At 69.9% G+C, this 56,415-nt stretch carries 52 protein-coding genes, 2 tRNA genes and 6 pseudogenes (1 of these 60 only partly in view); 31 read left to right on the top strand and 29 right to left on the bottom strand.

Annotated features, from left to right (window positions below):
- The 3 genes in view from GEV07_08175 to secD are tightly spaced (at most 57 nt apart) and all read left to right on the top strand, a layout consistent with a single transcriptional unit that may run on beyond the window.
- Nucleotides 1-1,498: the 3' portion of a PucR family transcriptional regulator gene (locus tag GEV07_08175; protein ID MQA02680.1), read on the top strand. 5 nt of this gene lie to the left of the window's left edge; the window shows 1,498 of its 1,503 coding nt (coding positions 6-1,503); its start codon lies beyond the left edge, outside the window; its stop codon occupies nucleotides 1,496-1,498.
- A gap of 21 nt (nucleotides 1,499-1,519) precedes the next feature.
- Entirely contained in the window at nucleotides 1,520-1,957 is a 438-nt protein-coding gene (locus GEV07_08170) for a hypothetical protein (GenBank protein ID MQA02679.1), read from the top strand.
- A gap of 57 nt (nucleotides 1,958-2,014) precedes the next feature.
- Nucleotides 2,015-4,336, top strand: coding sequence for a protein translocase subunit SecD (gene secD, locus GEV07_08165; GenBank protein MQA02678.1), 2,322 nt, complete (start codon nucleotides 2,015-2,017; stop codon nucleotides 4,334-4,336).
- Here secD and GEV07_08160 read toward each other — a convergent pair.
- Genes GEV07_08160 through GEV07_08150 form a run of 3 tightly spaced genes read right to left on the bottom strand, consistent with a single transcriptional unit; the run spans nucleotide 4,333 to nucleotide 6,925 of the window.
- Nucleotides 4,333-5,247, bottom strand: a complete 915-nt coding sequence (locus GEV07_08160; protein ID MQA02677.1) for a zinc-binding dehydrogenase — start codon at nucleotides 5,245-5,247, stop codon at nucleotides 4,333-4,335. The two genes, secD and GEV07_08160, sit on opposite strands and share 4 nt — an antisense overlap.
- On the bottom strand, nucleotides 5,244-6,251 hold the full coding sequence (locus GEV07_08155) for a helix-turn-helix domain-containing protein (protein MQA02676.1): 1,008 nt from the start codon (nucleotides 6,249-6,251) through the stop codon (nucleotides 5,244-5,246). Before GEV07_08155 ends, GEV07_08160 begins: the two co-directional genes overlap by 4 nt.
- Before the next feature lie 38 nt (nucleotides 6,252-6,289).
- Nucleotides 6,290-6,925 (bottom strand): VOC family protein, encoded by a 636-nt coding sequence (locus GEV07_08150; GenBank protein ID MQA02675.1) that lies wholly within the window; start codon nucleotides 6,923-6,925, stop codon nucleotides 6,290-6,292.
- Nucleotides 6,926-6,993: 68 nt separating this feature from the next.
- On the opposite strand from GEV07_08150, the gene GEV07_08145 reads away from it, so the two are divergent.
- Genes GEV07_08145 through GEV07_08135 form a run of 3 tightly spaced genes read left to right on the top strand, consistent with a single transcriptional unit; the run spans nucleotide 6,994 to nucleotide 9,955 of the window.
- Nucleotides 6,994-7,971 carry a zinc-binding dehydrogenase gene (locus tag GEV07_08145; GenBank protein MQA02674.1) on the top strand — a complete coding sequence of 326 codons (978 nt, stop codon included), beginning with the start codon at nucleotides 6,994-6,996 and terminating at the stop codon, nucleotides 7,969-7,971.
- Nucleotides 7,968-9,527: an AMP-binding protein gene (locus tag GEV07_08140; GenBank protein MQA02673.1), complete on the top strand. Its 1,560-nt coding sequence runs from the start codon at nucleotides 7,968-7,970 to the stop codon at nucleotides 9,525-9,527. The genes GEV07_08145 and GEV07_08140 overlap by 4 nt, the downstream gene beginning before the upstream one ends.
- Nucleotides 9,137-9,955: a hotdog fold thioesterase gene (locus GEV07_08135; protein ID MQA02672.1), complete on the top strand. Its 819-nt coding sequence runs from the start codon at nucleotides 9,137-9,139 to the stop codon at nucleotides 9,953-9,955. Before GEV07_08140 ends, GEV07_08135 begins: the two co-directional genes overlap by 391 nt.
- Here the strand turns inward: GEV07_08135 and GEV07_08130 are convergent.
- The 3 genes from GEV07_08130 to GEV07_08120 form a co-directional block, all read right to left on the bottom strand.
- On the bottom strand, nucleotides 9,952-11,457 hold the full coding sequence (locus tag GEV07_08130; GenBank protein MQA02671.1) for a hypothetical protein: 1,506 nt from the start codon (nucleotides 11,455-11,457) through the stop codon (nucleotides 9,952-9,954). The genes GEV07_08135 and GEV07_08130 overlap by 4 nt on opposite strands.
- 11 nt (nucleotides 11,458-11,468) lie before the next feature.
- Nucleotides 11,469-11,750 carry a hypothetical protein gene (locus GEV07_08125; protein ID MQA02670.1) on the bottom strand — a complete coding sequence of 94 codons (282 nt, stop codon included), beginning with the start codon at nucleotides 11,748-11,750 and terminating at the stop codon, nucleotides 11,469-11,471.
- Nucleotides 11,751-11,879: 129 nt separating this feature from the next.
- A complete protein-coding gene (locus tag GEV07_08120; GenBank protein MQA02669.1) occupies nucleotides 11,880-12,575 on the bottom strand; it encodes a TetR family transcriptional regulator in 696 nt (231 codons plus the stop codon).
- A 9-nt stretch (nucleotides 12,576-12,584) separates the two neighbouring features.
- Between GEV07_08120 and GEV07_08115 the strand changes: the two are divergent.
- A pseudogene (locus tag GEV07_08115) lies at nucleotides 12,585-13,265 on the top strand (MFS transporter).
- A 62-nt stretch (nucleotides 13,266-13,327) separates the two neighbouring features.
- Entirely contained in the window at nucleotides 13,328-14,425 is a 1,098-nt protein-coding gene (locus tag GEV07_08110; GenBank protein MQA02668.1) for a tyrosine-type recombinase/integrase, read from the top strand.
- A gap of 67 nt (nucleotides 14,426-14,492) precedes the next feature.
- Here the strand turns inward: GEV07_08110 and GEV07_08105 are convergent.
- From GEV07_08105 to GEV07_08090, 4 genes and pseudogenes are all read right to left on the bottom strand, one after another.
- Nucleotides 14,493-14,565 (bottom strand) — tRNA-Lys (locus GEV07_08105).
- 63 nt (nucleotides 14,566-14,628) lie between these two features.
- Nucleotides 14,629-15,041 (bottom strand): annotated as a pseudogene (locus tag GEV07_08100) (hypothetical protein).
- Nucleotides 15,042-15,205: 164 nt separating this feature from the next.
- Nucleotides 15,206-16,345, bottom strand: a complete 1,140-nt coding sequence (locus GEV07_08095) for a mandelate racemase/muconate lactonizing enzyme family protein (GenBank protein ID MQA02667.1) — start codon at nucleotides 16,343-16,345, stop codon at nucleotides 15,206-15,208.
- Nucleotides 16,346-16,375: 30 nt separating this feature from the next.
- Complete coding sequence (locus GEV07_08090; protein ID MQA02666.1) at nucleotides 16,376-17,713, bottom strand: hypothetical protein; 1,338 nt, start codon at nucleotides 17,711-17,713, stop codon at nucleotides 16,376-16,378.
- Here GEV07_08090 and GEV07_08085 point away from each other — a divergent pair.
- Entirely contained in the window at nucleotides 17,712-18,551 is an 840-nt protein-coding gene (locus tag GEV07_08085; protein MQA02665.1) for an FCD domain-containing protein, read from the top strand. The genes GEV07_08090 and GEV07_08085 overlap by 2 nt on opposite strands.
- A 19-nt stretch (nucleotides 18,552-18,570) precedes the next feature.
- Here the strand turns inward: GEV07_08085 and GEV07_08080 are convergent, their stop codons facing one another.
- The 3 genes from GEV07_08080 to GEV07_08070 are packed head-to-tail and all read right to left on the bottom strand — an operon-like array spanning nucleotide 18,571 to nucleotide 20,347.
- Nucleotides 18,571-19,233, bottom strand: coding sequence for a response regulator (locus GEV07_08080; protein ID MQA02664.1), 663 nt, complete (start codon nucleotides 19,231-19,233; stop codon nucleotides 18,571-18,573).
- The gene (locus GEV07_08075) at nucleotides 19,230-19,523 is read right to left on the bottom strand and encodes a hypothetical protein (GenBank protein ID MQA02663.1); all 294 of its coding nucleotides are present in this window, start codon (nucleotides 19,521-19,523) and stop codon (nucleotides 19,230-19,232) included. Before GEV07_08075 ends, GEV07_08080 begins: the two co-directional genes overlap by 4 nt.
- A complete protein-coding gene (locus GEV07_08070; protein ID MQA02662.1) occupies nucleotides 19,472-20,347 on the bottom strand; it encodes a hypothetical protein in 876 nt (291 codons plus the stop codon). The genes GEV07_08075 and GEV07_08070 overlap by 52 nt, the downstream gene beginning before the upstream one ends.
- A gap of 237 nt (nucleotides 20,348-20,584) precedes the next feature.
- Between GEV07_08070 and GEV07_08065 the strand changes: the two genes are divergently transcribed.
- Entirely contained in the window at nucleotides 20,585-21,397 is an 813-nt protein-coding gene (locus GEV07_08065; GenBank protein MQA02661.1) for an alpha/beta fold hydrolase, read from the top strand.
- Nucleotides 21,398-21,576: 179 nt separating this feature from the next.
- Here the strand turns inward: GEV07_08065 and GEV07_08060 are convergent.
- The 5 genes from GEV07_08060 to GEV07_08040 form a co-directional block, all read right to left on the bottom strand.
- Nucleotides 21,577-21,649, bottom strand: a tRNA-His gene (locus GEV07_08060).
- A 43-nt stretch (nucleotides 21,650-21,692) separates the two neighbouring features.
- Entirely contained in the window at nucleotides 21,693-22,352 is a 660-nt protein-coding gene (locus GEV07_08055) for an oligoribonuclease (protein ID MQA02660.1), read from the bottom strand.
- Nucleotides 22,353-22,383: 31 nt separating this feature from the next.
- Nucleotides 22,384-24,987 (bottom strand): hypothetical protein, encoded by a 2,604-nt coding sequence (locus GEV07_08050; GenBank protein ID MQA02659.1) that lies wholly within the window; start codon nucleotides 24,985-24,987, stop codon nucleotides 22,384-22,386.
- Between the two features lie 60 nt (nucleotides 24,988-25,047).
- On the bottom strand, nucleotides 25,048-26,769 hold the full coding sequence (sppA, locus tag GEV07_08045; protein MQA02658.1) for a signal peptide peptidase SppA: 1,722 nt from the start codon (nucleotides 26,767-26,769) through the stop codon (nucleotides 25,048-25,050).
- 93 nt (nucleotides 26,770-26,862) lie between these two features.
- On the bottom strand, nucleotides 26,863-27,252 hold the full coding sequence (locus tag GEV07_08040; protein MQA02657.1) for a VOC family protein: 390 nt from the start codon (nucleotides 27,250-27,252) through the stop codon (nucleotides 26,863-26,865).
- 248 nt (nucleotides 27,253-27,500) lie between these two features.
- Between GEV07_08040 and GEV07_08035 the strand changes: the two genes are divergently transcribed.
- From GEV07_08035 to GEV07_08025, 3 genes are all read left to right on the top strand, one after another.
- Nucleotides 27,501-28,460: a sigma-70 family RNA polymerase sigma factor gene (locus tag GEV07_08035; protein ID MQA02656.1), complete on the top strand. Its 960-nt coding sequence runs from the start codon at nucleotides 27,501-27,503 to the stop codon at nucleotides 28,458-28,460.
- A 185-nt stretch (nucleotides 28,461-28,645) separates the two neighbouring features.
- A complete protein-coding gene (locus GEV07_08030; GenBank protein MQA02655.1) occupies nucleotides 28,646-29,809 on the top strand; it encodes an acyltransferase family protein in 1,164 nt (387 codons plus the stop codon).
- A gap of 225 nt (nucleotides 29,810-30,034) precedes the next feature.
- Complete coding sequence (locus GEV07_08025; GenBank protein ID MQA02654.1) at nucleotides 30,035-31,114, top strand: acyltransferase family protein; 1,080 nt, start codon at nucleotides 30,035-30,037, stop codon at nucleotides 31,112-31,114.
- Between the two features lie 6 nt (nucleotides 31,115-31,120).
- Here the strand turns inward: GEV07_08025 and GEV07_08020 are convergent, their stop codons facing one another.
- Entirely contained in the window at nucleotides 31,121-31,576 is a 456-nt protein-coding gene (locus tag GEV07_08020; GenBank protein ID MQA02653.1) for a GNAT family N-acetyltransferase, read from the bottom strand.
- A gap of 320 nt (nucleotides 31,577-31,896) precedes the next feature.
- Here GEV07_08020 and GEV07_08015 point away from each other — a divergent pair, with 320 nt between their 5' ends.
- From GEV07_08015 to GEV07_07980, 8 genes are read left to right on the top strand one after another with little or no spacing between them, the layout of a single operon-like run.
- On the top strand, nucleotides 31,897-32,688 hold the full coding sequence (locus GEV07_08015) for an ATP-binding cassette domain-containing protein (protein MQA02652.1): 792 nt from the start codon (nucleotides 31,897-31,899) through the stop codon (nucleotides 32,686-32,688).
- Nucleotides 32,685-33,524 (top strand): ABC transporter permease subunit, encoded by an 840-nt coding sequence (locus GEV07_08010; protein ID MQA02651.1) that lies wholly within the window; start codon nucleotides 32,685-32,687, stop codon nucleotides 33,522-33,524. The genes GEV07_08015 and GEV07_08010 overlap by 4 nt, the downstream gene beginning before the upstream one ends.
- 13 nt (nucleotides 33,525-33,537) lie before the next feature.
- On the top strand, nucleotides 33,538-34,578 hold the full coding sequence (locus GEV07_08005; GenBank protein ID MQA02650.1) for a PhnD/SsuA/transferrin family substrate-binding protein: 1,041 nt from the start codon (nucleotides 33,538-33,540) through the stop codon (nucleotides 34,576-34,578).
- A gap of 38 nt (nucleotides 34,579-34,616) precedes the next feature.
- Nucleotides 34,617-35,774, top strand: coding sequence for a CoA transferase (locus tag GEV07_08000; protein ID MQA02649.1), 1,158 nt, complete (start codon nucleotides 34,617-34,619; stop codon nucleotides 35,772-35,774).
- 13 nt (nucleotides 35,775-35,787) lie between these two features.
- Nucleotides 35,788-36,585 (top strand): cyclase family protein, encoded by a 798-nt coding sequence (locus tag GEV07_07995; protein ID MQA02648.1) that lies wholly within the window; start codon nucleotides 35,788-35,790, stop codon nucleotides 36,583-36,585.
- Nucleotides 36,582-37,979, top strand: coding sequence for an MmgE/PrpD family protein (locus GEV07_07990; protein MQA02647.1), 1,398 nt, complete (start codon nucleotides 36,582-36,584; stop codon nucleotides 37,977-37,979). Before GEV07_07995 ends, GEV07_07990 begins: the two co-directional genes overlap by 4 nt.
- A gap of 14 nt (nucleotides 37,980-37,993) precedes the next feature.
- The gene (locus GEV07_07985) at nucleotides 37,994-38,698 is read left to right on the top strand and encodes a TetR family transcriptional regulator (GenBank protein ID MQA02646.1); all 705 of its coding nucleotides are present in this window, start codon (nucleotides 37,994-37,996) and stop codon (nucleotides 38,696-38,698) included.
- Between the two features lie 27 nt (nucleotides 38,699-38,725).
- Nucleotides 38,726-39,091: a VOC family protein gene (locus tag GEV07_07980; protein MQA02645.1), complete on the top strand. Its 366-nt coding sequence runs from the start codon at nucleotides 38,726-38,728 to the stop codon at nucleotides 39,089-39,091.
- 113 nt (nucleotides 39,092-39,204) lie between these two features.
- Here GEV07_07980 and GEV07_07975 read toward each other — a convergent pair whose 3' ends face one another.
- On the bottom strand, nucleotides 39,205-39,696 hold the full coding sequence (locus tag GEV07_07975) for a hypothetical protein (GenBank protein MQA02644.1): 492 nt from the start codon (nucleotides 39,694-39,696) through the stop codon (nucleotides 39,205-39,207).
- 78 nt (nucleotides 39,697-39,774) lie between these two features.
- On the opposite strand from GEV07_07975, the gene GEV07_07970 reads away from it, so the two are divergent.
- Nucleotides 39,775-40,089 carry a hypothetical protein gene (locus GEV07_07970; GenBank protein ID MQA02643.1) on the top strand — a complete coding sequence of 105 codons (315 nt, stop codon included), beginning with the start codon at nucleotides 39,775-39,777 and terminating at the stop codon, nucleotides 40,087-40,089.
- Nucleotides 40,090-40,818: 729 nt separating this feature from the next.
- Here the strand turns inward: GEV07_07970 and GEV07_07965 are convergent.
- A complete protein-coding gene (locus GEV07_07965; GenBank protein ID MQA02642.1) occupies nucleotides 40,819-41,046 on the bottom strand; it encodes a hypothetical protein in 228 nt (75 codons plus the stop codon).
- Nucleotides 41,047-41,103: 57 nt separating this feature from the next.
- Here GEV07_07965 and GEV07_07960 point away from each other — a divergent pair, with 57 nt between their 5' ends.
- Nucleotides 41,104-42,084 carry a hypothetical protein gene (locus GEV07_07960; protein ID MQA02641.1) on the top strand — a complete coding sequence of 327 codons (981 nt, stop codon included), beginning with the start codon at nucleotides 41,104-41,106 and terminating at the stop codon, nucleotides 42,082-42,084.
- 11 nt (nucleotides 42,085-42,095) lie between these two features.
- Here GEV07_07960 and GEV07_07955 read toward each other — a convergent pair whose 3' ends face one another.
- The 3 genes from GEV07_07955 to GEV07_07945 form a co-directional block, all read right to left on the bottom strand.
- Nucleotides 42,096-42,809 carry a hypothetical protein gene (locus GEV07_07955; protein MQA02640.1) on the bottom strand — a complete coding sequence of 238 codons (714 nt, stop codon included), beginning with the start codon at nucleotides 42,807-42,809 and terminating at the stop codon, nucleotides 42,096-42,098.
- Nucleotides 42,810-43,133: 324 nt separating this feature from the next.
- Nucleotides 43,134-43,655 carry an exonuclease SbcC gene (locus GEV07_07950; GenBank protein ID MQA02639.1) on the bottom strand — a complete coding sequence of 174 codons (522 nt, stop codon included), beginning with the start codon at nucleotides 43,653-43,655 and terminating at the stop codon, nucleotides 43,134-43,136.
- Nucleotides 43,652-44,272 carry a maleylpyruvate isomerase family mycothiol-dependent enzyme gene (locus GEV07_07945; protein ID MQA02638.1) on the bottom strand — a complete coding sequence of 207 codons (621 nt, stop codon included), beginning with the start codon at nucleotides 44,270-44,272 and terminating at the stop codon, nucleotides 43,652-43,654. The genes GEV07_07950 and GEV07_07945 overlap by 4 nt, the downstream gene beginning before the upstream one ends.
- Before the next feature lie 111 nt (nucleotides 44,273-44,383).
- Here GEV07_07945 and GEV07_07940 point away from each other — a divergent pair.
- A pseudogene (locus GEV07_07940) lies at nucleotides 44,384-45,674 on the top strand (AfsR/SARP family transcriptional regulator).
- Between the two features lie 723 nt (nucleotides 45,675-46,397).
- Nucleotides 46,398-47,160: pseudogene (locus GEV07_07935) on the top strand (alpha/beta fold hydrolase).
- A gap of 202 nt (nucleotides 47,161-47,362) precedes the next feature.
- Here the strand turns inward: GEV07_07935 and GEV07_07930 are convergent.
- Nucleotides 47,363-47,882 (bottom strand): annotated as a pseudogene (locus GEV07_07930) (sugar O-acetyltransferase).
- Nucleotides 47,883-47,982: 100 nt separating this feature from the next.
- Entirely contained in the window at nucleotides 47,983-48,567 is a 585-nt protein-coding gene (locus GEV07_07925; GenBank protein ID MQA02637.1) for a TIGR03086 family protein, read from the bottom strand.
- 529 nt (nucleotides 48,568-49,096) lie between these two features.
- Here GEV07_07925 and GEV07_07920 point away from each other — a divergent pair.
- From GEV07_07920 to GEV07_07900, 5 genes and pseudogenes are all read left to right on the top strand, one after another.
- Nucleotides 49,097-49,395 (top strand): annotated as a pseudogene (locus tag GEV07_07920) (carbonic anhydrase).
- A 749-nt stretch (nucleotides 49,396-50,144) separates the two neighbouring features.
- Nucleotides 50,145-50,360, top strand: a complete 216-nt coding sequence (locus GEV07_07915) for a hypothetical protein (protein MQA02636.1) — start codon at nucleotides 50,145-50,147, stop codon at nucleotides 50,358-50,360.
- A gap of 120 nt (nucleotides 50,361-50,480) precedes the next feature.
- Complete coding sequence (locus GEV07_07910; protein MQA02635.1) at nucleotides 50,481-51,551, top strand: alpha/beta fold hydrolase; 1,071 nt, start codon at nucleotides 50,481-50,483, stop codon at nucleotides 51,549-51,551.
- 188 nt (nucleotides 51,552-51,739) lie between these two features.
- On the top strand, nucleotides 51,740-52,006 hold the full coding sequence (locus GEV07_07905; GenBank protein MQA02634.1) for a hypothetical protein: 267 nt from the start codon (nucleotides 51,740-51,742) through the stop codon (nucleotides 52,004-52,006).
- 34 nt (nucleotides 52,007-52,040) lie between these two features.
- Nucleotides 52,041-52,247 carry a hypothetical protein gene (locus GEV07_07900; GenBank protein ID MQA02633.1) on the top strand — a complete coding sequence of 69 codons (207 nt, stop codon included), beginning with the start codon at nucleotides 52,041-52,043 and terminating at the stop codon, nucleotides 52,245-52,247.
- A 975-nt stretch (nucleotides 52,248-53,222) separates the two neighbouring features.
- Here GEV07_07900 and GEV07_07895 read toward each other — a convergent pair.
- Nucleotides 53,223-54,278: a DUF21 domain-containing protein gene (locus GEV07_07895; GenBank protein ID MQA02632.1), complete on the bottom strand. Its 1,056-nt coding sequence runs from the start codon at nucleotides 54,276-54,278 to the stop codon at nucleotides 53,223-53,225.
- Nucleotides 54,275-55,612, bottom strand: coding sequence for a DUF21 domain-containing protein (locus GEV07_07890; protein MQA02631.1), 1,338 nt, complete (start codon nucleotides 55,610-55,612; stop codon nucleotides 54,275-54,277). The genes GEV07_07895 and GEV07_07890 overlap by 4 nt, the downstream gene beginning before the upstream one ends.
- A gap of 179 nt (nucleotides 55,613-55,791) precedes the next feature.
- On the opposite strand from GEV07_07890, the gene GEV07_07885 reads away from it, so the two are divergent.
- Nucleotides 55,792-56,250, top strand: a complete 459-nt coding sequence (locus GEV07_07885) for a hypothetical protein (protein MQA02630.1) — start codon at nucleotides 55,792-55,794, stop codon at nucleotides 56,248-56,250.
- A gap of 35 nt (nucleotides 56,251-56,285) precedes the next feature.
- Here GEV07_07885 and GEV07_07880 read toward each other — a convergent pair.
- The coding region (locus GEV07_07880; GenBank protein ID MQA02629.1) for a transposase at nucleotides 56,286-56,415 on the bottom strand (130 nt) is incomplete at its 5' end.

Below are 56,415 nucleotides of genomic sequence, written 5' to 3'. Positions count from 1 at the left end.
GGTGGACCTCAGGTCGCTGCTCCAGACGCCGGAGCTGGGGCTGGAGCTGCTGTGCGGCGAGCGGCAGCTGGACCGCACGGTCAGCTGGGTGGTCACCACGGACCTGCCCGATCCCCGCCGGTATCTCACCGGCGGTGAGCTCGTCCTCACCGGCATGGTGTGGCGCCGCGACGCCGACGACGCCGAGCGGTTCGTCCGGCACCTGGTCGCCGCGGGCGCGGCCGCCCTCGGCGCCGGCGACCCGGACCGCGACGAGCTGCCCACCGACCTGGTGGCCGCCTGCCGGCACCACCGGCTGCCGCTGTTCCACGTGCGCGCCGAGGTCGCGTTCTCCACGATCACCGAGCACGTCGTACGCCAGGCGTCCGCCGTGCGTTCCGCCGACCTGGCCACCGTGCTCGGCCGGCACCGCTCGCTCATCGAGGCCGGCAGCGACCTCGCCGGCGTGCTCGACCTGGTCGCCGGCGAGCTGGACATGCGCTGCGGCGTGCTGTCGCCGACCGGGCGGCTGCTGCGCGGCAACTCCACCGTCGCGCAGCGGCAATGCGACACCATCCTCGGCGAGGTGGCGCGCGGCGCCCCGCTGCCGTTCCTGGTGGACGCCGGCGGCGGCGTGATGCACTCGGTGTTCGCGGTGCAGGCGCTGGCGCCGGTGCGCCGGCTGCTCGTCGTGGACGACGACCACACCCGCTGGCCACCGCAGCGGCGCTCGGTGGTGGACGAGCTTGCGGCCATGGTCGCGCTGGATGCCGACGGTCAGGTGCACGCCGCCAGGACCGACGACGACCTGCTCGCCCTGCTCGACGACGGCGCGGACACGGCGGCGGTCGCGGCGCGGCTGCGGCTCGCCGGCCTGGAGCCCGGTGAGCCGCTCAGCGTGCTCGTGCTGTCCGGCACCGTCGGCGCAGAACGGCTCGCCGCCCTGGCGCTCGAGGTCGTCGCGGGGCGTGCGGAGCCGTTCGTCTGGCTGCCGGACGGCGACGGCGTGCTCGCGGTCGCCTCGGTCGCGGGCACCGGCGACGACCTCACGGCGGCGGCCAGGGCGGTGGCGACCGCGGTCACGCCAGGCGAGCGGATGGCCGCCGGCATCAGCGAGCAGGTGCCGGGGGCCGACGGCCTGGTCGGCGCGGTCACCGAGGCGCGGCACGCACACCAGCTGGCGGTCGCGAAGGCGGAGCCGGTCGCCGTCGCCGGTCCGGACGAGCTGGACGGCCACGAGCTGCTGCTGGCGAGTGTGCCCGCGGACGTCCGCGCCACCTTCCGCGCCCGGGTGCTCGGGCCGCTGCTGGAGTACGACGCGCAGCACACGTCCGAGCTCGTGCACACGCTGGAGGTCTACCTGGCGTCTTCCGGCTCGTGGTCGAAGGCGGCCGAGCAGCTGCACGTCCACGTGAACACGCTGCGGTACCGGGTCGAGCGGATCGAGCAGCTCACCGGCAAGGACCTGCGGCGGCTGCCGGACCTGGTCGACCTGCACCTCGCGCTCCAGCTGCGCTGACCTGGTCCGTAAGGTGGCTACGTGCAGCACCGCGGATGGCGCAGGATGAAGCCGGTGGCGATCGCCGCCGTGCTCGCCGCGCTCGCTGTGCTGCTCGGCTCGTTCGGGTGGAGCTCCACCACCGCCCGCAGCAGCGGGTCGGGCGGCGCGACCGACGTACGCGGCAGCGCCGCGGGCGCGGTCACCGGGAGCAGCGCCGTACGGGCCACGGACCGTGCGGCGAACAGCGCCGTGCGGTGGTCCCGTGGCGCCGCCGCCGCGACGGTCGCCGTCGCGGTGCGTTCCGGTGCCGCGGCCAAGTCGGCGTCCGGCGACGCGCCGGCGCTGCCGGCCGCCGCTGCCTACCTGCTCGGTGCGCTGCTGCTGCTCGGGCTCGCACACACCGCTGCCCCGTGGGCGCGCGGCGTACGCGGCCGGGTGCCGCAGGGCCGCGCACCACCCGCGACCTCCGGATCCTGACGCTCTCGTCGTTCCCGTGCGCGCGTACGCGCCGCACGTCTCTTCCGGAGGTTCTCGTTGTCCCGTGCACCCGTCGTGCGCGCCGTACTCGCCCTGGCGATCATCGGCGCGTCGCTGTACTTCGCGCTCAGCTCACCGGCCCGCCTCGGTCTCGACCTGCGAGGCGGCACCCAGATCGTCCTCGAGGGTCAGGACACCGCAAGGGTGAAGGCCGACGCGGAGACGACCGACAGGACGGTGGAGGTGCTCCGTGGCCGGGTGGACGCGCTGGGCGTGTCCGAGCCCACGCTGACCAGGTCGGGGGAGAACCGCATCATCGTCGAGCTGCCCGGGGTGCAGGACCCGCGGGAGGCGGCGGAGGTCATCGGCCGCACCGCGCAGCTCTCGTTCCACCCGGTGAAGGGGATCGCGCCCGAGGGCCAGAAACCCGAGCTGGGCAAGGGTGAACGCGTACTGCCCGACGAGGCCGGCCAGCGGCTGTTGCTCGGTCCGAGCGCGCTGAGCGGTGACGAGGTCAAGGGCGCGGAGTCGGTGATCGACCAGCAGACCACCGCGCAGTGGGTGGTCAACGTCGACTTCGAGGGCGAAGGCGTACAGAAGTGGGAGGGCCTCACCGGCGACGCTGCGTGTCAGCAGCCCGGTGACCCGCGGCGGCGGGTGGCGATCGTGCTCGACGACAAGGTGATCTCCTCGCCGCAGGTGGCGCAGGACATCCAGTGCGACGTCGGGATGACCGGCGGCTCGACGCAGATCACCGGACAGTTCAAGGAAAAGGAGGCGAAGGATCTTGCCGTACTGATCGCGGGCGGCGCGCTGCCGATGCCGGTCGAGGTGATCGAGCAACGCACGGTCGGCCCGACACTCGGCGCCGACGCGATCGAGGCGTCGGCCAAGGCCGCGGTCATCGGCGTGGCGCTGACCGCGCTGTTCATCGTCGTCATCTACCGGCTCGTCGGCTTCCTGGCGACCGTCGCGCTGGCCTGCTACGCGCTGATCTCGTACGCCGTGCTCGTCGCGTTGAACGCCACCCTGACGCTGCCAGGCCTGGCCGGCTTCGTGCTCGCCATCGGGATGGCTGTGGACGCGAACGTGCTGGTGTTCGAGCGAGCGCGGGAGGAGTACCAGCTGCGCGAGAACCGCGGTGACGTCTCGCGGGCGTTGACCGGTGGCTTCGGCAAGGCGTTGAGCGCGATCGTCGACTCCAACGTCACCACGCTGCTCGCGGCGGGCCTGTTGTTCTTCCTGGCGTCCGGGCCGGTGCGCGGCTTCGGTGTCACGTTGTCCATCGGTGTGGTCGCGTCGATGGTGTCGGCGCTGTTGATCACCAGGTTCCTCGCCGGGCTCGCTGTGGACCGGAGGCTGCTGAAGAACCGTCCCGCCATCACCGGCCTCGCCAGCACCGGCCGGGTGCGTAACTGGCTGACCCGCAGGAACCCCGACCTGATGAGCAGACGCAAGCGCTGGCTCGGCGTCTCCGCGGTGGTCGTCGTCGTCGCACTGGCCGGCATCGGGTTCCGCGGCGTCGACTTCGGCGCCGAGTTCACCGGCGGCCGGGTGTTGGAGTACTCGGTGTCGGACGAGGTGAGCGTCGAACGGGCGCGGTCGGCCGTCGCCGACGCGGGCTTCCCCCGCGCGGTGGTGCAGACCTCGGGCGACAACATCTCCGTACGCACCGGGCAGCTCGACAACGACGAGGCGCACAGCATCGAGACCTCGCTGGAGCGGGTGGCCGGTGACGTGCAGAAGGAACGCGACGAGCTGATCGGCCCGAGCCTCGGCGACGAGCTGCGCAACAAGGCGTTGATCGCACTCGGCGTCGCGCTCGCCGCGCAGTTGCTCTACCTGGCCATCAGGTTCCGCTGGACCTTCGGTCTCGGCGCGGTGCTGGCCATGTTCCAGGACGTGCTGATCGTCATCGGCGCGTTCGCCTGGCTGGGCAAACCCGTCGACGGCGTGTTCCTTGCGGCGATGCTCACGGTGATCGGGTACTCGGTGAACGACTCTGTCGTGGTGTTCGACCGCATCCGCGAGCAGTGGGGGCTGTCGCACCGGCAGAAGGGCGCGTCGTTCGCCGGCGTCGCCAACACCGCCGTGCTCCAGACGGTGCCGCGCACGGTGAACACGGGGATGGGCGCGTTGTTCATCCTCGCGGCGCTCGCCGTGCTCGGCGGCGACTCGCTCACCGACTTCGCCGTCGCGCTGCTGGTCGGGATCGTGGCGGGTACGTTCTCCACGGTGTTCACCGCGACGCCGATCGTCGTCGGCCTGGCTTCCCGCACGCAGGCACCCGTGGCCGTACACCGCGGCGGGGCGAAGAAGAAGTCGGGTCGCCCGCGTACGCACAGCGGCGAACGCACCGACTCCGGTGCCGTCGTCTAGACGCGGAGCACGATCTTGCCGCGGACGTGGCCGGTCTCAAGCTCGCGGTGGGCCTTGGCGGCTTCCGCGAGGGTGAGGACGCGGTCGACCGTGACGCGCAGCGCGCCGTCCTGGTAGTGGCGCACGAGACGGGCGAGGCGCTCTGCGGACCGCCTGGTGCCGAGCTCCTGCAGGCCGAGCTCCTTGGCCTGCGCGCCCGCGGCGATGCTGCCGGCCCGGTTCTTGTCGGCGACCAGCGCCGCCGACACCCGCAGCGCCTCGTCGGTGCCCGCGGCGTCGAGTGCGGCGTCCACACCGTCGGGCGCCAGCTCGCGCACCCGCTCGGCGAGCCCGTCGCCGTAGCCGACCGGCAGTGCGCCGAGCGACCTCAGGTAGTCGTGGTTGCGCGGGCTGGCGGTGCCGATGACCGTCGCGCCTGCCGCCCGCGCGAGCTGCACGGCGAACGAACCGACGCCGCCGGCCGCCGCGTGTACGAGGAAGGTGTCGCCGGCCGTGACCGCCAGGTCCTCCAGCGCCGTCGCTGCAGTCTGCCCGGAGGCAGTGAGTACGCCTGCCACCTCGAACGGCATCTCCACCGGCTTCGCCACCAGCTGCTTCGCCTTGACGACCACCTGTTCGGCGTAACCACGGAACGAGACCCAGCCGAGCACCTCGCCGCCGGCGGCGAACGCGGTGACGTCCGCGCCCACCTCGCGTACGGTGCCTGCGACCTCGTTGCCCAGCTGCTGCGGGAAGGTGGCCGGCAGCCAGGACGCCGTACGGCCACTGCGGAAGTACGTGTCGAACGGCTGCACACCGGCCGCGGCGACGTCCACCAGGACCTGGTCGGGCGCCACCTCGGGCAGCTCGACGTCGGCCAGGTGCAGGACGTCGGGATCGCCGTACTCGTCGAAGACCACTGCGGTGCTCACGCCGGCTCCTCCTCGATCAGGTCGGTGTCCGGGCAGCGGAAGGTGCTGCGGTACGTGGTGGGCGAGACGCCGATCGCGGCCTGCAGGTGCTGGCGCAGCGAGGTCGCTGTGCCGAACCCCACGTCGGTGGCGATCCGGTCGACCGGCAGGTCGGTCTCCTCGAGCAGCTGGCGAGCGCGCTGGATGCGTTGCTGGGTCACCCACTGCAGCGGGGAGACGCCGACCTCGTCGCGGAACCTGCGGGTGAAGGTACGTACGCTCATCGACTCCTTGCCGGCGAGGTCGCGCAGCGTCAGCGGCTGGTCTAGATGCTCGAGCGCCCAGGCGCGCGCCGCGCCGGTGGACGAGACCCGCGGCGCCGGCACCGGCCGGCGGACGAACTGGGCCTGCCCGCCCTCGCGGTGCGGCGGTACGACGGTGCCCCTGGCCACGTCGTTGGCCACCGCGGAGCCGTGGTCGTTGCGGATCATGTGCAGACACAGGTCGATGCCCGCCGCGACGCCCGCCGAGGTGAGCACGTCGCCCTCGTCGGTGTAGAGCACGTCGGCGTCCAGGCGCACCTGGGGGAACGCCCGCCGGAACCCGCGTGCTGCCCGCCAGTGCGTGGTGGCCCGGCGGCCGTCGAGCAGTCCCGCGGCCGCGAGCACGAACGCGCCGGTGCAGATCGACGCGACCCGCGTGCCCGGCCGGATCAGTGCGAGCGCGGCGGCGAGCCCGCCGGGCAGGTACCCGCCGTCCGGCTCCCCGTCATGTGCGGCGGGCACGATCACGGTGTCCGCCTCGGCCAGCGCCTGCGGCCCGTGCTGCACCTGGACGGTGAAGTCGGCCTCCGTACGTACCGGGCCTGGTTCGAGCGCGCAGGTCAGCACCTCGTACAGCGGTTCGCCTGCCGCCGACCTGGCGTCGCCGAACAGCCGGTGCACGATGCCGAGCTCGATGGGCAGCAGGCCGTTCCTGACCAGCACCGCCACCCGGTGCCGCTTCGGGTGCGTGAACACAGCCATGACCCGATTCTTGCACGCGCAGCGATCTGGCCGCAGCGCTAGCGGAGCTCCACGACGCCGTTCGGGGTCGCCACCTGCGCGCGCAGGGCGGGCGCCTGGCCGGCCTCGACCGTGACGGCGTCGCGGTCGCGCAGCAGCAGCGCGTCGAGCCCGCGCTCGACCGCGGCCGGGTCCGGGTGGGTGAGCTGCAGCGCGAGCAGCTCCACCTCGACGGCCAGCTCGTCGGCGGGGTGTCCGCCGCCGCGCCAGTCGATGACGAACGGCAGCACGCCGGCCAGCCCGCCGGACGGCGGGGTCAGCTGCCAGCTCAGCCGCGAGCCGTCCGGCAGCTGCCGCGACATGTCCTCCACCGGGCCAGGGTCGTAGCCGCGCTCCCGGCTGGCCGTGAGCACGTCGCCCATGGTGCTGGTGCGTGCCGCCCACCCGGCGAGCTGGTGCCCGGCCAGCCGGTCGACCTGGAACGGCCGGGATGTCGCCGGCGCGGCCTGCTCCGGGTCCGGGCCGATCAGCTCGAGGTAGCGCCCGGCGCCGAGGGCGAGCAGGTGGTTGCGGGTGCCGCGGCCCTCGTGCTGCCCGCCGGCCTGCGGCTCTACGCCGGTCAGCGACGTGACGTGCGCGACGAGGCCGGCCAGGTCGTTGCTTGCCCACACCAGGTGGTCGATCTCGGTGAACACCTCGTCACCGTAGCCCTTGTATGTTGGACGCGTCGCAACACCGCGCCCAGTCTTGGAGGAGTGAACCGATGCGTGCTGCCCTGATCGTCGAGCGTGGCGGACCGGACGGACGCGTCATCGGTGACCACCCGGAGCCGGCGGTCGGCGACGACGACGTGCTCGTCCGGGTGCGCGCGTGCTCGCTCAACCACCTGGACATCTTCGTGCGCAAGGGCGTCGCGGGTAAGCACCTGCCGCTGCCGCACATCTCAGGGGGCGACATCTCCGGCGACGTCGAGCGGGTCGGCGCGAACGTCCAGGGCCGCACGGTCGGGCAGCGCGTGCTGATCGACCCGCTGGTGGACGGCAAGGCGCTCGGCGAGGACATGCAGGGCGGGCTCGCCGAGTACGCGGCTGTGCCCGTGGGCAACATCATCCCGCTGCCGGACGAGGTCTCGTACGAGCAGGCCGCCGCGTTGCCGATCGCGTACGGCACCGCGCGCCGGCAGCTGATCACCCGCGGAGGGCTGCAGGCGGGCGAGACGGTCGCGATCCTCGGCGCGTCCGGCGGGCTCGGCACCGGCGCTGTGCTCATCGCGAAGGCAGTCGGCGCGCGGGTCATCGCGCTCGCCAGCTCGGAGCAGAAGCTGCAGCGGCTCGGCGAGCTCGGCGCCGACGTGCTGATCGACTCCAGCAAGGACGACTGGGGCGCCCAGGTCTGGACGGCCACCGGCAAGCAGGGCGTCGACCTGATGGTGGACAACACCGGCGCGGACACCTGGCAGCACTCGATCCGGGCGACCAGGCCGGGCGGCCGCGTGGTGACCTGCGGCGCGACGAGCGGCTACGAGGTGACCCAGTTCCAGCCGTTCGTCTGGGTACGGGAGCTCGACATCAGGGGCAGCAACGGCTGGCGGCGTTCCGACCTGGAGGCACTGCTAGAGCTGGTGCGCGACGGCAAGCTGGAGCCGGTGATCGACCGGGTGCTGCCGCTGGACGAGATGCGCGAGGCGGAGCGCCTGCTCGAGGAGCGGGTGGTGTTCGGCAAGGTCGTCGTGCGGCCGTGAGCACGGCCGACAACCTGGCGGTCCGGCTGCTGCGGCACGCAGCGGACGGCCCCGACCGGGTCGCGATCCGGCAGGGCGACCTGGCCGTCAGCTACGCGGAGCTGGAGCGGCAGGTACGCCGCGCTGCGGCCGTGCTCGGCCGGCTGGACGTCGGGTACGGGCAGCGGGTGGCGCTGTTGTTCCCGAACGACCACAGCTTCGTCGAGGCGCTGCTCGCGGTGATCTACCGCGGAGCGATTGCGGTGCCGCTGAACACCAGGTCGGGCAGGTCCGGGCTGCAGTACGCGCTCGCCGACTCCGGCGCCGGCGTGCTGGTCGCGCACCACTCGCTGGCAGACCGCGCGGCCTCACTGGCCGGCGACGTCGGCGCGCGGGTGCTCCTCACCGACGGCGACGGTTGGCTGCTCGCCGGGGACGGCACGCACATCGACGCCGACCCGGCCGAGCAGGCGTACCCCGTGCGCGACGACGACGTCTGCCTGCAGCCGTACACCTCCGGCTCCACGGGTGCGCCGAAGGGCTGCCTGCTGACCCACGGCGGCCAGTACTGGAACGCGTCCGCCGTACGCGAGGGCTGGCAGCTCGACGGTTCCGACCGGGGGTTGGTGACCGCGCCGCTGTACCACAAGAACGCGATGATCTGCGTCGTCAAGCCGTTGCTGCTGTGCGGCGGCACGATCGTGGTGGGTGAGTCGCCCGAGCCGCGCAGTATCCCCGCAGAGGTGGAACGGCACGCGTGCACGTACACCACGGGCGTGCCCGCCACGTACGAGCTGCTGTTGGAGAGCGGCGAGCACGAGCGCAGGGACCTGTCGTCGTTGCGGTTCGTCATCTGCGGCTCTGCGCCCCTGTCCGAGGAGTTCGGCAGCCGGGCCGCGCGCAGCCTCGGCGTGCCGGTGATCGAGGCGTACGGGCTCACCGAGGGCGGCCCGCAGGTGCTGATGACGCCGCGCGACGCGAAGCCGCGCTACGGCAAGGCGGGCAAGGTGATGCCAGGCGGCGAGGTGCGGCTGCTCGACGTCGAGGACATGCCGGCGACCGCCGTGGCCGACGTCCCTGAGGTGCCGCTCGGCGAGGTCGGCGAGATGTGGGTGCGCAACCCCGGCGTCACCGTGGGGTACTTCGGCCTGCCCGAGGTGACCGCGAAGCGGATCAGCGTGGACGGGTGGCTGCGTACCGGCGACCTCGGCGCACGCGACGCCGACGGCTACTACCAGGTGCTCGGCCGCCGCGACGACATGATGAACGTCGGTGGCGAGAACGTCTACCCGACCGAGGTGGAGAAGCTGCTGCTCACCATGCCGCAGGTGCGCCAGGCGGTGGTGGTGGCCATGCCGCACCCGCGCAAGGGCGAGGTGCCGGCGGCGTTCGTCAAGGCAGACGGCGTCACCGAGGACGAGGTGAAGGCGCACTGCCTCGACCACGGTGCCGCGCACGCGCACCCGCGGCGGGTGTGGTTCGTCGACGAGTACCCGCTCGGCGGCACGGGCAAGATCGACCGGGCGGCGCTGACCGAGCGGGCCGCCGAGCTGGGACAGGAAGGGACGGCTACGTGAGCGCGACAGCGGACGAGGTGGACGTCGAGCTGGTGGAGCGGTTGCTCACCACACCCGCGTACCACAAGTGGCTCGGGCTCGAGCTGCTCGAGGCGACGTACGGCCGGGTCGTGGTCGGCATGCCGTACCGTGCCGAGTTCCTCGCCGACTCCGAAGGCTCGTACGTGCACGGCGGGTTGCTCGCGACGCTGGCGGACGTCGCCGGCGACTTCGCCCTCATCACCCGGATCGGCAGCGCCGTACCGACGGTCGACCTGCGCGTCGACTACCTGCGGCCGGCACTGCCTGGCCGGTACCTGCGCGGCGTCGGCACCATCGTGCGGTGCGGCCGACAGCTCGGCGTCACGGACATCACCGTGCTCGATGACCAGGACAAGGAGCTGGCCGTCGGCCGCGGGCTCTACGCCACCGGCGCGGCGTCCGCCTAGGCGTTCGTCGGCTGCGGCTCTGCCGGGTCGAACATCGCGAAGTGCCGGTCCAGGTGCTCCTGCGGCGGCGGTGCCGTGACCAGGCTGCCTACCACCAGCACGAGGACGCCGAGGATGCCCGCCGGGATCGCCGGGTGCCAGCCGGCCAGGTCGATCGGCAGCCAGCCGAGGTGCAGGCTGAGGAACAGCACCTCGGACACCACCATCGACGCGACCGCGGCGACCGCCGTCGCCCTTCGCCAGTACAGGCCGGCGAAGAGCGTAGGGAAGATCAGGAAGACCGCGGGCCAGGTGATGGCCACGATGATCTCGATGATGGTTGCCGGCCCGTAGAACGCCACCAGGAGCCCACCCGCGACGAGGATCGGCAGCATCACCCGGGTGACGGTGGTGACCAGCTTGTCGTGGCTGCGGTTGGTGTCGCGCTTCGCGACGAGCGGCCGGTAGTACTCGTTGGCCACGATCGAGCTCAGCGTGAGCACGATGGAGTTCGCCGTGCTCCCGGTCGCCGCGATGATCGCGAGGATGGCGATGACGAGCAGCCACTGCGGCATCACGTCCGCGATCAGCGTCGGGTAGATCGCCTCCGGCGTCTCCAGGTTCGGCCGCTGCACGACACCGACCATGGCGATGTAGAAGCCGCACATGTAGATGATGGCGGTGCCCACCGGCAGCGAGAGTGCGGTGAACTTCAGCGTCCTGTGGCTGCGTGCGGCCATCCAGCGTTGCTGCAGCTGCGGCATGGTGAAGTGCGCCGCGGCGAAGATGACGAGCACGGAGATCAGGTACGGCAGGCCGAATGTGCCGTCGGCGCCGGGGTTGGACAGCAGTCCCGCGCGCTCGTCCTCCACCGCCTGCATCAGGTCGCCGACGCTGCCCTTCGTGGTGACGAGCAGCAGCACCATGGCGACGATCAGCAGGACGTACATCAGCGCGCCCTGGATGACGTCCGTCCACACCACGCTGCGGAACCCGCCGGACATCACGTACAGCGTGACGACGACGGCGAGGAAGACCGCGCCGGCCCAGAACGGGATGCCGCCGCCGGTGACCGCCTCGAGGGTGAGCCCGCTGCCGCGGAACTGCGCGCCCATGTAAGGCACGAGCGCGGCGATCATGATGAGACCGGCGACCAGCCCGACCGCCGGCGACTTGTACCTGTCGGAGAGGTACTCGGTGACGTTGACGAACCCGTACTTCTTGGCGACCAGCCAGATCCTCGTGCCGGCGAAGTAGAGGATCGGCCCCACCGCGGCGGTGGTGGCGACCTGGATCCAGGCGCCGAGGCCGCTGCTGTAGTACTGGCCGATGATGCCGAAGTACGAGAACGCGCTGAACAAGGTGGCGGTCACGGTGAAGAAGGCCGGCAGCATGCCGAGCTTCCTGCTGCCGAGGACGAAGTCCTCCATGGTGCTCGTCGTGCCGCGGTGGCCGAGGTAGCCGAGCACGATCATCACGAGGGCGAAGACGCAGAGCGCTACCCACATCGCGGGGGCGGACATGTGTGCTCCGTTCAGCTCTCGTTGGACGACGACTCGGTGGACTCGATCGCGGCGAGGTTCCGCGTCACGACGTCCTTGTACGGGTCCCACCCGATGGCGAGCCACGCCACGTAGCCGACGAACAGCGCCGTCCACAGCACCCAGAAGAACAGCGGGGCGGGCATGACGCCGAACACGATCGGCTCCGGCGTTCCCTGTGGCCACGGCCACACCATCAAGCCGGCGAGTACGACCCCGAGGACCACGGCTACCACCCGCTTGACCGGACTGCCGGTCCGTTGCGAGCTGCTCATATCTATGGCTTCCTTCACCCTCAGTGCGACGACTACCAGTCGTCCGTTTGGTATACCGCCCTTATCGGCCGCAGCATGCCCCCGAGTGGGCCAAACGTGGGGTGTCCAGAGCCTATTCCACGTCCGGAACTAGGGAGTCGCCGACGTGGCTTGTGCGAGCAGTCCGTCGACGAACGCGCTGAGTCCCTGCGGGTAGGTGTCTCGTGCGGCGAGCGTGGGCCATTGGTCGGCGATGTCGGCCAGGTGTGGCAGCTTCGACGCGTCGAAGCTGCCGAAGTCGATCTCCCGGTAGTTGGGCCGCGGGCGCCGGTCGTCGGCCAGCCGGCGGTCGGAGCGCGCGCGGACGAGGATCTCGCCGACGGTGTAGTACCAGACGTTGCGGAACACGTCGACGGCCTGTTCGGGCGTGCATCCGTGGTCGGTCGCTGCGGCCACCATGATCTCCACCGGCCACAGGGCCGCCTCGCCGAGCCGGCCGAGGAAACCGTCGGCGGTGAGGACCTCCGCTGCCCACGGCCAGGCAGCGAGGGCGTCGTGCATCGCGGTGGCCGCCACCACGATGCGGTCCCGCGGGTCGTCGGGCAGCTCGGGGCGCTCGATCTGCCCGGTGTGCTCGTCGAGCAGCTGGACCAGGAGGTCTTCCTTGTCCCTTACGTGGTGGTAGAGCGTCGTCGGCCCGATGCCGATCTCGGCGGCCAGCCGGCGGATGGTCAGCTTCTCCCAGCCTTCGCGGTCGATGAGCTGACGGGCGGCCGCCAGGATCTGCGCACGCGAGGTGAGGCGTGGCCGGCCGGTTCGGCCCTGCGGTGCGGTGGGTCTGGCCATCGTCCCATCATGCTCCCGCGTCCGCGTTCGACACCTGACGGCGCCCGAGGCTATTTTCGGAACGTGTTCGAAAATTCGTCCAAGGGGCTCACCCTCGCCGCGGTCGCCGCCGTGCAGTTCCTGGTGTCGCTTGACCTGTCGGTCGTGAACGTCGGACTCCCGCAGATCGCTGCCGGCCTCGGTTTCAGCGCAGTGGGCCTGACCTGGGTGATCCACGCGTACGCCCGCACCTTCGGCGGGCTGCTGCTCCTTGGCGGCAAGGCGGCCGACCGGTACGGCCACAAACGGGTCCTGCTGCTCGGGCTCGGCCTGTTCGGCCTCGCCTCGCTCGCCGGCGGCTTCGCCCAGGACCCCGGCCAGCTCGTCGCCGCCCGTGCCGTGCAGGGCATCGGGGCTGCCGCGCTGGCGCCGTCCGCGCTTGCGCTGCTGAGCGCGACGTTCCCCACCGGCAAGCCCCGCGTCCGGGCCTTCGGCGGATGGAGCGCGATGAACGCTGCCGGCGGTGCCCTCGGCGTCCTGATCGGCGGCCCGCTCACCGAGTACGCCAGCTGGCGCTGGGTGATGTTCGTGAACGTGCCGATGGCCGCCTGCGCGCTAGCCCTGGCCTGGCGAGGTGTCGCCGCCGGTGCGCCCACGGTTCGCAACGGCCGCCCGGACGTCTGGGGTGCCGTCCTCCGCTTGGCACCTGGGGCGAGATCTCCGTCTGCGTCGCCGCCCGCGATGACGACGGCAAGCCCACCAGGTACCGCGCCATGGCCCGCTACCGCGACTTCGACGGGCGAACCCGGCGGGTCGAACGCTGGGGCAAGACCGAGAATGCTGCTCGAAGCAAGCTGCGGGTCGCTCTCCAGGACCGTTCCGCACTCGCGCGCCAAGGCGAGCTGTCCGGGGCGAGCTACCTACGTGATGCCATCAAGCTCTGGAAGGAGCGGTTCGACAGGGCCGTCGAGAAGGGCACACGTTCACCGGGCAGCGCAGAGACTTACCAGCGGCACATCGACGGGCATATCCTGCCGGCCCTGGGGGAGCTGCGCGTAGCCGAGGCGACGACCGGCGTGCTCGACAGGTTCCTGACGCAGGTTGCTGACGAGACGGGACCGCCGACGGCCAAGGCCTGTCGCAGCGTCCTCTCCGGTGTCTTCGGGCTCGCTATCCGCTACGGAGCGATCCTCACCAACCCCGTTCGCGACGTCTCGCCCATCGAGGGCAAGCCTCGAAAGGCGCCGCGAGCGCTCACCCGCGAGGAACGCACGGAGTGGCTGGTCCAGCTCGACACTGATGAGAAGGCCGTGCGGCGGGACCTACCCGATTTGACCCGGTTCCTGCTCGCGACCGGCGTCCGCATCGGCGAGGCCATCGCGGTGCTCTGGTCACAGGTCAACTTCACCACCGGTGAAGTGACCTTCGACTCGACCATCATCCGCGTCACAGGTAAGGGCTTGCTGCGTAAGACCACCAAGACCGACACGGGCAAGCGGACCCTGCGGCTACCGGACTGGGCGATGGCGATGCTGCAGCGACGGTTCCTCGCGAACCCACGGCTGGATGCCCCGGTCTTCCCGAACACCGAGGGTGGCCTCCGCGACCCGTGGAATACGCGCCGGGATCTTCGCAACGCGCGAGGGAGTGCCAAGTTTGCGTGGGTAACTTCGCACAACTTCCGCAAGACCGCCGCGACCATCCTGGACGAGGCGGGTCTGACCAGCCGTGACGTCGCCGACCAGCTCGGGCACGCTAGGCCGTCGATGACCCAGGACGTCTACTTCGGCCGGAAGGCCAGTAACCCTCGGGTCGTCGCCGCGTTGGAGGACATCTTCGATGAGCCCTCGAAAGAGGAAAGCGGTGGGTAACCGGCGGGTTCAGGGCCATGACCAGCAGCTTTGCAGCCGTGATCATGGCCCTGACCTGCGTAGAGTGTGCGCCGCCAGGGACTCGAACCCCGAACCCACGGATTAAGAGTCCGTTGCTCTGCCAGTTGAGCTAGCGGCGCGAACGCGCTGCTAACAGTAGCAGCACGCCGGCCGCAGCGGCGACGGGGATCTGGCCGCCGGCGTCAGGACTGGGTGAGTGACTGGGGGAAGTCGGTGATTATGCCGTCCACGCCGAAGCCCACCAGTTCACGCATCCGGCCGGGCTCGTTGACGGTCCAGACGTTGCTCTCCATGCCGAGCTCCTGCACCCGCTCGACGAGCGCCTCGTCGGTGACGTCGGTGCTGGTGTTGACCTGGTCCGCCCAGGTGCTCAGCTCGACCAGCTCGGCGTCGGACGGACGCTCCGCATCGAGGCGTGGAAGTTGACCAGCTTCCCGTCCTTCGTGCGCTGCACGTCGATCTCGACGAAGTCCGCGTCCTGCTTGATGGCGGCCTTGACGGCCGCGGCCGTGTTCTCCGGGGCGATCCCGGACGAACCGCGATGCGCGATGACCGCGACGTCGGTGCCGGCGGCTGCCGGTATCGCCAGGCCCATCCCGGCAGCGTAGGCGATCAGGAGCGCCGTGGCGGCGCGCGCGATCCTGATGACTCTCACAGTGACCTCCACGTGGTAGTTCGGACGCACGTCATCGTGTCCGGGTCAGATGACGGGCAGCTGACGCGCCAGTGGCGACCGGAGGTCAACGCGGAGCGTGAGGGTCAGACGTAGCTCGGCCCGTCGATCACCGGATGGGCGGCGAGGAAGTCCTCGTCCACCCCGAGGCCGAGGCCTGGACCTTCGAGCGGACGGACGGTGCCTGCCGCGCTCACCTCGTACGGCGTCGAGACGAGCTGGTCGCGGAACAGGTTGCCGCGGGAGACGTCGCCCTCGAAGTAGCCGCCGTTGTCGATCGCCGCGAGCAGGTGGATGGTGGCCGCCATGTTCAGGCCGCTGGACGCCGTGTGCGGGTTGATCGAGAGCTTCCACGCCGAAGCCAGCGCCGCGATGCGCATCACCTCCGTGACGCCGCCTGTCTTGGAGAGGTCGGGCTGCAGGATGCTCACTGCGCCGTCGGTGATCAGGCGGTGGAACTCGAAGCGCGTGTAGTGGTTCTCGCCGGCCGCAAGCGGGATCGGCCCGTAGCTGCTGGCCGTCTGGTAGCTGCGGTAGTCGTGCGGCGGGAACGGTTCCTCCAGCCACGAGACACCGTGCTCGACCAGCCCCGGGATGGCTGCCCTGGCGTCGGCCACCGAGTAGCCGGTGTTCGCGTCGGTGAGGATGACGAGGTCGTCGCCGAACGCATCCCGGACGGCGGCGACCCGGGCGAGGTCGCGGTCGGGGGAGTCGCCGATGCGGACCTTCACCGCGCGGTAGCCGGCCTCGACCGACGGTCTCATCTCGTCGATCAGCTCGCCGGGTTCCGCGTAGCCGAGCGATACGCCGCCCGCGTACGCGGGTATCTCGCGGGCGGCGCCGCCGAGCAGCCGGTAGAGCGGCCAGCCGACGGCCTTGCCCCTGACGTCCCACAGCGCCATGTCGATACCGCTCATCGCGATGGCCGTGCCGGCACCGAGCCCGTGACTGGAGAAGTGCATCCGGTACAGCCGTTGCCAGACGCCGGCCACGTCGGTTGCGGACATACCGACGACCAGGTGCTTGAGGTTGCTGTTGATCAGGTGCGCGATCGTCCCCGGTGCGCGGCCGTGATGCGCCTCGCCCCAGCCGACGAGGCCGTCGTCCGTCGTAACCTTGACGACGACGGTGTCCCGCTTCACCGCCTCCCCGATGCCCATCTTCACCCGGGCCTCCGGGGCGGTCGGGAACGAGCAGGGGAACGCTTGTACGTCGACGATCTTCATGCGCATCCAGTCCTGGTCGTGGTTGAGTGGCTAGCCGGGCAGCATGGAGAGCAGCCCCTTTACCACTCCCCAGGACGCCCAGACGGCGAAGAGACCGACGGCGGCGAGCACGGCGATCTCCCACGGGCGGTTGGCGTAACCGTCCTGCATCATCGACTTGCGGCTGGTAAGCACGAGGATGCCGATGATGACGAACGGCGCGAGCAGTCCGGCGACCGAGTTGCCGGCGACGGTGAGTGCCACCAGGTTCGAGAACATCGGCAGGCCGAAGACCACCGGCACCGAGTAGAGCAGGCCGAACTGGATCCACTTGTAGAGCGGGTCGTTCTCCGGGCTGCCGTACCGCTGGCCGCGACTCTCGAAACTGCTGTGGATGCCGGAGAGGAACAGCGTCGCGTACCCGCGGCCGTACGCGGGGAACGAGCTGAAGGTGATGAAGAAGAACGAGATCCACAACAGGGTGGGGCCGATCGAGCCCACGGCCGTCGCCATCATGTCGCTGAGGTGCTGCTCGTTCTCGATGGTGCGCCCGGTGCCTTGCAACGTCTCCGCGGCCACCGTCCAGATGGCCAGGTTGATGAGCACGGTGGCGCCGAGGCCGACCGCCAGGTCGAACCGCTGCAGTTTCAGGTACTGCGGTCCGACCCAGCCCTTGTCCCTGACGAACTCGCTGTAGAGGAGCGTGCCGATCGAGCTGCCGATCGCGGCGACGAGGGCGACCGCGACGAGCAGCGAGCTGAAGACGCCGCGGTCCTCGGGCAGGGAGAACAACAGGCCGGCGCCGAGCTCGCTGGCGTCCGGCCGGTTGACGGCGGCGGTCGTGACGAAGGTGAGGATGAGGACGACCACGGTGGCCCGCGCGACGTACTCGAGGATCCGGTACTGGCGCGATTTGCTCAGCGCGAGGCCGATGGTCAGCAGGATCCCGACGGTGGTCCAGATGGCGACTCCCCAGCGGTCGCCACCCAGACCACCGCTGAGGTGGAACAGCGCGGTGCCGATGCCCCGCGCGATGTAGGTCTGCAACACGAAGCCGGTGATCAGCGCCCCGATGCCGAGCAGCAGCGGGACCAGCGCCACAGCCTGCGGAACCCGGCGAGCGGCGTGATGTCCCCGAACCTGTTGCACAAGCTGGTACTTCGCGAGACCGCTCGCGTAAAAGTACTTGGTGATGCAGGCGAGCGTCATCGCCCACATCAACGCGTACCCGTAGTTGCCGCCGGCGACCGAGGAGTCGATGAGATCGCCGGTCCCCAGCCATGACATCGCGACGACGAGGCCGGGGCCTACGCCCTTCAGGTACCCCTTCCAGCCGGTGGGGACCGGCGGTGGCGACACGGTGGCGGTCGGGGAGCTGGTTGCGTTCATGGCGACGTTGCCCTTCGCTCGGCAGCTGGCAGTGAGCGTACAATTGGTCAGGCCAGATTGGAAAGACCAATTCTGCGACGGGGAGTGGATAGCATTCCCAGCACTGCGGCGGAGAGGAGATCGCGTGAGTGTTGGCGAGGCAGCGAGGACGGACCAACAGACGCTGGTCGCGCAGCTCGTGCCGTTCCTACTCGCCCGTGGTTACGCGCCGGACGAGCGCGCTCCGTCCGAACGCCAGCTCGCCGACCGGTTCCAGACCAGCCGGGCCCAGATGCGGGAGGCGCTGGCGGCGCTCGAGGCGCTGCGGGTGATCGAGCGGCGGCCGAAGTCCGGCATCTACATGACGACCGAGACGGCGAGCATCGAGGCGCTGGCACTGTTCGCCCAGATCGGTGTGCCGCTGTCGAAGGACGAGGTGGGCGAGATCGTCGAGGTCCGCCGCATCCAGGAGGTCCAGGCCGTCCGGCTCGCCTGCGTGCGCCACACCGAGGCCAACATCGAGGCGCTCCGCGCCTGCCTCGACGACTCCGCGGCCGAGATCGAGGCCGGCGGCTCGATCGCCAGGCTCGACCGCGTCTTCCACTGCGAGATCGCCAAGGCGACGCATAACCAGGTGCTGTTCCGTCTGGTCAACGTCTTCTACTACATGACAGAGAAACGGCGTGAGTACTTCTTCAGGGAGCCCGCGCGGTGTCGGCAGTCGCACGACGAGCACGTAGGACTCTTCGATGCCCTCGCCGCGCGGGACGAGGACCGTGCGGTCGACCTGCTCGAGCGGCACCTGCAGAGCGCGGACAGCTACTGGCGCGGGCTGCTGGACTCCGAGGCAGAGGCCTGACGCTCGGGTAGGCGGATCATCAGGAGCGCGGGACCGTCAGTCCGGCCTGCATCGCGAACACCGCGAGCTGGGCCCGGTCCCGCGCGCCGAGCTTCAGCATGGCGCGGCCGACGTGGGTGCGCACGGTGGCCGGGCTGATGAACAGCTCCCTGCCGATCTCCTGGTTCGACTTGCCGGTGGCGACCCACGCGACCAGCTCCCGTTCCCGCTCGGTCAGGTCGTCGAGACCGGCGACCGGGGTGTCGACGTGAGCCGGCTGCCGGCTGAAGTGCGTGATCATCCGGCGCGTCACCGACGGCGACAGCAGCGCCTCCCCGGCCGCCACGACCTCGATCGCGTGGACGAGCTCGGCCGGCGGCGTGTCCTTGAGCACGAAGCCACTCGCGCCCAGCTGCAGGGAACGGAAGACGTACTCGTCGATCTCGAACGTGGTGACGACGATCACCTTGGTGTCGGCGAGGGTCGCGTCGGCGGCGATCTCCTGCAGCGTCTGCAGGCCGTCCATCCCCGGCATCCTGATGTCGAGCAGCAGGACGTCCGGCCGGGTGGCGCGGAGCAGGTCGAGGGCGGCCGCGCCGTCCTCGGCCTCACCGACGACGGTCATGTCCGCCTCCCGCTCGACGACGACGCGCAGCCCCATCCGTACGACGGCCTGGTCGTCGGCCAGCACCGCCCGGATCACGGTGCGTCCTCCGGCAGCGGCAGCCGGGCGGTGACGGCGAACCCGCCGTCGGTGCGCGGCAGCGCCACCAGCTCGCCGCCGGCCCGTCGCACGCGGTCGCGCATGCCGGCCAGGCCGCGGCCGTCCGTGTCCCCGGCCGGGCCGACGCCGCGGTCGAGCACCTGCACGGTGAGGGCGTCGCCGTCCCGGTGTACGGACACCTCTGCGGTCGTCGGCCCTGCATGGCGGAGCACGTTGGTCAGCGCCTCCTGCACGACCCGGTACGCGACCTGGCCGACCTGCGCGGGCACGTCCGTCGCCGTGGTGGACAGCTCGACCGGCAGGCCGGCGGCGCGTACGTCCGCGACCAGGGCGTCGAGCCCGGCCAGGCCGGCCGGCCGACGCGGTGCTGTGCCGAGCCTGGCAGCACGTCGAGCATGGTGCGTAGCTCACCGAGCGCGGTCGCGCTCGTGGCCTGGATCGCCTCCAGCGACCTGCGGGTCTGCGGCGGGTCCTCGTCGAACACCAGGAGCGCCACCCTGGCCTGCATCGCCACGGCGGAGAAGGCGTGTCCGGCCACGTCGTGCACCTCGCTTGCGATGCGGACGCGTTCCGCGAGCGCCGCTTCCGCGGCGAGCTCCCGCAGGGCGCGCTGCGCCGCCGCGGTACGGGCCTGGACGAGCGCCCCGACCGACCAGGGGACGACCAACCAGCTCGCCCACACGGCCAGCAGCAGCACCGGCACGTCCGCCGGCAGGATCGCGCGGGCCAGCAGCGCCGCGGCCGTGCCCGCCACGGCGGCGGCGCAGGCGGGCAGCGACACCCGCAGCTCGCGTCGCCGCGCCACCTCGAACATGGCGACGACCATGCACAGCTGGATCGGCCCGTACGGGTAGCCGGCGAGCAGGTAACCGCCCACGAGCGCGACGTTGGCGGCGAGGGCGAGCAGCGGCACCCGGCGTCGCCAGCCGAGCGCGAGCGCCGCGCCGACCGCGACGACCACCGCGACCGCATCCAACGGCCGCGGCGCGTCCTGGGTTGCGGCCACGTGAACGGTGCCCAACCCGACGACCGCGGCGCCCAGCGCCGCGACCACGAGATCCGGCCACGGTGGCCACGGGCGTCGTCCTGCCACGCGAGCAGCATAGGCAGCGCACCGGCCCGAAGTCGCCGGTTCCGACCCGATCTACGTCGAGCTGCGTACGCCGTGCCCGACGCCGGCCGCACGGCCTGGTTTCCCATGATGTCTTGTGGGCTGAGGGAGCCCCTGGCACCAGCGTGACTACGTGTCACCAGGGCCGTCTTCGACGACACATGCGGCACGCTCTACCGTTTCTTGGTAGATCGCTCGAGGAGGAGCGTCGTGAGGGTCGTGCGCGGGCTCGTGGTCGTCGCCGGGGTCGTGGTGCTGCTGCTCGCACTGCTGTGGCTCTTTCAGCGCCAGTTGATCTACCTGCCCGACCGCAGCGACGTGCCAGCCGCGGGCGACGTGATCCCCGGTGCGCGAGACGTCAGCCTGAGGACCTCGGACGGGCTCGAGCTCGGGGCCTGGCACGTGCCCGCCGCCGGCGCCCGGCGCGACGTGACGGTTCTGGTGGCGAACGGCAACGCCGGGAACCGAGCCGGCCGCGCACCCACGGCGACGGCGCTCAGCCACGCCGGATTCGACGTGCTGCTGTTCGACTACCGCGGTTACGGCGACAACCCCGGCAGTCCCAGCGAGGAAGGCCTGGCCAGGGACATCCGGGCTGCCTACCGGTTCCTTGTCGATGACCAGAATGTCCCGCCCGAACGGTTGCTGTACTTCGGCGAGTCGCTCGGCACCGGTGTGGTCGTGGAGCTGGCCGCCGAGCACCCGCCAGCCGGGCTGCTCCTGCGCTCGCCGTACGAGGACCTGGCCGCGGTAGGCCAGCGGCACTACCCGATCGTTCCGGTCCGCCTGCTGCTCCGCGACCGCTATCCCATCGCCCGGCAGATCGCGGGGATCGACGTGCCGACGACGGTCGTGTACGGCACTGCTGACACGATCATTCCGCAAGCGCAGAGCCGGGCGGTCGCCGAGGCCGCCGCCGGCCAGATCGAGATCGTCGAGGTCACCGGCGCCGGCCACAACGACGACGTCATGCTCGCCGGCTCCGAGCTGGTCACCGCCGTCGAGCGGCTGGCCGACCGGTCCGTCCGCTGACCTGCCGTCGGCGCACGACCGGAACCCGGTGGACGGCGCGACCGGCGAGGGCGGAGCCACCTGACGTCCTGGCTTTGTCCAACCTTCCGTAGTGCTCGCGGGCACCTAACTGCTGTACTTCCGTGCTGTACGCAAGGAAAAGGCCCTTCCGAGCGTGCGGAAAGGGCCTCTTACCTGCGGGTGAGCGATGGGACTTGAACCCACGACCCCCTGGACCACAACCAGGTGCTCTGCCAGCTGAGCTACGCCCACCATGTGCCGTTCGCCGACGGCCGGCGACCAGTCTACTGGTGCGTCAGGCGGACGTGCCGGTGGGCGGCGAGTTCGTGCCGGCGGACGGCACCGCGGGCACGCCGGTGGGGTTGGCCATGATCGCGGCGGCGACCTGCCTGGAGGTCTCGCTGTCGGGCCCCGGCTGGGGGACGAACAGGGCGTCGCGGTAGTAGCGCAGCTCGTCGATCGACTCGCGGATGTCGGCGAGCGCGCGGTGGCCGCCGTGCTTCTCCGGGCTGGCGAAGTACACCCTCGGGTACCAGCGGCGAGCCAGCTCCTTCACCGACGAGACGTCGATCATCCGGTAGTGCAGGTGCTCGTCCAGCGCGCCCATGTCTCTGGCGATGAACGCGCGGTCGGTGGCGATGGTGTTGCCGCACAGCGGCACCTTGCCCGGTTCGCTCACCCACCCGCGGATGTAGTCGAGGACCTGGTTCTCCGCGTCCTCGAGCGAGGTGCCGTTCGGTAGCTCGCCGAGCAGGCCGGACGAGGTGTGCATCTCGCGGACGAGGTCGGACATTTGCTCGATGGCGGCGGCGGGCGGGCGGATGACGACGTCGACACCGTCGCCGAGCACGTTCAGGTCCTGGTCGGTGACCAACGCAGCGATCTCCACGAGCGCGTCGTGCTTCAGATCGAGGCCGGTCATCTCGCAGTCGACCCACACAAGTCGGTCGTTCATACCTTCACTCTATGGGTTGGCGATGACTCGACTACGAACCTACCTGGAGGCTCGCGACGACGTCGTCGATGCTCGACTCCAGCTCCGGCTTGTTGTCGGGGACGGTGATGTAGACGCCGACCGGCCGCGGGTCGGCGTCGATGACGGCGACGTACACGGTCTCGCCGGTGGCCTCGAAGCCGTCCGGCCGGTCCTCGAACTCCAGGTCGAACCTCATCTCGTAGCCCTGCTTGCCGGACACCGTGATCTCCTTCGGCTGCTCGTCGCCGCGCGTCACGGTCATCGGTTTGTAGTAGTTCCTCTCGACGGACTCGGCGAACGACTCGGTCGTCGACTGCAGGTCGTCCGGGCCGGAGTAGTCGAACCGCTTCGCCATGGTGCCGACCGTCACCTGCGCCACCCAGTCGTTGCGTGGTTTGATCGCGTTCCGCTGGGTGGTCTGGGTCTGGCCCTTGCTGCCGGTGAGCTCGTCGACCGGAGTACTCGCCGGTTCGGTCCAGTCCCCGTCGAGCTGGGTGTACGAGATCGCACCCGCGGTGACCCGCGGACCCGACGGTCGGGTCTTGCTCGGCTCGTCGGTGGGCGACTTCGCCGGCTTCGACGGCCCGTTGGTCGGCTTCGTGGTCGGCTCGCCGTCGCGGTTCAGGTAGAACCAGCCACCGAGCAGGCCGAGGACCAGCACCAGCGCGAGCCCCCCGGCGATGCCGCCGACGAGAGCACCGCGGCGCTTCTTCTTCGGCGGCGGCGCTTCCTGCTGCTGGTACGTGGTGTACTCGGCCTCGGGTTCCCACGCCGCCTGCAGACCGGCGTACGGGTCGGCAGCGCCCTCCTGCCCGAGGTGAACGGTGGGCGGCGCGGGCGCGTACGCCTCCTGCTCACCGGCACCGGACCCGTCCAGATGATAAGTCGGCGGCTCCGGCACATACGGCGACGCCTGCCACCCATCACCGTCGGCCTCCCACCCGGCGACCGGGGGAGGCTCCTGACCGAGGTGGTGGGTCGGCGGCTGCGGCACCTGCCATGCGTCGTCGGCGGGTGGGTCTTGGTCGAGGTGGTGGGTCGGTGGTTGCGGTGTCTGCCATGCGTCGTCGGCGGGTGGGTCTTGGTCGAGGTGGTGGGTCGGCGGCTCGGGAGGCGGCGCCGCGTCGACGGGCGGTTCCGCCGGTTGCCACTGGGTGGCAGCGTGCCCCGGATACTGCCCATCAGCGGGTTGCTGGTCGACATGGTGGGTCGGCGGTTGCCAGGCGTCGCCGGCCGGTGCCTCTTGGTCTAGGTGGTGGGTCGGCGGTTGCGGTGCTTCTTGCGCCGCCGGTTCGTGTTCGAGGTGGTAGGTCGGCGGCTGTGGTGGTTGCCAGCTTTCACCGACCGGCTCCGGCGCCTGCTGCCACTCGGTTGCCGGGTACTGGGCCGATGGTTGCGGCATGTCCTGGGACGGCTGCCAAGTGTTGGCCGTGGGCTCCCACCCGGTGTCCGGTGGAGCGTCGGCGGGCGCCTGCTCGGGGCTGGCGGACTGCCAGGTGTCGCCCTCCAGGTCGGCGGGCTGCTGCCACTCCGTGGCCGGCGGTTCGGCCGCGCCCTGTTGCCACCCAGCGTCGGCCTGCTCTGGCGCCTGCCGCCATTCGGTAGCCGGCGGTTCGGGTGCTGCAGCGCCGACCGGGTCGGCCGTGGGCTGTTGCCAGGTGGCATCGGCGGGGTCCGCCGCGGGCTGTTGCCACCCGGCGTCGGCCTGCTCTGGCGCTTGTTGCCACTCGGTGCTCGGCGGCTCGGTGGCTGCGGGCTGTTGCCAGGTGGCATCGGCGGGGTCAGCCGCGGGCTGTTGCCACGCTGCAGCTGGGTCCGCTGGGGGTTGCCAGTTGGTGGTCGGTGGGTCGGGTGCCGCGTACTGCTCGGCGCTGGCTGGGTCGGCCGCGGCTTGTTGCCACTGGGCGGCCGGGTCCGCTGCTGGCTGCCGCCATTCGGTAGCCGGCGGTTCGGGTGCTGCAGCGCCGGCCGGGTCGGCCGTGGGCTGTTGCCAGGTGGCATCGGCGGGGGCCGCCGCGGGTTGTTGCCACGCGGCAGCTGGGTCCGCCGGGGGTTGCCACTGGGCGGCGGGGTCCGCTGCTGGCTGTTGCCACTCGGTAGCTGGTGGCTCGGGTGCTGCGGTGCTGGCGGGGTTGGCCGCCGATTGTTGCCACTGGGCGGCCGGGTCCGCGGCGGGGTCGGGGGTCGGGTATGCCAGGCCGGTGTCGGCAGGGGCCGGTTGCGCCGGCCAGGGCGGTGGTTGCGGGGCGTGCGGGTCGGTCGCTGGCTGCTGGTCGAAGGGGACGGCCGGCGGGGTGTGGTGCAGGGTCGGCGTCGGAGCCGGGCCTGGTGGGTACTCGTCCGGTGGGGGTTGCTGCCAGTCGGTCATCGGTGGCTGGTGGTCACCGGTCCATGGTGGTGGCTCGGCCTGGGGTTCCCAGCCGACGCCCGAGGCGTCGCCGAACTCGGCGGTTGGTGGCTCCGGATGGACGGTCGCCGCGTCCTCGGCCGCGCCCGGCTGCATCTCGCCGGGCATCGGCGCGGTCTCCGCGGCCCACTGGTAACCGTCCCACCACCGCAGCAGGCCCGGCACACCATACGGATCCGGGTACCAGCCGGCGGGAACCTCGTTCATGGGACCCGAGCGTACAGTCGCGCCTGCACGCCGAGGGGTGTCCGGTACGCCCGGTTCCCGTCAGTGCAACCGCCAGTCACCGGGCAGGCTCAACGGCCCGAAAACCGGCAGGCCGAGCTGCGCGGCGACGCCGGCGAAGATCCCCCAACCGGACGTCCTGAGGCTCGCCGTCACCGCCGTGGCGTCCTCGCTCGACTGGGCCGGCAGCAGCTGCGTCAGCGGCGAGATCCGCGGGAAGACGCGCACCGGCGTCAGTACGGTCGCTGGGATGCCGGCGTACCGCTTGGCCACTTCGATCGCGTGGGTGAGGCCACCGAGCTCGTCGACGAGGCCGCGCTCGTGCGCGTCGGTGCCGGTCCAGACCCGGCCGCGGGCGAGCTCGTGCACCCGCTCCCGCGACAGCCGCCGCCCGACCGCGACCTTGCCGGTGAAGTCGTCGTATACGTGGTCGAGCCAGCTGTTCAGCCGGTCCCGGTCCGCGTCGCTGTACTCGTAGAGCGGCGAAGACAGCAGCGCGTGCTCGCCGCCGGTGACCCCCTCGCGCGCGACGCCGAACCTGCGCATCAGGTCGTCGAGGACGACCTTCCCGCCGAGCACCCCGATCGAGCCGGTGAGCGTCAGCGGCTCGGCGACGATGGCGTGCGTGCCCATCGCCACGTAGTACCCGCCGGACGCGGCGACCTCACCCATCGAAGCGACCACCGTCTTGCCGGCGGCCCTCGCCTGGCCGACGGCACGCCAGATGGTGTCCGACGCGGTGTACGAGCCACCCGGGCTGTCCACGCGCAACACGATCGCGCGCACCTCCGGGCTACGGACCGCCGCCCTGATCGCCGCGGCGACGGTGTCCGAGCCCGCCGTCTGGGCGGAGAACGGCCGTACGCCGCCGCTGCGGCCGAGGTGGATCCCGCCGGTGACGTGCACGAGCGCGACCGCGTCGTGGTCGCTGGTGGCCACCCGCTTGGTCAGCTGGTCGATGCCGGACCGCCCGTACCGGGACAGGTACAGCAGCTCGGCGTCGCTGCCGGCGCGGTGCCGGACGGTGTCGTAGACCTCGTCGCGGTAACCGAGGTGGTCGACCAGGCCGGCGCTGTGCGCCTCGGCGGCCAGCAGCGGACCGCGGTCCACCAGCCCGCGCACCTCGGCGGCGGGTACGTCGCGCCCCTCGGCCACGCCGCTGACCAGCTGCGCGGTGCTGGACGTGACGATGGCCTCGACGGACTCCCGGTGCGGCCCGGTGAACCCGGACTCGGTGAGCAGGTTCACCGCGTTCTTGTACTCGTGCCGCTGCCCGAACTGCGGCTTGGCCCGCACCTGTTCGAGCGCCTCCCGCAGGAACAGCTGTACGGCGGCGACGCCGGTGAGGCCGACGGCGCCGGACGGCTGCAGCCAGATCTCGTCGAACCCGGTTGCGAGCAGGTACCCGCCGTTGCCCGGGCCGAACTCGTTGAACGTCTCGGCCCACGCGTACGCCGGCTTGCCGCCGGCCCGGAATGCGGCGACCGCCTCCTTCAGCTCCTGCGCCCGGGCGAGCCCGAGCGGCGTGTTGCCGCCGACCTTCGCGACGAGAGCGCGTACCCGGGGGTCGCGGCCGGCCCGGTGGAGCGCGTCGATGGTGCCGCGCAGCGTGTGCTTGCGGAACGAGAGCGCGGCGGTGAGCGGATCGTGCGGCACGCCTTCGACGAGCGGCTGGGTCAGGTCGACCTCGAGGACAAGCGGTGCCTTCCGCCGCCGCTTGGCCGTCCGGAGCTGTTCGAGGAGGAGGGAGCTCTGGGTGCTCACGTCGTTGCCTCCGCTTCCGCTGGCCAGGACAGCTGCCTGGTCACACCCTACGGGGAGGGGCACGGTAGGTCTGGCGCGGTGTGCGGCCTCCGGTCAGGGGTGGCGACCCGCAAGAACGCAGAACTCGTTCCCCTCCGGGTCGGTGAGACAGACCCAGCTCTCATCGCCGGTTTGCCCGACGTCGGCGTGTCGAGCACCCAGGTCGAGCAGGCGAAGGACCTCTTCGTCCTGCTCCCTGTCGGTTGGGTTGACGTCGAGGTGGAGCCTGTTCTTGCTGGTCTTGCCCTCGGGCACGTGCGCGAATGTCAACGTCGGTGGCACTGGGCCGAGGTGGTTCTTGCCTTCAGGCACCATCGGGGAGCCAATTGCGACAATTCCGTCGTCTTCGTCTTTCACCTCGTAGCCAAGGACCGCGCACCAGAACCGGGCGAGACCGTTGGGATCGGCACAGTCGATCGCAAGCTCGGTGAACTTACTGGTCATGTCAGGATCTCCCAGTCAGGTGGCGGGTCCGCCAAAGGCTGCCACACGCCAACCGCGACGGCTTCTCACCCCAGCCGGTATAGTCGAACCTGCGTTCGATAGTGAGATGCATCACGCCCGTCCCCCGCGTAAGGCCCTCGCGCGTGGTTATCAATGGGACTGATGTGTTGCCGTACGAGATGGCCCGGATTTGGTGGAATCTCCAGCCGTCCTCGTGCGTTCTCATCAGTGACGACGGTGGGGGCTAGATCGAGGGGAAAGTTCGCCCAGTGACGATCCAGTACGAAGAGCAGATTCCGGAGCGGGACCTCGTCGGCACGTACCTCGACGAGATCAGCCGCACTGCGTTGCTCGACGCTGTCCAAGAGGTCGAGCTGTCCAAGGCCATCGAGGCTGGGTTGTACGCCGAGCACCTGCTCGAGACCGACAAGGTGCCCAAGGGTGTGACGAAGACCGAGCTGACGGCGCTGGCGGAGCAGGGACAGCGGGCCAAACAGCGCTTCATCCAGGCGAACCTCCGCCTCGTCGTGTCGGTCGCACGCCGGTACGGCGGTCACCAGATGCCGCTGCTCGACCTGGTGCAGGAGGGCAACACCGGCCTGGTCCGCGCGGTGGAGAAGTTCGACTACGCCCGCGGCTACAAGTTCTCGACGTACGCCACCTGGTGGATCCGCCAGGCGATCTCCCGTGCCATCGCGCAGACGGCCAGGACGGTGCGCCTGCCGGTGCACGTCGTGGAGGAGCTCAACCGGATGGGGTCCACCCGCCGCGCCCTGACCCGCCAGCTGGGACGTGACCCGGAGATCGACGAGCTGGCCGCGGCCCTCGACATGCCGCTCGAGCGGGTCGAGGAGCTCGTGGGCTGGGCCCGCGAGCCGCTGAGCCTGGATGCGAAGGTCGGTGACGACGAGGACACCAGCCTCGGCGAGCTGGTCGAGGAGGGTGACGCGCCGTCGCCGGAGTCGATCGTCGTGGCGGCGTCGCAGCGGGAGAACCTCGACACTCTGATCGAGCGGCTCGACCCGCGCTCGGCGACGATCGTGCGGGCCCGGTTCGGGTTCTCCGACGGCAGGCAGCACTCGCTGTCCGAGATCGGCCGCAATCTCGGCCTGACCAGGGAGCGGATCAGGCAGCTGGAGCGCGAGGCGCTGGCCAAGCTGAAGAAGTACGCAAGCATCGAAGGATTCGACGGTCGCGACGCGGCCTGAGCAACCAACCGCATGGAGCGCGCTGTCCCGTCTCGGGGCGGCGCGTTCTTTCTGTTTTATAGTCGGTAAATCCGACTGAGCTGATAGTAAATTTTTTGCAAAGACCTCCCCACGTCTGTTACCGTCCCTTTACTTATGTGGTTGTCGGTATCCCGGGGCGCTCTGCCTGTTCCTGAACTCTCTTCGTGTGTCGAACGCTGCTCCTCGGCGTCGAGCCTCGCTCGAGCAGGTGCCCTCGAAGTTGGACGGGAGATCGGGTGACCACGGGCACGGGTACGGTTTCGCAAGGCTGCCCAACCTCGTCGGTGGGTGTCGAGCGTCCCCCGGCACGTGACCCGTTACTCGACAACGCGAAGTTCCTTGCCATCGCGCTGGTGGTCGTGGGGCATGCGATCGAGCCGCTGCGCGACGTGCCAGCCGCGAACAGCGCGTACATGGCGATCTACGCGTTCCACATGCCGGTGTTCATCCTGATCGCCGGCTACCTCTCGCGCGGCTTCACGGGTGCGCGGCGACAGGCGCGGCGGCTGCTCGACGGCGTGGTGATCCCGTACCTGGTGTTCGAGATCAGCTACGAGCTCCTCCGTGACGTGGCCCGCGGCCAGGAGGTCGCCGTCAGCCTGCTCGACCCGTCCTTCGCCATGTGGTTCCTCGTCGCGCTGCTGATCTGGCGGCTGACGGTGCCGCTGTGGAAGGCGATGCCGCCGGGGCTCGCCGTCGGGGTGGCCGTGGTCGTCTCGATGCTGGTGCCGCTGACCGATCTGTCCGGCGAGCTGGACCTGTACCGGGTGCTCGGCTTCCTGCCGTTCTACGTCGCCGGCCTGGTGCTGCCGGACTGGTACCTCGAGCTCGTACGAATGAGGGGCGTCCGGGCGTTGGCGCTGCCGGTACTGTTCGGCGCGGTCTTCGGTGCGTACCAGCTCACCAAGCACGGCAGCCTGTGGATCTACTACGCCAAGAGCTACGAGCAGGTCGGTCTCGGTGCGTTCTGGGGGATGGGCAACCGGGCAGCCGCGCTGGCGCTGGGGGTCGTGTTGCTCACCGCGTTCCTGGCGGTGGTGCCGCGGCGGTCGATGTGGTTCACTGGACTCGGTGCGGCGACGATGTACGTCTATCTCTTGCACAGGTACGTAGTGAAGGGCGCCACATCGGTCGGGCTGTACGACGCGCCGTGGCTGCACACCGTCGCGGGGACCGGCCTGGTCGTGCTCCTCGCTGTCGCGGTGACGCTGTTGCTGTCCTCTCCTCCGGTTGTTCGGCTCGCGCGGCCGTTCGTGGAGCCCCGGCTGGACTGGCTGCTCGGCCCGTCGCAGTCACGACAGCCGGAGGTCACCCGCGCGCGGGTCTGACTGCCCGTGCTGTTACCGTACTGTGACATACGTGCCGTCGACCGCCGGAGCCCTTTTCCTGCATGCCTGAGCTCTTCGTGAGGCGTCGTCTGTCGCGTGTCGGCTCGCTGTGCGAGCGACATCTTGCCAGCCCGGTCGTGCGCTGAACCGGTGCTGGTTCCTGCTGTTCCGGCGTTTCGTCGCGTCCGAAAGGCCTGCTCCCGGACGTGACAAGGAGACAGTTACGTGGCCACTGACGTGCGCGCGCTCCCGCACGACAGGCCGACGGCGGTGTCGGTGCCAGCCGACCGCTCGCCCGTCCGCGACCCGTTCCTGGACAACGCGAAGTTCCTCGCGATCGTGCTCGTGGTGATCGGCCACGCGATCGAACCGCTGCGCGACGTGCCGGCGACCAAGGGTCTCTACGTCACCATCTACGCGTTCCACATGCCGGTGTTCATCCTGATCTCCGGTTACCTGTCCCGTAACTTCACCGGCAAGCCGCACCAGGGGCGCCGGTTGATCACCGGCATCGTGCTGCCGTATCTGATCTTCGAGTTCAGCTACGAGATCCTGCGTGACTTCACCAGTGGCACCGAGATCGTGATCAGCCCGCTCGACCCGTCGTTCGCGATGTGGTTCCTGATCGCGTTGCTGTTCTGGCGATTGAGCGTCCCGATGTGGAATGCGTTGCACCCGGTGGTCGCAGTGGCGGTGGCGGTCGCCATCTCGCTGGCTGCCGGCCTCACCGAGCTGCCGTCCTCGTTCGACCCGAGTCGGGTGCTCGGTTTCCTGCCGTTCTACGTCGCCGGCCTGATGATGCCGAAGCGCTACTTCGACCTGGTGCGTACGAAGCTGGCCAGGGGGCTAGCGATCCCGGCGCTGCTCTTCTCGCTCGCCGGTGCGTACCTGTTCGCGCAGGACGGCGGCAGGGTCTGGCTGTACTACGACAAGAGCTACGAGCAGATCGGCGTGTCGGCGTTGTCCGGCCTGGGGCATCGCGCCTGCGCGTTGGCGCTCGGGTTCGTGCTGCTCACTGCGTTCCTCGCCGTCGTGCCACGGCGCTTCACCTGGTTCACCGGTCTCGGTGCGGCGACGATGTACGTGTACCTGCTGCACCGGTTCGTGGTGAAGGGCGCGGCCGGGTTCGGCCTGTACGAACCGGCGTGGCTGCACACGGTGGCCGGCAGTGCTCTGGTCGTCGCGCTCGCGGTGGGCCTGGTGTTCCTGTTCTCCAGTCGGCCGGTCACCCAGCTCGTCCAGCCGTTCGCCGAGCCCAGGCTGGACTGGCTGTTCCGGCTGCGGTCCGCCGCCGACCGACGGTGACCCGTCTCACAGGAGTTTCGTCATGAAGACGCTGTGCGGGTCGGGACGGTAGCCGGCGAAGGGGTCGCAGTACTCGAAGCCGAACTTCTCGTACAGCCGCCTGGCGGGCAGGAAGGAGTCGGTCGACCCGGTCTCCAGGCTCAGCCGGGTGAAACCCAGCTGCTTGGCCTCGTCGAGGATGTGCGCGAGCAGGACGGACGCGACACCGCTTCGTTTGCGCGCCTGCTTCGTCCGCATGGCCTTGAGCTCGGCGTGCGTCGCGTCGAGCCGCTTCAGTGCGCCGCAGCCCACGACCGTGCCGCCGTCGGTCGCCGACCAGAATGTCACGCCGCGCTCGCGTAGTTCGTCGAGGCCGAGCGCATGCACGCTCTCCGGCGGTGTGATGGCGCGCATCTCGTCGAGGTGCTCGGCGAGGAACTCGGCGGTCTTCGTGCCGGTGAGGTCGTCGACGGCGATCTGCACGCACTGCCCCCTCTCGTTCTGCGAACAATCAAACTGTAGCTTCGGGCTACGTCCGCGCCGAGGAGTCACCCAGGCCGGGCAACGGCCGATCCGCAATCGGTTCCTCCAGGCCGAACGCCTGCAGGCGCCCGCTGCGTGCGGTGCGAGGCGCCGACTCGAAGCCGATGGCGTGATGTCCCAGCTGAGTCAGGCCAGGAACATCCGCTCGCGCCGACTGTGGTGGTGACGGCTGCCCGGGCGGGGACGGTGAGAGCGATCACGTTGCTTCGCGGACGGCCTTACCGTATAACTTACGGTAAGTACCTCCAACTGGAGTGGGCATGGACGAGCGATCAACGCTGATCAGCCTTCTGCGGGTGGCCAAGCGGTTCGAGCGCGACCGCTCGATGTTCACCGCGGTCGAGGACGTCGACCTCGAGGTGGCGCGCGGCGAGTTCTGCTGTGTCGTCGGCCCGAGCGGTTGTGGGAAGTCGACGCTGTTGAACATGTCGGCGGGCCTGATGGCGCCGTCCGACGGTGCCGTCCACTACGACGGCGAGCCGGTCACCGCGCCGAACACCAAGGTGGGCTACATCACCCAGAAGGACAACGTGTTGCCGTGGCGTTCGGTGCGGCGCAACGTCGCGCTCCCGCTCGAGCTGCGTGGTCTGGACAAAGGCGAGATCGCCGAGCGGGTGGACGCCATGCTCGACCTGGTCGGGCTCACCAGCTTCGCCGACGCGTATCCCCGGCAGCTGTCCGGTGGCATGCGCAAGCGGGTCGCTCTCGCCAGGACGCTCGTCTACGAGCCCGAGGCGATCCTCGCCGACGAACCGTTCGGCGCGCTCGACGCGCAGCTGAAGACCGTACTCCAGGCCGAGATGCACCGCATCTGGGAGCGTACGGGTTCCACGGTCGTTTTCGTGACGCACGACATCGGCGAGGCGATCGCGCTCGGCGACCGCGTGGTCGTCATGTCGAAGCGTCCAGGGCGGATCCGGCTGATCCGCGACATCGACCTGCCGAGGCCGCGCGACATGTTCAAGATCAGGTTCGAGTCGAGGTACGCGGAGCTGTTCGAGGAACTCTGGGCGGCACTGGCCGACGACGTCGAACACGAGCTCGCTTCATGAGTGTCACCGCCATGGACACCACCGATCAGGAAGCATCCGCGCGGCGCACGGCCGCGGAGACGGCGGACGCACAACAGCTGCAGGTGCGGCGCAGGAAACGCATGGGCTGGGTGTGGGTCGTACGTGCCGTGCTCGTCGCCGTGGCCGTCGCCGGGTGGGAGCTGTGCTCGGGCGCGCTGATCGACCCGTTCTGGATCTCCAGCCCGTCCGCCGTGCTGACCAAGCTCTGGACGTGGTGCATCGACGGGTCGCTGTGGACGCACGGCTCGGCGACGTTGCAGGCGATGGCACTCGGCTTCGTCGTCGGTGGTGCCGCGGGCGTGACGGTCGGCTTCGTCCTCGGTCGGTCGCCGTTCCTCGCCGAGGTGCTCAACCCGCTCGTCATCGCCGCGAACAGCCTGCCGAAGCTCGCGCTTGCGCCGTTGTTCATCCTCTGGTTCGGCATCGGGCTGGAGTCGAAGGTCGCGCTCACCGCGGTCGTGGTCTTCTTCCTGGTGTTCCACAACAGCTTCTCCGGCGCGAAGAACGTCGACCAGGAGCTGTTGGACGTCGTCACCTTGATGGGCGCCAACCGCAAGGACCGGTTGGTGAAGGTCATCGTGCCCGCCGCGGCGAGCTGGGTCTTCACCGGCCTGCGGCTCGCCGTTCCTTACTCCCTCATCGGTGCGGTCGTCAGTGAGATCACCGCGTCGAACGAGGGTCTCGGCTACCTGCTGAAGCGTTCGGCGAACACGTTCGACACCGCGGGCACCTTCGCCGCCGTCGTGGTGCTGATGGTCGTCGCGGTCGTGATCAACATCGCGGTCACCCGTGCAGAGCGTTACTCGAGTCGTTAGAAGTGAGTCGGTCATGAACAAGCTCACGCGCACTATGGGGTGCGCAGTCGCAGTCGGGGCGCTGGTGCTGAGTGGCGCAGCCTGTCAGAAGCCGAAGCAGGCCGCGTCCGCCGATGGTCCGTGCGCGGGACAGACGCTGCGGATCAGCCAGGCCACCGACGGCAGCATGCTCTACATCGCGGACGAGATCGCGGCCGCGAAGGGGATGTTCGCCAAGCAGGGCCTGACCATCGACCGGATCGCGCTCGGCGGTGGCTCGGAGGCGATCCAGGCGCTCGTCGGCGGCAGCGCCGACGTGACGCTGTCGACGCATCCGACGGTGCTGTCCACCCGGGAGAAGGGCGGCCCGGTGCTGACCTTCGCCACCGTCATGGACAGCCTGCTCTACGGCCTGACGATGAAGTCCGACATCGCCCCGGACGAGGAGAGCGAGGAGGCGGTCGTCGAGGCGCTGCGCGGCAAGAAGGTCGGCATCACGTCGGCGGGCAGCTCGACCGACAGGATCATGCGCTACCTGTTCCTGCAGCACGGGCTCGACCCGGACAAGGACGTCGAGATCGTGGCGACCGGCGGATCGTCGGAGATGGTCGCGTCGTTCGCCAGGGGCAGCATCGACGCCTACGTCATCTCGCCGCCGGCGTCGATCATCGGTGCGGAGAAGGGGGACGGCAAGGTCGCCCTGGACCTGTCCGAAGGCACGGTACCTGCGTTCGACGACATCCTGTGGCTCACCGCGCTCACGTCGAAGGAAGCGCTCGAGAAGAAGAAGGACGCGTTGGTGTGCTACTCGCGTGCGCTGAACAAGGCCGTGGAGCTCATCCACAGTGACCCGGAGCAGGCGAAGAAGGTCGTCAGGAAGAAGTACAAGCAGCTCTCCGACGAGCAGTTCGAGGAGGCGTTCGAGCAGGTGGTGTCCGCGACACCGAAGTCGGTCGCCGTCGACGCCGAGGACGCGGACGCGGCGTACCGGTTCGAGAAGAAGGTCGAGCCGAAGCTGAAGGTCCCTTCGAAGGAGTCGTACACGACCACGGTCACCGACCAGGTGATGAAGTGACCGAGGAGGGGGAGCAGGCGGCACTCACCGGCGTCAAGGTGCTCGACATCGCCACCTTGTTCGCCGGGCCGCTGGCCGCCACGCTGCTTGCCGACCAGGGCGCCGAGGTGACGAAGATCGAGCATCCGCGCGGCGATCCGGCGCGCGGGCACGGCCGCAGCAAGGACGGCGTCGCGCTGTGGAACAAGATGCTGTCGCGCGGGAAGCGGTGCGCCACCTTGTACCTCGGCGACGAAGAGTGCCGCGACATCTTCCTCGCCCTGGTGCGTAGTGCCGACGTGGTGATCGAGAACTTCCGCCCCGGCACGCTGGAACGCTGGGGCTTGGGCTGGGACGTCCTCCGCGGGGTGAACCCGCGGCTCGTGCTGTTGCGTACGACCGGTTTCGGGCAGGACGGCCCGTACAGCTCACGCCCCGGCTTCGGCACCCTCGCCGAGTCGATGAGCGGGTTCGCACACATCACCGGTGAGCCGGACGGCCCGCCGACGTTGCCGCCGTTCGGCCTGGCGGACGGGATCGCCGCGATCACCGGTGCCTACGCGGTCATGACCGCGCTGTGGGCGCGGGAGCGCACCGGGCAGGGCCAGGTCATCGACCTGGCGCTCTACGAGCCGATCCTCACCGTGCTCGGGTCGCAGGTCATCGACTTCGACCAGCTCGGGGTGGTGCAGGAACGGACAGGGAACCGCAGCGTCAACAACGCGCCGCGCAACACGTACCGCACCCGCGACGGCAGGTGGCTGGCGATCTCTACGAGCGCGCAGAACGTCGCGGAACGCGTGGTGCGGCTGGTCGGTCGCCCGGAGTTGGTGGAACAGCCGTGGTTCTCGACCGGCGGCGGTCGCGCGCAGCACGCCGACGAGCTCGACGAGGCCGTCGGGTCGTGGATCGCCGCGCGCGACGCCGACGACGTGGTTGCAGCGTTCACTGAGGCGCAGGTGGCGGTAGCGCCGATCTACAGTGCGGCGGACGTCGTCGCGGATCCACATGTGCAGCACCGCGGCAGCGTCGTCCGGCTGCCCGACGACGAGCTCGGCCAGGTGTCGATGCAGGGCCTGTTGTTCCGGTTGTCCGGCACCCCTGGCGCGATCCGCTGGACCGGGCCGCCGCTCGGTGCGCACACCGACGAGGTCCTGCGGGAAGCAGGAGTGACGGGGGAGCGCATCGCGGCGCTCCGGGAGCGAGGCGCCATCTGATGAGGGGACACCGATGCTGCTGCTAGACGCGATCGAGAACGGCGCCACGGTCTACGACCTGGGCCAGCCGCTCGACGCCAACACACCGTGTTCGCCGAACCATCCGGGTTTCCGGATGGCGCTCATCCGCAGGCACGGTGACGCGGTACGCCCGAGTGGGCTGTCCGGTGCGAACGAGCTGATCTCCACCGGCGGTCACGTCGGCACCCACGTCGACGCGCTGTGCCACGTGGCCTTGCACGGCAAGCTGCACGGCGGCGTCGACGCCCACGAGGCGAGCGTGGGCGGGCGGTTCACCGTACACGGCATCGACACCGTGCCACCGATCCTCGCCCGCGGCGTGCTTTTCGACGTACCGCGCGCTCTTGGGATGGAGCGGCTGGACGCCGGCTACGGCGTCACGGCGGACGACCTGGAGAAGGCGGCCGACGTCGAGCTGCGGCCGGGCGACGTGGCGTTGATCCGCACCGGCTGGCCACAGCTGTGGCACGACGCGGAAGCGTTCGTCGGCCGCAGCACGGGCGTACCCGGCATCGACACCACCGGTGCGGACTGGCTGCTCGACCGCGGGATACGCGCGGCCGGCGGCGACACCATCGCGTTCGAACAGATCCACGCGAGCACCGGACACGGTCAGCTGCCGGTGCACCAACGTCTGCTCTTCGACGCGGGGGTGAACATCATCGAGGTGCTCGACCTTGAGGGCATCGCGGCCGCGGACGTGACGGAGTTCCTGTTCGTCTGTAGCCCGTTGAAGATCGTCGGGGGCACGGGCTCACCGGCGCGTCCGCTCGCGGTGGTGGGCGCATGAGCGGAACACAGAGCACGCAGTCGAGCGAGCAGGCGGCATGGGTGCACCGCGCGGCGCAGACGCCACTGCCGGAAGATGTCGCGCGGTTCGTCCGTGACTCGGTGCGCGACACCGTAGGTTGCATCGTCGCCGGCGCGGGCGAGGCGGCCAGTCGCAGTGCGTTGCGGCTCACCGCGGGCACCGGCGACGAGCTGCCGGCGCGCGCGGAAGACGTCGCGCTGTTACTCGGCACTGCAGCGCACGCACACGACTACGATGACGTGCAGCTGCCCACGCTCGTGCACCCCAGCTGCGTCATCGTTCCCACCGCTCTCGCCGCAGCCCGCGCTACCGGCGACGGTGCGCGCCTGGCCGCGGCGATCGCGGCAGGGCAGGAGACCAGCCTGCGCGTCGGCACAGCGTTGCTGACCGCGGACGGCAGCAACTCGATGCTGTTCGAGCGCGGCTTCCACCCGACGCCGGTGTGCACCACGCTCGGCGCCGCGGTGACTGCCGGCGTGCTCATCGACCTCTCCGCCGACGAGCTCGGGCACGCCGTCGGCATTGCCGCGAGCCTCGCCAGCGGGGTGCTCGAGGCGAACCGCACCGGCGGCACCGTCAAGCCGTTCCACGCGGGCTGGGCGGCAGCCTCCGGCATCCGTGCCGCGTACGCCGCGCAGTGCGGGCTCACCGCGCCGCCGACGGTGTTCGAGGGACGGTTCGGGATGCTCAACGCGTTCGGCGCGCCGGAGCTCGCCGCTCGTCCGCTCGGCGACCCGTACGCCGACGGCTGGCAGGTGCTTTCCGTGTCGACGAAGCCGTACCCGACGAACGCGTTCACGCACGCGCCGATCGAGCTCGCGCTGCAGCTGCGCGACCAGGGCGCGCGGGCCGAGGAGCTGGACCGGCTCGTGGTCGGCGTGGCGCGACAGGTGCTGCCGACCATCGCCGAGCCGCGCGCTGCGAAGGTGCGGCCCGATACGCCGTACCACGCGCGCTTCTCCGGGCCGATGACCGTCGCGCTCGCGCTGCGTGGCGGTGCGGGTCTCGGCCTCGCGCTCTCCGACTTCCCACCCGACCTGCTCGCCGACGAGACGCTGCTCGCGCTCGCCGACCGCGTACACGTCGAGGCCGACGACTGGGCGAGCGGCCGGTTCCCCGAGCAGCTCATCGCGACCGGCACGTACACCGACCGCTCCGGCCGGCAGCTGCGTGCCAGCGTCGAGACCGTGCGCGGGGCGCCACAGCGGCCGCTCAGCGAGGACGAGCTGCGGGCGAAGTTCGCGGCCAACGTCACCGGCCCGCTCACCGACGACGCGGTGAAGCAGCTGGACGACCTGCTGGCCGGCGACGTCGGATCCGCGGCGGCCGACGTGGTGGCGGCGATGTTCGTCGCGTTCGGCGGCGGCCGGTAGTTACGGTAAGGGCCATGGCACGAGCTCGCGCGGAGCCGCCGCGGAAGCGCAGGCCGAGGAAGTCGCTCTCGGCCGAGCAGGTGGTCGACGCCGCCATCACGTTGATCCAACGCGACGGCATCGACGCGCTGAGCATGCCGCGGCTGGCCGCCGAGCTCGACTGCGGCGTGATGACGTTGTACGGCTACGTCCAGAACCGCGAGGACCTGCTCTCGCAGGTCACGTCCCGGGTGATCAGCGACCTGCCGGTGGACCGTTCCGGTCACCCGTCGTGGGACGAGGCGCTGCGCCGGTACTGCGTGGCGCTGCGGCAGCGCATGCTCGAGTACCCGACGCTCGTGCAGCTGCTGATCAAGCGGCGGCTGTGGAGCCCGGACATGGCCGACATGGTCGAGTGGCTGCTCACCAGGCTGACGTCAGGCGGCTGGAGCACGGAGGGTGCAGTGCGCGCGTACCGTGCGGCGCAGATCTACACCCTCGGCTTCGCCGAGTACGAGGTCGAACGCACCAGGACCCACCCGTACGCCGAGCACGAGACCTGGTGGCGGCACACCCTGGCGGACCTGCCGCCGGAACAGTACCCGCAGCTGCACGCCGCGGCGGAGTACCTGCCGCAGGGCGCGCTGGAGTCGCAGTACTCCTGGGGCCTCGACCAGCTGATCGACGGTCTCGGCCGGGAACGCCGCCGCAACACGAAGGGCACCAAGGGATCCCGCTGACCGCCTGCCGGGGCTAGCGTGGAAGGCATGATTACCGCTGTGCACTCCCTGGTGTACGCCGACGACCCGGAGGCAGCGCGAGCCTTCTTCCGCGACGTACTCGGCTGGCCGCACGTCGACGCGGGCGACGGCTGGCTGATCTTCCGCACCGGGCCGTTCGAGCTCGGGGTGCACCCGACGTCCACCACGGTCGGGCCGGCCGAGCAACACCACCAGGTGTCGTTGATGTGCGACGACATCGAGGTGACGGTCGCCGAGCTCACCGCGAAGGGTGCGGTCTTCGACGGCGAGGTGCGCGACGAGGGGTACGGCCTGGTCATCATGCTGGCCGTGCCCGGTGCCGGACAGCTGCTGCTCTACCAACCGAAGCACCCGCCCGCGTACGACCTCTGACCGTCACGCCGTACGCCGCGCTGCCCCGCCCCTGGGGGCGAGCAGTTTGCCCGTCCACCACACCAGCGCCGCGAACAGCACCACGGCGACCGCGACCACCGCGCCGGCCACGGCTACGCCGGCGTACCCGCCGTCGGCCGGGTCGAGGAACGGGTAGGGTACCAGCCGACGAGGGGACCACGCACCAGCGAGTAGCCGAGGTACAGGACAGGGAACGCGAGCCACCACGCCGCGTGCCGCAGCCGGGCAGGCGGCCGCGGTGGGGCGAGCACCCAGTCCACCACCACGAGGACCGGCATGATCGCGTGCAGCACGACGTTGGCGTACGCGGGCGTGGCCACGTCCACCCCGCGCAGCATGGTCACGTACACGACACCGGTGACCGCCAGGTACAGCACCGCCGCGCCGCGTACCGCAGCGGGTACCCGGCCGAACACGCCGGCCAACAGCACCGCCGCCGCGTACAGGTTCGACAGCACGGTGAAGTAGCTCAGGTGGTTCGCCGGTACCAGCCGGTCGCCCAGGTGCACCACCAGGTAGACCTCCGCGGACGCCACCAGCAGTGCACTGGCCAGGCGCAGCGCCGTCACGACACGTGTGTGCATCGACACAGCTAAGCACGGAAGCGAGCAGTTCCCGCCGTCGTCGAACGCGCGTCGCGGAACCCGCATGGGGGGGAGCCCATGTCGGTCAGCATCAAACCGCGGAGGGTCGACGCACTCGGTGTGGCGGCCCGTGGCATCGCAGACGACGTGCTCGGCACGGTGGCTACCAACCTCGCCGATGCGCACGAAGACGTACAGGCGACCCGCATCGACGGCCTGGCCATGTACCAGGCACTCACCATGGCGTTGACCGGCTGCGAGTTGAGCGGCCGCGACGCGACCGCGACGGTCACCAGCGTCGGCAACAAACTCTGCACGACGGCGAGTACCCACGGCACGACCGATGCGGCGACCGCCGACCTGTTCAGCCACGGCGCGGTGACGGTGTACTGAGGCGGGCATGGCGATCACCGTCGAGACGTTGACCCGGATGAACGTGGCCGCACTGGCTGGCGTGGTGACCGCGTTCGGCCGCACCAGCCGCTCGTTCGACCGGGCGCGGGAGCGGCTCGTCGGCGAGGTGCTCAACCCGCTTGACGCCGGCGTGGCATGGAGCGGCACCGGCCAGCCAGCCGCGCTCACCACCGTGCGGCTCAACCGGACGGCGCTGGACGTCGGCGTCACCCGCACCACGACCGCGAAGGTCGCCGTGCTCGGCCTGCAGGCCGGCCTCAGGTCCGCTCAGAGCCTGGCCAGGCAGCTGGTCGGACAGGCCGAGGAGCTGAACCTGTACGTGGCCAGCGACGGCACGGTGACGCTGAGGGAAGACGTCGACTATCCGCGGGAGGGGGACGAGGAACCGGCCAGCCTCGCCGCGGCACGTCTCACCACGCAGCTCGTAGGCGCCCTCGGACACGCGGAGACGGCTGACACCTGGGCACGGCAGGTGCTCGACCGGGTGTCGCAGGGGCCGGTCACCTTCACCGACTGGGCGGACGGGGTGGTGGCGGGTGCCAACCGTGACGAGCTCGCCGTGGTGCAGCTGGAGCTGTTGACCACGGTCGTCGGTCGTGCGTGGTGGGAGACCGCCAGGCCGAGACCGATCCTCGACACCGGGCATCCACGGGACGGCAGGGCGATAGGCCCGGCCGTCGACAACTGGGAGAGCATGAGCCTCATCGGTCAGTTCTCCTCGCTGCTCGGCGGCCGGTTGCCTGACTGGCTCTCGGTCACGTTCACCGACGAGCGCAGCAGCGAGGAGATCGAGGACGACGGCGACCGCAAGGTGTCGCTGACCGCCACCCTGGAGGTCAGCGGCACGCTGGAGGTGGCCGGGGAGACGAAGAAGGGCGTGCTCGGCGGGAGCCTCGCGGCGTTCGCGGGGAAGCGACTGGAGTACCGGGTCGTCACCGATCCTTCGTCGGCGGACCTGTTCGTCGACGGCGGCAGCCCCGCCGCACGACGGTGGTGCTCGACGGCAGCTTCTACGCGGGGTTCGACGCGAGCGGCGAGTACCGCGGCGTGCTGCGTGCCAACGTCGGGTACACGCACACCGAGACGGTCAGTACGGGGATCGAACGGGTCGACGGCACCACGGTTCGCGTCGGCGACTCCGAGCTGGTCGAGCACCCAGCCGGCGGCAGCGTCGGCGTCGACAACCTCAAGGGCGAGCTCGACATCAGCAAGTCGTACGAGGACGGCAAGCTGCGTACGATCGACCTCGACATCACCACACCGGAAGGCCGGGTCGCGTACGAACGGTTCCTCGCCACCGGCGTACTGCCACCGGGCGGGACGCCCGGCACGTCGAACGAGACCGTCACGAACGTGGTCGACGCCTCGGCGAACACGGAGCTCGGTGTGGACCTGGGCCCGTGGGAGCCGACGTTGCTGTCGTCGAGCGGCTCGCTCGACGCCTCGAGCACCGTCCATGCCGACGGGCACACGAGCATCGCGACCACCCACACGTCCGGCGACGCCACGACCGACTACGCCGCGGAGTACGGCGCCGACGGCGAGCTGATGGAGACCTACCTCGGTCACCGGACCGGCGACTCCGACGTCGACGTGGCCGACGACGCCGACGTCCGCGTCACGTTCAGCGACGACGAGCTGCACGCGATCAGGGAACAGACGCTGCAGAAGCACGCCCTACGCGAAGGTGACGTCACCGAGGAGGAGGTCGACGAGCTGGTGCAGCAGACCACCGAGGAAGACCAGAGCTCCCTGACCGGCGGGCTGTCCCAGTCGGTCGACGAGGTCGACCTGGCGATCATGCGTGCCGACACGGCTGCGGATGTGCACGCCGCGCTTCTGAACGACGCCGACGGGAACCCGCACGTACTCCTCGAGAAGCTCACCGAGCTGGGTGTCCACGCGGACCAGTACGGCTCCGATACCACCGTGGCAGACGCCCTGAACGACACCGCCACCGTGGACGTCGAGTGACCGTGTCGCGTTCAGCGGCCGCGGTCGAACGGTTCGTGGGTGGTGCTTGCCGTGCGCCCCGGGTCCGGTGAGCGGTGCCTGGGTACGTCTTTGGGCTGGCGCGCTGTGCGCCCGCGCAGGCGTTCCCGTTCCCCGGCGGCCAGCTCGTCGGCTTGCGGCGTCTGGTGTCGGTCCAGGAGCGGGCGCAGCTTGTTCAGCTGCCCCTCGAGATCCTTGATCCTGCTCTCGAGAGCTCTGACGCCGCCGCCCTCGCGTCGCGCCGCCCGCTCGGCTTTCGCCCCTCGGTACAGGTTGAACGGCAGCACTACGGAGATGGCGAGCATGTTGATGGCGGCTATCGCGGGCTGCCCCTGCGCCAACGCGATTCCCGCGTACGCCACGGGGATCCCTACCGAGTCGGCCAGGGCGGTGCGTACTCGCCGCTTCGACAACCCGGACCGTCCGACGCGGCGTTGAGTGCCGCGGACCAGGTTCTTCGACGACGTGGTGACAGCACGCTTGGCCCTGGACCGGTCCCAGCGCTCCCGCAGCGACGGTGGACGCGCTCGGTGCCGTCCCCTGTGCCGTCCGCGGCTGGCCCGGTGACGGGGCGGCCGCCGGTTCGTGCGCATGGTGTCCAGGGGTGTGCTGTGCGCTCCGTACCTGGGGGAGAGGACCTGTCCGTCCACCGTCGCGCCGAGGGAGATCGGCTCGCGTACAGTCGCGGGCCGTGGATGTGCGAGCACGGCCGGACGCCTGCCGGTTCCTTCCGTGGCTCGGGCGGAACGGCGGCGACCACCCAGGCGAGTTGCCCAACGCGGTGTCCGTGATCGACGGAACTGGATGGGTCTCCTCCTGTCGCTGGGGTCCGGTCGTACGGAGTTTACCGACTCTCGGGCCGCGCGTTACCCAGCGCTGAACGGGCATTCAGGGATAAACCGGGAGAAACGCTCCAGCAGGACCTCATCGGCGCTACCGCGGAAGGTCGTGTCGTCGACGACCAGGGCCGTCTCGTGGCCACGGCACCACCACCTGCCTGATCCACCGCCCATGAGAGGCTGGCCGTGGGATCACCGCAGTGACATGTCCAACTGGCGGATCAGTTCGCCGACCCGCCCGCCGCCGCGCGGGGCGGCCGGGTAGCGCCTCAGGACGTCCACCACGACGGGGTGCGCAAGGGCCCGCGACTGCGCGATGTGGTCGGCACCGACGGCGGGATCGTCGCCGGCGGAGAGCTCGAACGCTCGTGCGGCATGCGCGGCCGACCCGAGGATGTGCCTGACCTGAGTGGCTTTCGCCAGCGGGTGGAGGAACGCCGCACCGGCCGCGCCCAAGGCCGCGCGCGCAGCGTCGCTCGCCGCGGCCTGTCCTGCATCGCGGGTCTCCTGGGCCGCCCGCTGTGCCGCCCACGCGCTGTCACGTAGCGCCTTGGTCCGCTCGGCTCCCTCCGCGAACGCCTGCGCAGCGTCGATCGCGGCTCGTGGGCGCCGGTCGTCCGGGCGTGCACGTTCGAAGATCGCCAGTGCAGGCCGCGCGCACGCCACCGCGTAGCCGGCGACCTCGCGGAGCTCGGACCGGCTGAGTTCGATCATCCCAGCCTGCGCCGCAGGACGTCTGCGCCCGGCCCGGTGAGTTCATGCGCTACTCCGGCGCGTCCGGCCAAGACCATCAAGACCGCCTCGGCCGTACCTCGTGCTTCTGGACCCTTGCCGCGGGACCAGTCGAGGTCGGTTGCGACCAGTCGCACGCCCCGCGCGTTCCAGAAACCGCGTAGTGGCGGGGCTGTGACGGCGAACGGGAGTGCATACCGCAGCCGCTCCTCAGGGATGAGACGTGGCTTTCCGAGTGGACGACGGATGTCCTGCTGATGAACGAGCGCATCGACGAGGCCGATGCGGCCGCCAAACTTCGCGGTCGTGCCCTGCGGGTCCAGATGAGAGCGCAGGAACGCGACCAGCTGGCGGGTATCGAGCTGGGCGTACTCGGCCAACGCGACCTGGTTGAGCTCCCCGAATCGGAACCGCGCCCTGGCCAACCGGCGGAGCAACTCGCCTTTCCCGTGCTCCTCGTAGCTGACGACATGGGCGACAACATCGCGGACCCGCCAGTTCGAACACAGGCTCTTGGCCTCCCACTGGTCCGGGGTCAGCTCGTCCAGGAAGTCGGCCAGCTCCGACCGTTCCTGCCGGGCCAGCGCCATCACATTCATCTGAGCTTCCCTCGCACACGTCGACAGGCCACCCCCGCCACGGACTTTGACGTCGGCACTGACGCACAAGCTACCAGAGGCGAAAACGGCTCGTTGTGGGAAAATCGCTCGGTGCAGATCGGGATGCTGGGACCTCTTCAGGTTCGCACCGACGACGGCCTCCTCGCCGACGTGCCGGGCGCCCGGCTGCGCGGCTTGTTGACCGCGCTCGCCCAGCAACCAGGGCGCGTGGTCTCCAAGGCGGCGCTGATCGACTGGATCTGGGGTGAGCTCCCGCCCGACGACGCGGTGAATGCCTTGCAACGCTTGGCCTCCCGGCTGCGAAAGGTGCTACCGGACGGGCTGGTCGAAGGACAGCCAGACGGCTATCGGTTGTTGGTCGACCCCGACACGGTCGACGCCGTGCGCTTCGAACGCCTCATCGGTCAGGCTCGCCATGAGGAGGGTCCCCGGCGGGTACGGCTGCTGCGCGAGGCTCTCGCAATATGGCGTGGTGCGGCCATGCAGGATGTCGGACTCCAGGACAGTGCAGCGTTCGACGCTGCGGTGAGCCGACTCGAGGGGCTCCGCCTGACCGCCAGGGAAGATCGGTACGAGGCCGAAGTCAGCCTCGGCCACGGTGTCGAGTTCATCGCGGAACTGACCGACATGGTGGCCGCGCATCCGTTGCGGGAACGGCTGGCCGCCGCGCTGATGCGGGCCCTCGTCGCGGCCGGTCGGGACTCGGAGGCGCTGCTCACCTACCAGCGCACGAGGGAAGCCCTGGCCGACGCACTCGGCGCCGACCCGTCACCTGAGCTGTCCGCCCTACACGTCGCGCTGCTGAAGGGCGAGTTGGGGCCACCGGACGAGAACCGGAAGACCAACCTCCGTGCCGAGCTGACCAGCTTCGTCGGCAAGGAGGCCGATGTCGCTGCGGTCGGCAAGCTCAGCGCCGAACATCGGCTCACCACCTTGATCGGGCCGGGCGGCTCGGGAAAGACCAGGCTGGCCACAGAAACCGCGCGCACGCTGCTCGGCGATCTGCCGGACGGGGTCTGGCTGGTGAAGCTTGCCGCCATCGGCGCCGACGGGGACGTGGCGCAGGCGACGCTCACCGCACTCGGCCTGCGGGATGCTCGGTGCGACACCGCACGCGGAGCTGACGGACCGGCTCATTGCTGCGATCCGCGAGCGGGAGGTGCTGCTGATCCTGGACAACTGTGAGCACGTGATCGAGTCGGCCGCGGCGTTCGCCCACCGAGTTCTAGGCGAGTGCCGGCGGCTGCGGATCCTGGCGACCAGCAGGGAGCCGCTCGGCATCACCGGTGAGGCGCTCTGGCAGGTTGCGCCGCTGGCCGTCCCGGCGGGGGACGCCAGCCCCGGCGAGGTCGAGTCGTCGCCGGCCGTCCAGCTGCTGCGCGTAAAGGTGGCCGAGAAGACCACGGTCGGCTTCTTCGGTGGTCAGCTCACTGTCGAAACGAACGTCGCGGGCGATAAGAGCGGATCGGTGGCCATCACGATCGACCTGCCCGCCGGCTCCAGCCTGGTCGCAGGCGTGGCGTACTCGAGTGTGCACGCCGACGGCCCGCTCGGCCCGTGCGAGCTGAACATGGCGTCGGGCCGGATCCAGCTCGATCGCATCGACGCGCTGCGGGCGAATCTCGCAGCCGGCGAGGTCGTCGCCGGGCGCGCCGACATCGAGGGCGGGTCGGCCGCAGTGCGGATCAGCGAGGTCGACGGCAACGTCAAGCTCCTGGGCTCGTCCGGGCACGTCCGGATCGGCACCGCCTCAGCCGACCTCGATCTCACCAACAGCAACGGCGGCTTCGACATCGACCGCGCGGACGGCAACGGCTGACCCGCGGCCACGCGGAACTGTCGAACCTCTCGGGCAACATCGAGATCGGCATCAGCGAGGGCACCGCTGTCCGGGTGGATGCCAACAGCAAGAACGGATCGGTGCGCAACTCGGTTTCGCCGCAGGGGAAGCCCGACAACGAGCTGACGGTCGATGCCGGCACGCGACGCGGCGACATCATTATCGAACGCGCAGCCAGCTGACCTAGCCGCCAAGCCGATGACTTTCGGCCACCTCGGCGGTCAGTACCGGTGATCACTCACTCCAGCGGAAGGAACGACTCAGATGACGCCCGGTGCGTACGCATCAGTGAACGGCATAGACCTCTACTACGAGGTGCACGGCGCGGATCGACCCGGAATTCCGTTGATCATGCTGCATGGGGGCGTGCTCACGTTCCACCTGAGTTTCGATGCGTTGCTGCCGGAGGTGGCCGCCGACCGGCAGGTGATCGGGGTGGAGCTGCAGGGGCATGGCCATACCGCCGACGGCGAGCGGCCGTTCAGCATCCGGCAGTGCGCGGAGGACGTGGTGGCGTTGCTGGACGAGCTGGGCGTGGAGCGGGCCGACTTCTTCGGCTTCAGTCTGGGTGGGCTGGTCTCGACCGAGGTCGCCACCGGCTACCCGGAGCGGGTCGGTCGGGTGGTGCTGGCCGCGTCGCACTTCCGGCCGGACGCGTATTACCCGGAGATCACGGCGCCGGAGCAGGACTCGCCCCGGCTGCCGACCGAGGACGACTTCGCGGCGATGCACCGGGCCTACACGGAGGTGGCGCCCGATCCGGACCATTTCTTCGCGTTCCTGGAGAAGATCCAGCCGGCGGTGCACGACTTCGAGCCATGGACCGATGAGCAGTTGGCCCGGCTGACCATGCCGATCCCTGATGATCATCGGGGACACCGACTTCGTCCGGCTCGAGCACGTGGCCGAGATGCAGAACCGGCTGCCGGACTCGCAGCTGGCCATCCTGCCCGGAACCAAGCACATCGAGGTCGCCAAGCGGGCCGACCTGGTGCTGCCGATGGTCAAGGCCTTCCTACGCCGTTGACGACCCCCTCGGCTCGCCGCGGCAGCCGCCACTTCATCGGCTCCGAAGGCCGAGCTGTTTTCGAACGCCACCCGGCCTTCACCTGCGCAAACGCCGTCACTATGCGGGCCACCCGAACCGTTTGGCCCACGAGGGGCCCACATGCAGGTTGTGGTTTCTGCCTCGACGACCTCATCGGGGAGGTAGTGCGGACGTTCGCCGCCTAGGCGATGTTGCGCACCACCCGCGCCGGCACCCCGGCGGCGAGCGTGCGCGGCGGAACAGCCCGGGTGACGACCGAACCGGCTCCGATGACGGCGTCCTCGCCGATGGTCACGCCCTGCAGGATCGTCACCGAGGCGCCGATCCAGACGTTGCGTCCGATCGCGATCGGCGCGGCCGTGATCCCGGTCCGACGCTCGGCCGGCGCGAGCGGATGACCGGAGCTGATCAGGCTGGTGCTCGGCCCGATCATCACGTCGTCGCCGATCTCGATACCGCCGACGTCGTTGAACCGGCAGCCCTGGTTGATGAAGACGTTGCGCCCGATCCGGATGTTGACTCCGTGGTCGGAGTAGACCGGGGGGGATCAAGTGGAAGGCATCATCGACTGACTGACCCGTGAGTTCGGTCCAGGCAGCGCGGATCTCCTCCTGGTCGTCGTAGCGCAGCGCGTTGAGCCCTTCGGTCAACCGAATCGCGCGACGAACTCGGCCGGCGAAGTCCAGGGTCCCGGTTGTCATCTCTCTCCTTATCGCCTTGCGACACGGGCCGCAGCAATCGGTGGCCGCCCGGTTCGGTCGCGGCCCGTCAAGACGTGCGCCCGCACGTGCTTCTCAACATCTACACCGGTCGGCCGACGAAAGCGGCGAGCCGGGTGTAGGCGTCGGCGTCGTTGGCGACAGCCACGACCGGTGCAAACGGCCCGCCGTCGCTGCGATCCTCCGCTGGGACGTTGCGCGTGAACCAGTCGAGGGCAGCCTCGGCCAGAACCGGGTCAAGCTCGTTGCTGCGGCCGGTGGCTCGGGAGAGGTCCCAGGCGTGGACGGTGAATTCGTGCGCGTACGCGTCGAGCAGCTCGTGTCCGGTCAGCCTGGCCCAGGGCAGGGTGTAGCTCTTGCCGAGTGCCGAGTCGGGCGCCCAGACCTGTTCGAGGTCGGCACGAGCACTACGGAACGCGTTACCCCAGTCGTCGGGGTGGTCGTCAGCCGGATCTTTCACTTGAGTCATGTCTTCACCGTTCCCGACGACCGCGAGCTTGCGCAGGACAGCGACGAGATGGGCCAGCAGCGTCTGCACGTCATACTCGGCACACGGTGTCGGTCGGTCCAGGTCGACGGCCTCGATCGCATCGATCTCGTGTTGGGTCTGGTCGAGCGCGGCACCAAGGTGCGGCCGCGGGTCAGGTGTCGCATCGGCTTTGGTCATCAGGCAGGCGCCTCCTCACACTGGGCGGACGATTCGTCGGCCTACCCTGCCAACAGGTACCGACAGCGATGCGCCCGCATGTCGAACCCGGTGCCAAGTTAGGGCCGCCAGCTACCTTTCGAGGTTCGCGGGTCCTGCACGTGCCGCCGGCGGCGAGCAATGGCGGTCGTGCGGATCGGGTGCCGGCTAGAATTTCGGAGACGATGCCGTCACTGCGGCCCAAACGGCGAGCCAGGTCAGCTTGGCTGAGGCCAGCATCATTGAGGGCGGCTCGCAGCTTGGATGCTTCTATGTCTTGTCAAGCGGCGTGAGGGGTTCTGCTGACGGCCTTGGCGTGGGCTTCGAGGAGACGGTAGATCGCGCGTGCGATGTTGTGTTTGAGACACCGTTTTGATGTCTCGGGTGTTCTTGCTTTCGGTGGTGCGCCGGGCGGCGTAGGTCCGGGTTTCGTGGTGGTGCTGGAGTCGGGATAGCGCGACGGTGTGCAGGGTGCGGTTGAGGCGGTGGCGGTCGGCGGAGCGGTTGAGGCGGCCGCCGGGTCACCGAGCTCACCATGACCGGCCAGCTGCTCGGCGTACAGCGGATCCTGGTGATCCTCACACCCGCTGCGCGATGGCGTCGATGACCGAAGACAACCTGCGAGCAACGGCCGAGACCGCCGCCGGATGCCCCGGCGGCTACCTGCCCATGAACGCCATCCCCGACCAGTTCGACACGCTGCGCCACGACGTCACCGTAGTCCGTCAGCACCCGCTGATCGGCGACGGGGTGCTCGTCGGCGGCTTCATCTACGACGTCGACGCCGGCCTGCTCAGCCAGCACCTCTAGTCAGCGTCGACCGCTCTCGCCGACGCGTCGCCACCACGCAATGTTCGCGTGGGGCAGCAGAGCCATGCAGGCAAAGGGTGTCAAACGGCGTCGGCAGGTCCGGAATGGACGGGCCTGCCGACGCCGTTCCCCGAGCGCGCGTGGCCGGCGGCTCTCGCACTCCCCAGTGGACCCCCGCTCGGTGGCTGCCCCAAATCCCCTCACGCGTGCGCTAGGCCTGAAGCTACGTCGTACTGGCCAGTACACATCCACATGACCCTGTAACTGCCGAGCGGCGCGATCGTTCGCTGCCGGAGCGTGAACCCGGCCCGGCTGCCCTGCCGACTCCGACAGGTGCGGGTGTTTGCGGCCGCGCCGTCACAGCACGTGGCTGTGAGCTCGGCTTGTCACTACTCGGGCGAATTCCGGTGGCGCGCCGGTCTTGGTGTTTACGGTGGGCCAAACGCGTCGCGTTCCCGGGTAATCCCAGACCTCGGTGCCCAGCCGGAAGGGTGCAATGCGGGAAGTGGGCAAGCGGTGGACCCCGAGCACCTCAACGACCTGCGGCAGCTGGGACAGAACAACTACGCTCACCTGCTCCAGACCCTGGCCGAGCTTCGCGAGTCGGTCGCACGCCGGACATGGATCCCGCGGCGGCGGCTGCGTCGCTCCTGCAGGCCATCACCCTCCTTGAAACCGTGGCGGGCAAGACCGGCCGGACGAGACAGACGGACACGGATCCAGGTTCTACGGCGTCGACGGAGGATCGCATGACGCGTCCAACGGAGGCTCACGACGACCAGCAGATCACTGTGCCGGAGACACCGGTGACCGACTGCCCGCGAGGTACTCGTTACCCCAGCCGCTCAGCAGCCGCGGCCGCCGCCCGCGCGGCCAGCGGCCGGCGGGTGCCCTACCGCGTATGGCGCTGCGAGAACTGCGACAGGTGGCACGCCTCCGCGTGGGTCGAGCAGCCGCGCCCGTAGCCGGAGCGGCCCGGCGTTCGTCCGCTATGTTGAAACAGCCGTGACGACAGATGTCCGATAGTGGTCTCCACACGAGCGACGTACATCGCGATCACCGTCTCCGTGCGGAGGAGCGTTGTCATGAGCCTGGCCTCGGGCGGCGTCCGGATAGCCCATCCCATCCTCGCTGAGCGTCTCTGCGTACCACCCATGTTCGACTCCCCTGGTCGAAGGCACGAGCGCTACTTGCGTCACTGGCGTACGGCCGGTTGGGGTTCCCTTCCGTACACGACCCGCTGCCGCCGCCGGCGGGTCGTACGCGATCGTTTGCGAGGCGGCAGCGGCCGCGCACGTTGTGTACGGATCTCTGCGCCAGGACTCGGCGGAATGGTGTACGTGCGACGCTGTCGAGCAGGGATGACCTGGGCAGACGCAGCGAGGTTGCCGACTCTTGGGGGCGAAATGTGGCCGGTCGAGGTGATCGAACAGGGCTCGGGGGTCCCGGCGGTTCTCGTCCACGGTGACGTGTTCGGGGCGGAGGGGACGTGGAACCAGCAGCGGCCGTTGGCCCGGGGGCGTCGGCTACTGCTGGTGAACCGCCGCGGGTTCGGCGGCAGCCCGGATGTCGACGGCGAGGACTTCGCCGTCGACGCGGTCGATGTCGCGGAGGTCTTGGGTGACGGCGCGCACCTGGTCGGGCACTCCTACGGCGGTGTCGTCGCGTTGCTCGCCGCGGCGCGTCGGCCGGAGGCGGTGCTGTCGCTAGCGGTGGTCGAGCCGCCGGCGCTCGGGCTCACCCGCGATCGCGCAGACACCCGCGAGTTCATCACCACCGTGCGGGCGATCATCGACCGCGCCCCGTCGCCGGAGGAGTTCCTACCGCAGTTCGTCCGCGCCGTCGGCGGCGACCCGAACCGGTTGCCGTCGCCGCTGCCGCCGCCCCTGGCGAAGGCGGCCAAATTGCAGATGCGCGGGCGGTGGCCATGGGAGGCAGAGATCCCACTCGACGACCTCGCGCCTACGCCGTTCCCCAAGCTGGTGATCTCCGGCGCGCACAGCGCCATGTTCGATGCCGTCTGCGACCTGCTCCAGGCGCGCCTCCCCGCAGCCCGGGTCGTGGTGCCGGGTGCCGGGCACTCCGTGCCCCAGACCGGCACGCCGTTCAACGAGTACCTCGCCCACTTCTGGTCGTCGGCCGAGGCACCCGGCTGACCAGGCTCGCGATCCGCGGCCGATGGCACCCCCCAAGCGGGGGACTCGACGGCTGGTCCGCCGCTGAACCCACCAGGCCCGGGGTGCACCGGGTTTCTCCACCGGGTACGGTCGGACCTTGCGAATCGCAGCCTCTGCAACTGCTGCGCGAGAGCATCGGCACAGATCATCACGAGGAGGAGAACAGTATGGGATTGCAGGACCTGCTGAACAAGGCCAAACGGTTCGCCCGCGGCCACAAAGACCAGAGCGACGAAACACTCACCGACAGCACCAATGGCGAACCGGCCAGTGACAGCAAGTCAGCCACTGACACCGAGCCGGACGCGGCCACTACGCCGAACAGTGGCGCTGACGCGACACCCGACCGCACCAGCGACGGTGCGGCGAACCCGCCAGAGTCGAAGGGCCCGGACACCGCAGACGAACACAAGCAGGACCCCGGCAAGCAGTAGCCGTCCCACCATCGACCGCCATGCCGACCGCAGCGTGGATACCAACGTTGATCTTCTCGGCGCTCGGCCAGGCTTCCGCGCGCAGGGGCCGCCGCCGAGCGACCCCGCCAAGGAGAAGCTCGACGAGACCTTGACCGACGACGAGGCCACGGCAGGATCCGACTCGCCAACCGACACTGCCACCGCAGTGCCGGACAATGACAACACCGGCCGGCAGACGACAGACACGGAGAAGCCGTAGCACTCTCGCGCGAACGCGCCGCGCGGAGGCGCGACCCCCCGTCCACCCGACGGAATGATCACGCCAGCAGATGCTCGCGCGGCGCGTCCGGCTGCCCCGACACCTGGCGAACAGGTTACGTTGACGACAGCTACTTGCCCCGGAAGGGTACCGGAGGCCCGGACGGTACAACCTTGCGCTCGCGCCAACACCCGTCCTGGCTCTGACGTTTGCGCCGACGCCCCGATGGGTACCGATGACCGCAGCCAGTCGTCGGTGCCCGGGCATCAACGGCGGTCAGGTCCCAGTAGTCGAGACAGGCGCTGCCGGGACCGTCTGAACTCCCCCACCTCAGACCGGGAGACACGCCCTGGCACGAAGGGCGCGACCCGGCCACGGGGGACACGACCGGGCCGCGCGATCCCAGGGTAATCACGGGATCGACCCGAGACACCCCGATGCCGTCGGCACGACGGCCCCGCAGATCGCCGCGGAAGCCGGCATCGCGGTCGAAACCGTCACCGCCAGCGACGACGTGAACCCCTCTCCTATCGTCATTGGGCCAAGGCGGTGGTGATCATGAAGACGAGCAGCGAGACCGTGAGGGCGAGCAGCATCGCCACGTCGCCCTTACGTCGAAAGGTCATGTTTGGGCCTCCCTCGGGCGGCGGTGGTGGCCAGATCCGCCCGAGAGTAGTCCTACCGGTAGAACTGTCGCATTCGACCTCACATCGCCAGGGCCACTACGACCACGGCGTGAGTGAGACGATGAACGTGCCCGCCGGTGGCGGCGGGCGGGAGGTTAGCGAGTTGAGCGCGGCTGAGGTTGTCGCGATGGTTGTGACCGTGGTCGTCCAGTTCGGAACGGCCGCGTTCGCGGAGTCGGTCATGCGGGCGCTCGGCGTGTTCCCCACCGACATCAACCCGCCACGCGGCAGGCCGTCGCCAGGCCCCAACTACCCCTAAGCGCAGCGGTCAGGAGCCGTGGCGGCGTGGTCACCGGACGTCGGGCGTCGATGCGACTTGGGTCATGTCCTTGATCTCCCCGACGAGTTCTTCGAGGACGTCCTCGAAGAACAACACGCCGGTGACGTGTTCCTGCTGGTCGACGACGGCGACTAGGTGGGTGCGGTTGCGTTGCATCATGGCGAGGACGTCGTCGGCGCGGTCCTGGTCCCTGACGCGGGCGAGGGGGCGGATCCGGTTGGGCGGTACGGGCTGGTCGCCGGGATCGTGCAGGACGTCTTGCAGGTGTAGGTAGCCCGACACCGTGTCGCCGATCGCGCTGTCGGAGTGAACCGGGTAGCGGCTGTAGCCGGTGCGGGCGACGAGGTCCTCGACATCGTGCGGTCGCGCCTGCTCGGGCAGCGTCACGACCTGGTCGAGGGGAACCATGACGTCGGCGGCGCGGCGATCGCCGAAGGTCAGCGAGCCGGTGAGCACGTCATGGGTGTCGTCGAGGAGGCCCTCGCGCTGGGAGGCGTCGACCAGCGACCGGACTTCTTCGAGGGTGTAGACGGCGGAGACCTCGTCCTTGGGCGGTACCCGGGCCGCCTTGAGCGCGGTGTTGGCGGCCCAGTTCAACGCGACGATAAGCGGCTTGACTACATGCGCGACCCCGACCAGGGCGGGTACCAGCAGCAGCGCCGCGCGGTCAGGGATGGACAGGGAGATGTTCTTCGGGATCATCTCCCCGGCGACGATGTGCAGGTAGCCGACGACGAACACGGCGACGACCAGCGCGATCGTGGTGATCGCCGGCTCGGGCAGCCCGACCGCGTGCAGCGGGCCTTCGAGGGCATGGTGTAGCGCGGGCTCGGTGATCGCGAGGAGCCCGAGCGAGCACACGGTGATGCCGAGCTGGGCACACGCCAGCATCAGGGAGACGTTCTCCATCGCCCACAGCGTGGTCTTCGCCGCTTTGCTGCCGGCCTCGGCGCGGGGCTCGATCTGGCTGCGGCGGGCGGAGATCACCGCGAACTCCGCGCCGACGAAGAACGCATTGACGACCAGCAGGACGACCCCGAAGGCGATACCGAGACCGGAGCTCATCGCTGCTCCTGCTGGGCGGCAGCGTCGGTTCCGCTGCCCGGTTCGTCGGGCTGGAAGCGGAGTCGTTCGATGTGCCTGCCGTCAAGATCAACGACCTCGAGGCGCCCACCGGTTACCGGAACCCGGTCGCCGGGTTCAGCGAGCCGGCCCAGCTGGGTGAGAACGAACCCGGCGATGGTGTCGTAGTCGGGGCTGTCCGGGATGTCCAAGCCAGTGCGGGCACGGACCTCGTCAGGGCGCAGCGTGGCAGCGAGCATCCACGACCCGTCGGCGTCGCGGACGGCGTCGATGTCGGTGGGGTCGTGTTCGTCGGCGACGGCGCCGACGACCTCTTCGACGACGTCTTCGAGAGTGACGATCCCGGCGGTGCCGCCGTACTCGTCCTCGACGACAGCGAGTGGGCCGGTCTCGCTCTTCAGCTCGACCAGCAGATTCGCCACACGGAGCGACCCCGGCACGTGCAGTACCGGGTCCATCACCTCTGTTACGGCCACCTCGCCGCGGGCGGCGCGCGGCACCGCGACCGCCCGTTTGACGTGGACGACGCCGACGACCTCATCAGCGCTGTCCCGGACCACGGGGAATCGGGAGTGCCCGGTGGCACGTGTCGAGGCGATGACGTCGGCGGCGGTGGTGTCGTGGTCGATCGTCTCGACGTGGACCCGGTGGACCATCACATCGCCGGCGGTCAACCGGCCGAACGTCAACGACCGCCCGACGCGGGTCGCGGTGGCCTCGTCCAGCGCCCCTGCACGTGCCGAGTGCCGCACTAGCACGGCCAGCTCGTCGGGCGTGCGACCGGCGGAGAGTTCCTCCTGCGGGTGCAACCCGATCGCGCGGATGAACGCGTTCGCGGTGCCGTTCAACGCGCGGATCAACGGCAGCGTCGCCACCGTGAACACCGCCTGCATCGGCGCGGACCACCGTGCCGTGCCCTGCGGCCGCGCGATCGCGAGGTTCTTCGGGATCAGCTCACCAACCAGCATGGAGAACATCGTCGCGATGAACATGGCCAGTACCACGGTCACCGTTGCGACCGCGGCCGGCGGCAGCCCGATCGCCTCGAACGGGCCGTGCAGCAAACCGGCCAGCGACGGCTCCACGAGGTAGCCCACCAGCAATGTCGTGAAGCTGATCGCGACCTGCGCACCCGACAACTGCGTCGACAGGTTCCGCAGGCTCTTCAACACCCGCGCAGCGGACGCGTCACCGGTCTCCGCGGCAGACTCGATGGTGCTGCGTTCGACCGTGACCAGCGAGAACTCCGCCGCGACCGCGACCCCCGTGCCCAGGGTCAACACCACCCCGGCCGCGATCAACAACCACTCGGTCACCGGGCACCAACCGGCTGGCAACTAGGAGGCTCATCACCCACGTGACTACATCCAGTCGAGTCATTGCATCCGTTGGGCATGCCTCATCCTACGAGCCTGCCTCCACTCCGACGATCACCCCGCCCGCTGGTTGTACATGGTGCTGCCGTGGAAGGATGCCCGGGCGAGGCAGGGAGGGTTTGACGAGTCGTGCAGGACCTGACGCTCGACCGCGGTGTGCGCCTGCTGCACATCGGTCCGCCGAAAAACAGGCACCGCGACCATTCAAGGCGCATTTCACCAGGCCCGTCAGCGGTTGGCCGAAACACGGCGTCGTCTACGCCGGCACCGGAAGGCAAAGAGCCTGGGCGGCACTCGCGATCACCGGCAGAAACGCCACGCTGGTCGGTGACCGCCCGGCCACCACGTCGGACTGGACCGACCTCGTCGACGAGGTCGCCGCCGCCGGCGACCGACGCGTTGTAGTCAGCAGCGAGTTCTTCGCCGACGGCGACGACGAGACGGCACGGCGAGTGGTGACCGAGCTCGCCGGTGCACGCGCTCATGTCGTGGTGACGTTGCGGCCGCTGATCCGGATCATCGTGTCGCAGTGGCAGCAGTACCTCCAAAACGGGCTGCGCACGCCGTACGAGCAGTGACTCGACCACATGTTCAACAAACCGCCTGTCCCGCGTCAAGGAGTTGGCAGGATTTCCTTGACTTGAAAGGTCGGGATCTTCGGGTCGGCCAGGCCCAGGTGCACCTCCTTGGGCCGGTTGAAGGCGATGGCCTCGTGTGGCCTGATCGCGTTGTACTCGATGCGG

The organism is Streptosporangiales bacterium, assembly GCA_009379825.1.
Classification (GTDB): Bacteria; Actinomycetota; Actinomycetes; order Streptosporangiales; family WHST01; genus WHST01.
Note: the sequence above shows the minus strand (reverse complement) of the source record. Positions and strands in the feature narration are given on the sequence as shown.

Bases quoted from the DNA above. Each gene is read 5' to 3' on its own strand.
- GEV07_08090 (MQA02666.1), bottom strand. From the start codon at position 17,713: ATGAACGCAACCAGCTCCCCGACCGCCACCGTGTCGCCACCGCCGGTC.
- GEV07_08145 (MQA02674.1), top strand. From the start codon at position 6,994: ATGCGTGCTGCCCTGATCGTCGAGCGTGGCGGACCGGACGGACGCGTC.
- GEV07_08095 (MQA02667.1), bottom strand. From the start codon at position 16,345: ATGAAGATCGTCGACGTACAAGCGTTCCCCTGCTCGTTCCCGACCGCC.
- GEV07_07990 (MQA02647.1), top strand. From the start codon at position 36,582: ATGAGCGGAACACAGAGCACGCAGTCGAGCGAGCAGGCGGCATGGGTG.
- GEV07_08120 (MQA02669.1), bottom strand. From the start codon at position 12,575: ATGGCCAGACCCACCGCACCGCAGGGCCGAACCGGCCGGCCACGCCTC.
- GEV07_08015 (MQA02652.1), top strand. From the start codon at position 31,897: ATGGACGAGCGATCAACGCTGATCAGCCTTCTGCGGGTGGCCAAGCGG.
- GEV07_07895 (MQA02632.1), bottom strand. From the start codon at position 54,278: ATGAGCTCCGGTCTCGGTATCGCCTTCGGGGTCGTCCTGCTGGTCGTC.
- GEV07_07910 (MQA02635.1), top strand. From the start codon at position 50,481: ATGAGCCTGGCCTCGGGCGGCGTCCGGATAGCCCATCCCATCCTCGCT.
- GEV07_08055 (MQA02660.1), bottom strand. From the start codon at position 22,352: ATGAACGACCGACTTGTGTGGGTCGACTGCGAGATGACCGGCCTCGAT.
- GEV07_07925 (MQA02637.1), bottom strand. From the start codon at position 48,567: ATGACCAAAGCCGATGCGACACCTGACCCGCGGCCGCACCTTGGTGCC.
- GEV07_07975 (MQA02644.1), bottom strand. From the start codon at position 39,696: ATGCACACACGTGTCGTGACGGCGCTGCGCCTGGCCAGTGCACTGCTG.
- GEV07_08155 (MQA02676.1), bottom strand. From the start codon at position 6,251: ATGGCTGTGTTCACGCACCCGAAGCGGCACCGGGTGGCGGTGCTGGTC.
- GEV07_07970 (MQA02643.1), top strand. From the start codon at position 39,775: ATGTCGGTCAGCATCAAACCGCGGAGGGTCGACGCACTCGGTGTGGCG.
- GEV07_07985 (MQA02646.1), top strand. From the start codon at position 37,994: ATGGCACGAGCTCGCGCGGAGCCGCCGCGGAAGCGCAGGCCGAGGAAG.
- GEV07_08010 (MQA02651.1), top strand. From the start codon at position 32,685: ATGAGTGTCACCGCCATGGACACCACCGATCAGGAAGCATCCGCGCGG.
- GEV07_07945 (MQA02638.1), bottom strand. From the start codon at position 44,272: ATGAATGTGATGGCGCTGGCCCGGCAGGAACGGTCGGAGCTGGCCGAC.
- GEV07_08125 (MQA02670.1), bottom strand. From the start codon at position 11,750: ATGAGCAGCTCGCAACGGACCGGCAGTCCGGTCAAGCGGGTGGTAGCC.
- GEV07_07980 (MQA02645.1), top strand. From the start codon at position 38,726: ATGATTACCGCTGTGCACTCCCTGGTGTACGCCGACGACCCGGAGGCA.
- GEV07_07915 (MQA02636.1), top strand. From the start codon at position 50,145: ATGACGCGTCCAACGGAGGCTCACGACGACCAGCAGATCACTGTGCCG.
- GEV07_08040 (MQA02657.1), bottom strand. From the start codon at position 27,252: ATGACCAGTAAGTTCACCGAGCTTGCGATCGACTGTGCCGATCCCAAC.
- GEV07_08110 (MQA02668.1), top strand. From the start codon at position 13,328: ATGGCCCGCTACCGCGACTTCGACGGGCGAACCCGGCGGGTCGAACGC.
- GEV07_08130 (MQA02671.1), bottom strand. From the start codon at position 11,457: ATGTCCGCCCCCGCGATGTGGGTAGCGCTCTGCGTCTTCGCCCTCGTG.
- GEV07_07905 (MQA02634.1), top strand. From the start codon at position 51,740: ATGGGATTGCAGGACCTGCTGAACAAGGCCAAACGGTTCGCCCGCGGC.
- GEV07_07995 (MQA02648.1), top strand. From the start codon at position 35,788: ATGCTGCTGCTAGACGCGATCGAGAACGGCGCCACGGTCTACGACCTG.
- GEV07_08085 (MQA02665.1), top strand. From the start codon at position 17,712: ATGGCGACGTTGCCCTTCGCTCGGCAGCTGGCAGTGAGCGTACAATTG.
- GEV07_08050 (MQA02659.1), bottom strand. From the start codon at position 24,987: ATGAACGAGGTTCCCGCCGGCTGGTACCCGGATCCGTATGGTGTGCCG.
- GEV07_08005 (MQA02650.1), top strand. From the start codon at position 33,538: ATGAACAAGCTCACGCGCACTATGGGGTGCGCAGTCGCAGTCGGGGCG.
- GEV07_07950 (MQA02639.1), bottom strand. From the start codon at position 43,655: ATGATCGAACTCAGCCGGTCCGAGCTCCGCGAGGTCGCCGGCTACGCG.